The organism is Pseudomonas sp. NPDC089569 (assembly GCF_050280625.1).
Classification (GTDB): domain Bacteria; phylum Pseudomonadota; class Gammaproteobacteria; order Pseudomonadales; family Pseudomonadaceae; genus Aquipseudomonas.
This window is the reverse complement of sequence record NZ_JBNNVQ010000028.1, coordinates 1-56,947: the sequence shown is the minus strand read 5'-3', so window position 1 is coordinate 56,947 and position 56,947 is coordinate 1. Positions and strand designations below refer to the sequence as shown.

General features: G+C 60.8%; 47 protein-coding genes and 2 pseudogenes (1 of these 49 cut by a window edge). 21 read left to right on the top strand and 28 right to left on the bottom strand.

All coding sequences use genetic code 11. The annotated features are described in order from the left end of the window. The 6 genes from chrA to ACQKP2_RS14125 all read right to left on the bottom strand — a co-directional run. Positions 1-606: the beginning of a chromate efflux transporter gene (gene chrA, locus ACQKP2_RS14150; RefSeq protein ID WP_427577259.1), read on the bottom strand. Its footprint begins 744 nt before the window's first position; only the first 606 of its 1,350 coding nucleotides appear in the window; its start codon is at positions 604-606; its stop codon lies off the left edge, out of view. A 70-nt stretch (positions 607-676) separates the two neighbouring features. Continuing rightward, positions 677-1,138: a molybdopterin synthase catalytic subunit MoaE gene (gene moaE / locus ACQKP2_RS14145; RefSeq protein WP_427577258.1), complete on the bottom strand. Its 462-nt coding sequence runs from the start codon at positions 1,136-1,138 to the stop codon at positions 677-679. A gap of 3 nt (positions 1,139-1,141) precedes the next feature. Continuing rightward, on the bottom strand, positions 1,142-1,393 hold the full coding sequence (locus ACQKP2_RS14140) for a MoaD/ThiS family protein (protein WP_427577256.1): 252 nt from the start codon (positions 1,391-1,393) through the stop codon (positions 1,142-1,144). Further along, complete coding sequence (moaC, locus tag ACQKP2_RS14135; RefSeq protein ID WP_427577255.1) at positions 1,390-1,896, bottom strand: cyclic pyranopterin monophosphate synthase MoaC; 507 nt, start codon at positions 1,894-1,896, stop codon at positions 1,390-1,392. The genes ACQKP2_RS14140 and moaC overlap by 4 nt, the downstream gene beginning before the upstream one ends. Before the next feature lie 44 nt (positions 1,897-1,940). After that, positions 1,941-2,768: a formate dehydrogenase accessory sulfurtransferase FdhD gene (fdhD, locus tag ACQKP2_RS14130; protein WP_427577254.1), complete on the bottom strand. Its 828-nt coding sequence runs from the start codon at positions 2,766-2,768 to the stop codon at positions 1,941-1,943. Between the two features lie 140 nt (positions 2,769-2,908). Continuing rightward, positions 2,909-3,799 (bottom strand): LysR family transcriptional regulator, encoded by an 891-nt coding sequence (locus tag ACQKP2_RS14125; RefSeq protein ID WP_427577252.1) that lies wholly within the window; start codon positions 3,797-3,799, stop codon positions 2,909-2,911. A 278-nt stretch (positions 3,800-4,077) separates the two neighbouring features. On the opposite strand from ACQKP2_RS14125, the gene moaB reads away from it, so the two are divergent. Further along, the gene (gene moaB / locus ACQKP2_RS14120; RefSeq protein ID WP_427577250.1) at positions 4,078-4,617 is read left to right on the top strand and encodes a molybdenum cofactor biosynthesis protein B; all 540 of its coding nucleotides are present in this window, start codon (positions 4,078-4,080) and stop codon (positions 4,615-4,617) included. Between the two features lie 109 nt (positions 4,618-4,726). Here the strand turns inward: moaB and ACQKP2_RS14115 are convergent, their stop codons facing one another. Both ACQKP2_RS14115 and moaA read right to left on the bottom strand, forming a co-directional pair. After that, positions 4,727-5,626, bottom strand: a complete 900-nt coding sequence (locus ACQKP2_RS14115) for a bestrophin family protein (RefSeq protein WP_427577248.1) — start codon at positions 5,624-5,626, stop codon at positions 4,727-4,729. Positions 5,627-5,630: 4 nt separating this feature from the next. Beyond that, positions 5,631-6,629 carry a GTP 3',8-cyclase MoaA gene (moaA, locus tag ACQKP2_RS14110; protein ID WP_427577247.1) on the bottom strand — a complete coding sequence of 333 codons (999 nt, stop codon included), beginning with the start codon at positions 6,627-6,629 and terminating at the stop codon, positions 5,631-5,633. A 334-nt stretch (positions 6,630-6,963) separates the two neighbouring features. Here moaA and ACQKP2_RS14105 point away from each other — a divergent pair, with 334 nt between their 5' ends. The 4 genes from ACQKP2_RS14105 (at position 6,964) to ACQKP2_RS14090 (ending at position 12,008) form a co-directional block, all read left to right on the top strand. Then, positions 6,964-9,288 (top strand): FdhF/YdeP family oxidoreductase, encoded by a 2,325-nt coding sequence (locus tag ACQKP2_RS14105; RefSeq protein WP_427577245.1) that lies wholly within the window; start codon positions 6,964-6,966, stop codon positions 9,286-9,288. 128 nt (positions 9,289-9,416) lie between these two features. Next, positions 9,417-10,838: a cytochrome ubiquinol oxidase subunit I gene (locus tag ACQKP2_RS14100; protein WP_427577243.1), complete on the top strand. Its 1,422-nt coding sequence runs from the start codon at positions 9,417-9,419 to the stop codon at positions 10,836-10,838. Positions 10,839-10,855: 17 nt separating this feature from the next. Beyond that, a complete protein-coding gene (cydB, locus tag ACQKP2_RS14095) occupies positions 10,856-11,872 on the top strand; it encodes a cytochrome d ubiquinol oxidase subunit II (protein ID WP_427577241.1) in 1,017 nt (338 codons plus the stop codon). Continuing rightward, positions 11,859-12,008 carry a DUF2474 domain-containing protein gene (locus ACQKP2_RS14090; RefSeq protein ID WP_427577240.1) on the top strand — a complete coding sequence of 50 codons (150 nt, stop codon included), beginning with the start codon at positions 11,859-11,861 and terminating at the stop codon, positions 12,006-12,008. Before cydB ends, ACQKP2_RS14090 begins: the two co-directional genes overlap by 14 nt. A gap of 126 nt (positions 12,009-12,134) precedes the next feature. Here the strand turns inward: ACQKP2_RS14090 and ACQKP2_RS14085 are convergent, their stop codons facing one another. After that, positions 12,135-12,986: a CAP domain-containing protein gene (locus tag ACQKP2_RS14085; protein ID WP_427577239.1), complete on the bottom strand. Its 852-nt coding sequence runs from the start codon at positions 12,984-12,986 to the stop codon at positions 12,135-12,137. A gap of 142 nt (positions 12,987-13,128) precedes the next feature. Here ACQKP2_RS14085 and ACQKP2_RS14080 point away from each other — a divergent pair, with 142 nt between their 5' ends. Next, positions 13,129-13,755, top strand: coding sequence for a cell wall hydrolase (locus tag ACQKP2_RS14080; protein ID WP_427577238.1), 627 nt, complete (start codon positions 13,129-13,131; stop codon positions 13,753-13,755). Between the two features lie 29 nt (positions 13,756-13,784). Here ACQKP2_RS14080 and ACQKP2_RS14075 read toward each other — a convergent pair whose 3' ends face one another. Beyond that, entirely contained in the window at positions 13,785-17,291 is a 3,507-nt protein-coding gene (locus tag ACQKP2_RS14075) for a hypothetical protein (protein ID WP_427577237.1), read from the bottom strand. A gap of 379 nt (positions 17,292-17,670) precedes the next feature. Between ACQKP2_RS14075 and ACQKP2_RS14070 the strand changes: the two genes are divergently transcribed. Then, entirely contained in the window at positions 17,671-17,985 is a 315-nt protein-coding gene (locus ACQKP2_RS14070; RefSeq protein WP_427577236.1) for a hypothetical protein, read from the top strand. A gap of 289 nt (positions 17,986-18,274) precedes the next feature. Here ACQKP2_RS14070 and ACQKP2_RS14065 read toward each other — a convergent pair whose 3' ends face one another. After that, the gene (locus tag ACQKP2_RS14065) at positions 18,275-18,790 is read right to left on the bottom strand and encodes a DoxX family protein (protein WP_427577234.1); all 516 of its coding nucleotides are present in this window, start codon (positions 18,788-18,790) and stop codon (positions 18,275-18,277) included. A 358-nt stretch (positions 18,791-19,148) separates the two neighbouring features. On the opposite strand from ACQKP2_RS14065, the gene ACQKP2_RS14060 reads away from it, so the two are divergent. Further along, complete coding sequence (locus ACQKP2_RS14060) at positions 19,149-20,651, top strand: aldehyde dehydrogenase family protein (RefSeq protein ID WP_427577233.1); 1,503 nt, start codon at positions 19,149-19,151, stop codon at positions 20,649-20,651. A gap of 44 nt (positions 20,652-20,695) precedes the next feature. Here the strand turns inward: ACQKP2_RS14060 and ACQKP2_RS14055 are convergent, their stop codons facing one another. Both ACQKP2_RS14055 and cynS read right to left on the bottom strand, forming a co-directional pair. After that, positions 20,696-21,355, bottom strand: coding sequence for a carbonic anhydrase (locus ACQKP2_RS14055; protein ID WP_427577231.1), 660 nt, complete (start codon positions 21,353-21,355; stop codon positions 20,696-20,698). Positions 21,356-21,431: 76 nt separating this feature from the next. Beyond that, entirely contained in the window at positions 21,432-21,899 is a 468-nt protein-coding gene (gene cynS / locus ACQKP2_RS14050) for a cyanase (protein ID WP_427577230.1), read from the bottom strand. A 125-nt stretch (positions 21,900-22,024) separates the two neighbouring features. Here cynS and cynR point away from each other — a divergent pair, with 125 nt between their 5' ends. Then, positions 22,025-22,906 (top strand): transcriptional regulator CynR, encoded by an 882-nt coding sequence (gene cynR, locus ACQKP2_RS14045; RefSeq protein ID WP_427577229.1) that lies wholly within the window; start codon positions 22,025-22,027, stop codon positions 22,904-22,906. 169 nt (positions 22,907-23,075) lie between these two features. On the opposite strand, the gene ACQKP2_RS14040 is transcribed toward cynR, so the two are convergent. The 3 genes from ACQKP2_RS14040 to ACQKP2_RS14030 all read right to left on the bottom strand — a co-directional run bounded on the left by ACQKP2_RS14040 (position 23,076) and on the right by ACQKP2_RS14030 (position 26,447). Next, positions 23,076-23,405: a hypothetical protein gene (locus tag ACQKP2_RS14040; RefSeq protein WP_427577228.1), complete on the bottom strand. Its 330-nt coding sequence runs from the start codon at positions 23,403-23,405 to the stop codon at positions 23,076-23,078. Between the two features lie 523 nt (positions 23,406-23,928). Beyond that, a complete protein-coding gene (locus tag ACQKP2_RS14035) occupies positions 23,929-24,432 on the bottom strand; it encodes a GNAT family N-acetyltransferase (RefSeq protein WP_427577226.1) in 504 nt (167 codons plus the stop codon). A 65-nt stretch (positions 24,433-24,497) separates the two neighbouring features. Then, complete coding sequence (locus tag ACQKP2_RS14030; RefSeq protein WP_427577225.1) at positions 24,498-26,447, bottom strand: DNA topoisomerase III; 1,950 nt, start codon at positions 26,445-26,447, stop codon at positions 24,498-24,500. 248 nt (positions 26,448-26,695) lie between these two features. Here ACQKP2_RS14030 and ACQKP2_RS14025 point away from each other — a divergent pair, with 248 nt between their 5' ends. Continuing rightward, the gene (locus ACQKP2_RS14025; RefSeq protein ID WP_427577224.1) at positions 26,696-27,064 is read left to right on the top strand and encodes a DUF427 domain-containing protein; all 369 of its coding nucleotides are present in this window, start codon (positions 26,696-26,698) and stop codon (positions 27,062-27,064) included. Between the two features lie 119 nt (positions 27,065-27,183). Here the strand turns inward: ACQKP2_RS14025 and ACQKP2_RS14020 are convergent, their stop codons facing one another. Both ACQKP2_RS14020 and ACQKP2_RS14015 read right to left on the bottom strand, forming a co-directional pair. Next, positions 27,184-28,806, bottom strand: a complete 1,623-nt coding sequence (locus ACQKP2_RS14020) for an MFS transporter (protein WP_427577223.1) — start codon at positions 28,804-28,806, stop codon at positions 27,184-27,186. A gap of 211 nt (positions 28,807-29,017) precedes the next feature. Beyond that, positions 29,018-30,664, bottom strand: a complete 1,647-nt coding sequence (locus ACQKP2_RS14015) for a GMC family oxidoreductase (protein ID WP_427577221.1) — start codon at positions 30,662-30,664, stop codon at positions 29,018-29,020. A gap of 131 nt (positions 30,665-30,795) precedes the next feature. Between ACQKP2_RS14015 and ACQKP2_RS14010 the strand changes: the two genes are divergently transcribed. After that, entirely contained in the window at positions 30,796-31,692 is an 897-nt protein-coding gene (locus tag ACQKP2_RS14010) for a LysR family transcriptional regulator (protein ID WP_427577220.1), read from the top strand. Between the two features lie 99 nt (positions 31,693-31,791). Here the strand turns inward: ACQKP2_RS14010 and ACQKP2_RS14005 are convergent, their stop codons facing one another. The 3 genes from ACQKP2_RS14005 to ACQKP2_RS13995 form a co-directional block, all read right to left on the bottom strand. After that, entirely contained in the window at positions 31,792-32,889 is a 1,098-nt protein-coding gene (locus ACQKP2_RS14005; RefSeq protein ID WP_427577219.1) for a DNA alkylation repair protein, read from the bottom strand. Between the two features lie 89 nt (positions 32,890-32,978). Next, positions 32,979-34,787, bottom strand: coding sequence for a monovalent cation:proton antiporter-2 (CPA2) family protein (locus ACQKP2_RS14000; RefSeq protein WP_427577218.1), 1,809 nt, complete (start codon positions 34,785-34,787; stop codon positions 32,979-32,981). Positions 34,788-35,031: 244 nt separating this feature from the next. Next, positions 35,032-37,011 carry an alkyl/aryl-sulfatase gene (locus tag ACQKP2_RS13995; RefSeq protein ID WP_427577216.1) on the bottom strand — a complete coding sequence of 660 codons (1,980 nt, stop codon included), beginning with the start codon at positions 37,009-37,011 and terminating at the stop codon, positions 35,032-35,034. Positions 37,012-37,301: 290 nt separating this feature from the next. Here ACQKP2_RS13995 and ACQKP2_RS13990 point away from each other — a divergent pair, with 290 nt between their 5' ends. The 4 genes and pseudogenes from ACQKP2_RS13990 to ACQKP2_RS13975 form a co-directional block, all read left to right on the top strand. After that, positions 37,302-39,218: a DUF1302 domain-containing protein gene (locus tag ACQKP2_RS13990; RefSeq protein WP_427577215.1), complete on the top strand. Its 1,917-nt coding sequence runs from the start codon at positions 37,302-37,304 to the stop codon at positions 39,216-39,218. 26 nt (positions 39,219-39,244) lie between these two features. Next, positions 39,245-40,621 carry a DUF1329 domain-containing protein gene (locus ACQKP2_RS13985; RefSeq protein ID WP_427577214.1) on the top strand — a complete coding sequence of 459 codons (1,377 nt, stop codon included), beginning with the start codon at positions 39,245-39,247 and terminating at the stop codon, positions 40,619-40,621. A gap of 212 nt (positions 40,622-40,833) precedes the next feature. Then, positions 40,834-43,113: pseudogene (locus ACQKP2_RS13980) on the top strand (helix-turn-helix transcriptional regulator); the annotation flags it as partial. A gap of 108 nt (positions 43,114-43,221) precedes the next feature. Next, a pseudogene (locus ACQKP2_RS13975) lies at positions 43,222-43,407 on the top strand (response regulator transcription factor); the annotation flags it as partial. Here the strand turns inward: ACQKP2_RS13975 and ACQKP2_RS13970 are convergent. Beyond that, positions 43,408-44,424 carry an AraC family transcriptional regulator gene (locus ACQKP2_RS13970; protein WP_427577212.1) on the bottom strand — a complete coding sequence of 339 codons (1,017 nt, stop codon included), beginning with the start codon at positions 44,422-44,424 and terminating at the stop codon, positions 43,408-43,410. A gap of 97 nt (positions 44,425-44,521) precedes the next feature. Here ACQKP2_RS13970 and ACQKP2_RS13965 point away from each other — a divergent pair, with 97 nt between their 5' ends. The 3 genes from ACQKP2_RS13965 to ACQKP2_RS13955 all read left to right on the top strand — a co-directional run bounded on the left by ACQKP2_RS13965 (position 44,522) and on the right by ACQKP2_RS13955 (position 48,533). Then, positions 44,522-46,105, top strand: coding sequence for a GMC family oxidoreductase (locus tag ACQKP2_RS13965; RefSeq protein ID WP_427577211.1), 1,584 nt, complete (start codon positions 44,522-44,524; stop codon positions 46,103-46,105). Positions 46,106-46,338: 233 nt separating this feature from the next. Continuing rightward, complete coding sequence (locus ACQKP2_RS13960) at positions 46,339-47,556, top strand: DUF3422 domain-containing protein (RefSeq protein WP_427577210.1); 1,218 nt, start codon at positions 46,339-46,341, stop codon at positions 47,554-47,556. Positions 47,557-47,633: 77 nt separating this feature from the next. Further along, positions 47,634-48,533, top strand: a complete 900-nt coding sequence (locus tag ACQKP2_RS13955; RefSeq protein ID WP_427577209.1) for a LysR family transcriptional regulator — start codon at positions 47,634-47,636, stop codon at positions 48,531-48,533. Here ACQKP2_RS13955 and ACQKP2_RS13950 read toward each other — a convergent pair. The 3 genes from ACQKP2_RS13950 to ACQKP2_RS13940 all read right to left on the bottom strand — a co-directional run bounded on the left by ACQKP2_RS13950 (position 48,530) and on the right by ACQKP2_RS13940 (position 51,846). Continuing rightward, positions 48,530-49,306 (bottom strand): substrate-binding domain-containing protein, encoded by a 777-nt coding sequence (locus ACQKP2_RS13950; RefSeq protein WP_427577208.1) that lies wholly within the window; start codon positions 49,304-49,306, stop codon positions 48,530-48,532. The genes ACQKP2_RS13955 and ACQKP2_RS13950 overlap by 4 nt on opposite strands. A 15-nt stretch (positions 49,307-49,321) precedes the next feature. Next, a complete protein-coding gene (locus ACQKP2_RS13945; protein WP_427577207.1) occupies positions 49,322-50,614 on the bottom strand; it encodes an MFS transporter in 1,293 nt (430 codons plus the stop codon). A 158-nt stretch (positions 50,615-50,772) separates the two neighbouring features. Continuing rightward, complete coding sequence (locus tag ACQKP2_RS13940; protein ID WP_427577206.1) at positions 50,773-51,846, bottom strand: diguanylate cyclase domain-containing protein; 1,074 nt, start codon at positions 51,844-51,846, stop codon at positions 50,773-50,775. 184 nt (positions 51,847-52,030) lie between these two features. Between ACQKP2_RS13940 and ACQKP2_RS13935 the strand changes: the two genes are divergently transcribed. Continuing rightward, complete coding sequence (locus ACQKP2_RS13935; protein WP_427577205.1) at positions 52,031-52,369, top strand: FKBP-type peptidyl-prolyl cis-trans isomerase; 339 nt, start codon at positions 52,031-52,033, stop codon at positions 52,367-52,369. A 100-nt stretch (positions 52,370-52,469) separates the two neighbouring features. Here ACQKP2_RS13935 and ACQKP2_RS13930 read toward each other — a convergent pair whose 3' ends face one another. Next, positions 52,470-53,597, bottom strand: a complete 1,128-nt coding sequence (locus ACQKP2_RS13930) for a cytochrome P450 (RefSeq protein WP_427577204.1) — start codon at positions 53,595-53,597, stop codon at positions 52,470-52,472. Between the two features lie 78 nt (positions 53,598-53,675). On the opposite strand from ACQKP2_RS13930, the gene ACQKP2_RS13925 reads away from it, so the two are divergent. Further along, positions 53,676-54,431: an ArsR/SmtB family transcription factor gene (locus ACQKP2_RS13925; protein ID WP_427577202.1), complete on the top strand. Its 756-nt coding sequence runs from the start codon at positions 53,676-53,678 to the stop codon at positions 54,429-54,431. A gap of 13 nt (positions 54,432-54,444) precedes the next feature. Here the strand turns inward: ACQKP2_RS13925 and ACQKP2_RS13920 are convergent, their stop codons facing one another. Beyond that, on the bottom strand, positions 54,445-55,188 hold the full coding sequence (locus ACQKP2_RS13920) for an SDR family NAD(P)-dependent oxidoreductase (protein WP_427577201.1): 744 nt from the start codon (positions 55,186-55,188) through the stop codon (positions 54,445-54,447). A 242-nt stretch (positions 55,189-55,430) separates the two neighbouring features. On the opposite strand from ACQKP2_RS13920, the gene ACQKP2_RS13915 reads away from it, so the two are divergent. Beyond that, complete coding sequence (locus tag ACQKP2_RS13915; RefSeq protein WP_427577200.1) at positions 55,431-55,907, top strand: MEKHLA domain-containing protein; 477 nt, start codon at positions 55,431-55,433, stop codon at positions 55,905-55,907. A 79-nt stretch (positions 55,908-55,986) separates the two neighbouring features. Here the strand turns inward: ACQKP2_RS13915 and ACQKP2_RS13910 are convergent. Continuing rightward, positions 55,987-56,947, bottom strand: a 961-nt coding sequence (locus ACQKP2_RS13910) for a branched-chain amino acid aminotransferase (protein WP_427577199.1), incomplete at its 5' end; no start/stop codon positions are given.

The window sequence follows — 56,947 nt, the reverse complement described above, 5'->3', positions numbered from 1 at the left end:
CGCAGCACCGTGGCCACCGGTCCGGAAGCTTTCCGGTGCCAGGCGCCCGCCGGCGTAACCGATGACGGCCGCGCCCAGCACGATCAGCGGAAACGGCACGTTCAGGACGAAAATGGCCACGAAAGACGCGGCGGCAATGCCCCACAACCAGGCGTTTTTCAGCGTCCGGGAACCGATTCGATGCGCGGCCTGGACGACGATGGCGGTGACCGCAGGCTTGATGCCATAGAACAGGCCGGTCACCACCGGCACGTCACCGAAGGCGATGTACACCCAGGACAGGGCGATCAGAATCAACAGCGACGGCAACACAAACAGCGCGCCGGCGATCACGCCACCCCAGGTGCGGTGCATCAGCCAGCCAAGGTACGTCGCCAGCTGCTGGGCCTCGGGACCGGGCAGCAACATGCAGTAGTTCAACGCATGCAGAAAGCGTCGCTCGGAGATCCAGCGACGGCGCTCGACCAGTTCCTGATGCATGATCGAGATCTGCCCGGCCGGGCCGCCAAAACTGATGAAGCCGAGCCTGAGCCAGAAAATGAAGGCTTGCCGCAGGCTGACAGGGGCGGGTTTGGACAATGGCTGATCGGCAGGTGTGAGGCTCAAGCGTGGGTCCTTGTGCAGAAGCGCCGTGAGCCTGAAACAGTAGCCATGATGCAGCGGTTTGGATAGTCGGTTATGGCGGTGTCACTTCCCAGCGCTTGATGGCGGATCGGTCGCTGTCGCGGGCATCGACCCAGCGCGAGCCATTGCTCAGGTCTTCGCGCTTCCAGAACGGGGCGTCGGTTTTCAGGTAGTCCATGATGAACGCGCAGGCATCGAAAGCGGCATGGCGGTGCTGGCTGCTGACGCCGACAAACACGATGGGCTCGCTGATCGACAATTGGCCGATGCGATGCACCACCGTGACCGCCTTCAATGGCCAACGGGCCTTGGCATCGTCGATGATCCTGTGCAGGGCGCGTTCGGTCATGCCGGGGTAGTGCTCCAGAAACAGGCCGGCCACGTCCTGGCCGGCATTGATGTCACGCACGTAGCCCACGAAGTTGACCACGGCTCCGACACCAGGGTCGTTGGCGCGCAGGCTGTCGATCAGGCGAGCGGTGTCGAACCTTTTGTACTGGACGCTGACGCTCATGTTTCAGCCCCCGGTGACCGGTGGGAAAAAGGCGATCTCATCGAAGTCTTCTATCGCCTGGTCCGGTTGGCACAATTGCTGGTTGAGTGCGCACATCAGGTTGCGTTCCCCGAGCACGTCGTGCCACACCTCACCGCGAGCCATCAGCAATCGGCGCACGTCCTCGATGGTCTTGAGGCCTGTCGTCAGGGGCAGCTTTTCACCCCCAAGGTCCAGTTGTTCTCGATAACGGGCGAAGTAGTTGATCAGTATCATTGCGCGTCCTCGTAAATGAATTGGCCTGAGCGACCCCCTTGTTTGGCGAGCAGGCGGATATCGTCGATGACCATGCCACGGTCCACTGCCTTGCACATGTCGTACAGGGTCAGGGCGGCCACGCTGACGGCGGTCAAGGCTTCCAGCTCGACACCGGTCTGGCCCTCGACCCTGCAGGTGCCGACGATTTTCACGCTGTCCGGCGGGCAGGCCTTGAGCTCGACGCGGATCGAACTGAGCAGCAGCGTGTGGCACAGCGGGATCAGCTCACTGGTTTTCTTCGCCGCCATGATCCCGGCGATGCGCGCCACGGCAAACACATCGCCCTTGGGGTGGCCGTCGCTCTGGATCAGCGCCAGTGTCTGTGGGCGCATGCGTACCCAGGCCTGGGCCCTGGCTTCGCGTTGGGTCGATTGCTTGTCGCTGACATCGACCATGTTGGCGTGGCCCTGGCTGTCGAGGTGGGTCAAGCCACCGGGCTGTGTATCGGAAGGGGTTGTCACGGGTTACTCCTGCGCCGGTCAGCGCGGTTGATCGTCTGGAGGCATCATGCCGGGCTGTAAATGCGCGGTGCGTTGCGATGGGGCACATGGATCAGGTTGAGGCGATGCCGGATGGCCCACTGCACGGTCAGTGCGGTCGGGGCCGACAGGCTGACCAGCGTGCCGAGCCTGGCCCTGACCGCCTTGTGAATGAGTTCCAGGCTGCAACGGCTGGTGACCACGGTGAAGCCCACGCGAGTGTCGATGCCGGCCTGCTGCAGGGCGCCGATCAACTTGTCCAGCGCGTTGTGGCGACCGATGTCCTCACGGCAGATCAGCGCGTTGCCGTGTGCGTCGAAGTACAGTGCCGCATGCAGCGCACCGCTGCTGCGGGCCATTTGCTGGGCCTGTTCGATGCGCTCGCGAATGCCGCTGAACTGTTGCGCCGGGGGCAGTGCGACGGGTTCCAGAATCTGCAGTTTCGGCAGGGCCTGCTCCAGGGCTTGTACACCGCACAAACCGCACCCGCTGGTGCCGGCCATTTGTCGACGATGATTTTTCAGGGCCCAGAACGCCCGGTTGGAAATCTGCACATCGGCCTGGACGGCCTGATCAAAATGGCTCAGGCGCACATCGTGGATTTCACTCTGATCCTTGACGATGTCGTTGCTGACGCTGAACCCCCGGATGAAGTCTTCGAGGTTGCCCGGCGAGACCATCATCACCGCCTGGCTCAGGCCGTTGTAGGTGATCGCCAGGGCAATCTCCGCCGCCAGTGCGGCATGCGAGAGGGGCAGGCCGTTTTCGTACTCGCGAAAGTTAACGTTCAGTGGCATCGGTGCCGGGGCGTTTGTTTCACTCTCATCAATGGATTGTTCAACTGGACACACCATGAAAAGTACCTCGGAACGCTGAATTGAGTTCAGGCTACGGGCAACTTGTTAGTGCGTCCAATCGCTTGTTCCGATGCACTGATTGGTGATGTCTATCGCTCTGTCAAAGTGATCTCTACTTATATTTGTTTAATGAAGGATCAGTGCTTTTGAGCAAATAACTGTTTGGCTTCGGCGAAACACTTCTCGGCAATCGCCGAGCGCGGTTCGGTCTTGCGCATCACCAGGCCCAGAGGCGCGAGCACGCTGGCATCGGGCAGTTCGATGAACGACAGGTGCTCGATAGGCTCTTCCAGTCCGCTGTCCAGCGGCATGACGGCGCAGCAGAAGCCTTCGTGAATGGCCTGCAGCAGCTGGTAAGTCGAATCGCTTTCCATGATCGGCTGCGGGTTGAGCCCCCGGCTGCGGAAGCTCAGGTCGATGGACTTGCGGTAGTGCATGCCGTTGCTGAGCATGCCCAGGGGCAGTTCGGCGGCATCTTCCCAGCTCATCTGGGGGCTGTCGAAATGGAAGTGGCGGGTGTCGTACAGCAGGCCGACGCGGGTCTCGCCGATCTCGAAAAACTCGAAGTAGTTGGGATTGACGTGATCGAGGTAGCACACGCCGAGGTCCAGTTGATTGTTGCCCAGGCTCTCGATGATCTGGTCGGAACTCAAGGAAGACAGGCTGAACTTGAGTTCGGGAAAGCTGTGGGACAGGCCCTTGATGTAACTGACGGGGTTGAAGCTGCTCAGCGGCACCAGGCCCAGGCGCAGGTTACCCACCAGTTGGCCGCGGCACGCTGCGGCTTCGGCGAACAATCCGTCGTGGGCCGCCAGCAGGGTCTTGGCCCAGGCCAATACCCGTTCGCCGGCCTGGGTGAATCCTTCGAAACGCTGGCCGCGGGTGACCAGTTCGAGGTCCAGTTCATCCTCCAGGTTGCGCAGGCGCATCGACAGGGTCGGCTGGGTGATGTGGCAGCGCGCGGCGGCCTGGCCGAAATGGCGGGTCTGCTCCAGGGCGATCAGGAACTTGAGTTGTTTGATGTCCATGACGGCACCTGCTGCTGGAAGGGAAGAAGAGATAAGTATTGTCGCGGGTGCCCAGGACACAAGTCGGGCAAGGTGCGGGGAAAGATCCCATTGTCTTTGGATATCGTCCAATCGTTGCTGTTTAAGAGGTTATCGATGGTCTCTATCAATGAATGTTTTTTAACTGGAGAAGGTAATAGACAGGCTCGATAGTGCGGTCGATTAGAGTGATTAGACAGCACTTGTTCGGCAGTCTTAGTCTCTGGAAGTTAGTTAATCGATACCTGCCGGAGAGTCCCATGAGTGTTAAACCGGATGCATTGTTTATACCGTTGAATATTGCCGTGCTGACGGTGAGTGATACCCGTGAATATGCCAACGACACGTCCGGCCAGTTGCTGGTCAGTCGTCTGCTGGAGGCGGGTCATACGCTCAGCGAGCGCAATTTGCTCAAGGATGATCTGTACAGGATCCGCGCGCAGGTGGCGACCTGGATTGCCGATGACAACATCCAGGTCGTCCTGATCACCGGCGGCACCGGCTTCACCGGGCGCGACAGCACACCCGAAGCGGTGGCTTGCTTGCTGGACAAACAGATCGAGGGTTTCGGCGAGTTGTTCCGGGCAATCTCCATCCTCGACATCGGCACCTCGACCGTGCAGAGCCGGGCGCTGGCCGGGTTGGCCAATGGCACGTTGGTGTGCTGCCTGCCCGGCTCCACCGGTGCCTGCCGCACGGCCTGGGAAGGCATTCTTGCCGAGCAACTGGACGCGCGGCATCGCCCGTGCAATTTCGTCCCGCACCTCAAGTCCGTGCAGGCCTGCGGGTCACGCGGCTAAGTGGGAGGGCTTCAACAGGGTGTCATGACTTGATGCCCTTTTCGCGAGCAGGCTCGCTCCCACAAGTGCAGATCCCTTGTGGGAGCGAGCCTGCTCGCGAGGCGGTCGATCAAGTCAGCACGAAATCCACCGGCTCCAGCAGTGGCGGCAGTTCGGTCGCGCCCAGTGCCGCCAGGACATCGCGCTCGATGATGCGCACCAGCGCATCGGTGGGCAGCTGGTTTTCACCACGGCCGAACGGGTCTTCCAGCTCATCGGCAATCGCGTCCAGACCGAAAAAGGTGTAGCTGACAATGGCCGTGAAAATGGGTGTCAGCCAGCCCAGGGGTTCGGCCATGGCAAACGGCAGCAGAATGCAGAACAGGTAGATGGTCCGGTGCAGCAGCAGGGTGTAGGGAAACGGCAACGGCGTGTTTTTGATCCGCTCGCAAATGGCTTGCACCTGGGTCATGCGGGTCAGGTGATTGGCCATGAGCGTGAAGCGCCATTCATTGATCGCGCCGGATTCGGCCAGTGCCGAGCACTGCTGGCCCACCTGCATCAGTATGCGCCCGCAGAGGTCTCCGGCGTTGTTCCTGGGCACCGGGTCGAGCCAGGGCCCGCTGGCGGCCAGTTCATTGTCCTTGCGCAGCCGGGCATTGAGCGCGTGGGCGAAACCACACAGGTTGCCGAGCAGGCGGTGGCGTTCATTGTTGTCCTTGATGACCTGGGTTTCCCGCGCCAGTGAGCGGATTTCCACCAGCAGGTCGCCCCACGCCTTGCGCGCTTCATACCAGCGGTCATAACAGGCGTTGTTGCGAAAGCTCATGAAGATCGACAGCGACAGGCCCAGCAGTGTGAAGGGCGTGGCGCTGACCTTGGAGAAGTAACTCGAATGCCAGGTTTCGACGAAGACGATGGCCGAGGCCAGCAGCGTCACCATCAGGCTGCGCCAGGCGATGCGCTTGGCAATCGAACCCTTGAGCGACGTCAGGACGCCGATCAGATTGGGCTTGGGTCTGACGATCATGGTTTCAGCCGCCTGTCATGTTCATGAAGCGCACGACCTGCACATCATCGTTCACTTCAAAGTTGTGCCGATAAGGCTTGAGCTTCATCGCTTCGATAATAGCGCTCTCAAGGCGTTCAGGCTGTCCGGGATGGCTGCGCAATACGGCCTTGAGATCGGCGCTGTGTTCGTTGCCCAGGCACAACAACAGACGACCTTCCACAGTCAGCCGCACCCGATTGCAGGTGCCGCAGAAATTGTGGCTGTGGGGCGAAATGAACCCCAGGCGAATATGCGGTGCCTCGGCCAGGCGCCAGTAGCGCGAAGGGCCCTGGGTCGACTCGGCGGAGTCCATCAAGGTGTAGCGTTGGGCAATGCGCTCACGAACCTGTGCGCTGGAAAAGAACGACTCTGCGCGGCTGTGTTCACTGATGCTGCCCAGCGGCATCTCCTCGATGAAGGAAATGTCGAGGTTGCGGTCGATGGCGAAGCTCACCAGGTCGTTGATTTCGTGATCATTGCGGCCCTTCATCACCACGCAGTTGAGTTTGGTATTGCGAAAACCCGCCTTGCCGGCGGCATCGATGCCCTTGATGACCTGTGCCAGATCGCCGGTGCGGGTCAGCTCACGAAAACGCTGCGGGTCCAGGCAATCGAGGCTGATATTGAGGCGCTTGACTCCGGCCTCGAACAGGGGAACGGCAAGCCTGGCCAACTGCGAGCCGTTGGTGGTCAGGCACAATTCGCGCAGGCCGGGCAGGGCGGCGATCTTGCCGCACAGTTGCACCACGCCTGGACGAATCAGTGGCTCGCCCCCGGTCAGGCGGATTTTGCGGGTACCCAGCGCGACGAAGCGTTGCGCCACCTGGTAGATCTCTTCCAGGGTCAGCACCCGTTGGCGCGGCAGGAATTGCATGTCTTCGGCCATGCAATACACGCAACGAAAATCGCAGCGATCGGTGACCGACATGCGCAGATAGTCCACGCGCCTTGCGAACCCATCGATCAAGACTCGTTCCGACATGACGTCCTCACTTGGCAGTGCACGCAACTCATGGATAGTGCGCGATTAACGGATTTGTTGAGCGCAGGCTAAGAGCAACTTCAAGGGGCGTCCAATCACTATTAATAACCGGTTGATCGACAGGCTCTATGATGAACTTCTTTTATTCGAAAGTTTGTTTTTTAGTTTCGTAACTATTTGATGTTGTTATAAAAATATCCGTGATAGATCGTTTCGATAATGCGGTCATTAATAGCGATTAGACAATATTCAAACCCGATTCATATCCTTCTCTCGCAGTTTGATCAACGACCCCGATCGGGTCGAAGCCTGTGTGCATTGTCGGAGAAGCAGCATGTCTCAAGTCGACCGTTACAAACCCTACAAAGGTGCCGCCGCCGGTTGGGGCGCGCTCATCGCCGTCACCAAGAACTGGCTGGGCAGCGAAAATGCCCTGAAGAACATTCGCATGATGCTCAAGACCAACCAGAACGGCGGCTTCGACTGCCCCGGTTGCGCCTGGGGCGAGTCGCCGGAAAACGGCATGGTCAAGTTCTGCGAAAACGGCGCCAAGGCGGTGAACTGGGAGGCGACCGGGCGCTTGGTCAACCCGGCCTTCTTCAACAAGTACAGCGTCTCGACCCTGGCCGAACAAAGCGACTACTGGCTGGAGTATCAGGGGCGGTTGACGCATCCGATGCGCTACGACGCAGCCACCGATCGTTATGTCGAGACCACCTGGGATGAAGCGTTCGCCCTGATCGCCCGGCATCTCAATGCCCTGGAGTCGCCGAACCAGGCCGAGTTCTACACCTCGGGCCGGGCCAGCAACGAGGCGGCGTTTCTCTATCAGCTGTTCGTTCGCGCCTATGGCACCAACAACTTTCCCGATTGCTCCAACATGTGCCACGAGGCCAGTGCGGTCGCCATGATCGAAAGCCTGGGCGTGGGCAAGGGCACCGTGGTGTTTGACGATCTGGAACATGCCGACGCGATTTTCGTGATCGGCCAGAACCCCGGCACCAACCATCCGCGGATGCTCGAACCGCTGCGCGAAGCGGTCAAGCGCGGGGCCCAGGTGATCTGCATCAACCCGCTCAAGGAGCGTGGCCTGGAGCGTTTCCAGCATCCGCAGCACCCGATCGAAATGCTGCTCAACGGTTCTGAACCGACCAACACCGCGTACTTCCGCCCGGCGCTGGGCGGCGACATGGCGATCATGCGCGGCATGGCCAAGTTCCTCTTGCAGTGGGAGCGCGAAGCCCAGGCCACGGGTGGCGAGCCGGTGTTCGACCACGCGTTCATCGCCGAGCACACCTCGGGCCTGGACGCCTATCTGGCCGAGGTCGATGGCACCGCGTGGTCACACATCGAGCAGCAGTCGGGCATGTCCCTGGCCGATATCGAGCTGGCTGCGCGCATGTATGCCCGGGCCGAACGCGTCATCATGTGCTGGGCGATGGGCCTGACCCAGCACACGCATTCGGTGCCGACACTGCAGGAAGTCATCAACCTGATGTTGTTGCGCGGCAACGTCGGTCGCCCCGGCGCCGGTCTGTCCCCGGTGCGCGGCCACAGCAACGTGCAGGGCGACCGCACCATGGGCATCAATGAACTGGCGCCCACCGAGCTGCTCGATGCGCTGGAAGAGCGTTTTTCCTTCAAGCCGCCACGGGAGCATGGCCACAACACGGTGATGGCGATCTCGGCCATGGAGCAGGGGCGGGCCAAGGTGTTCATCGGCCTGGGCGGCAACTTCGCCCAGGCCACTCCCGACACCCCGCGCACCCACGCCGCGCTGCGCAATTGCGAGCTGACCGTGCACATCGCCACCAAGCTCAATCGCAGCCATCTGGTGACCGGTCGGGAGGCGCTGATTCTGCCGTGCCTGGGCCGTACCGACATCGATATCCAGGCCGAAGGACCACAGGGCGTCACCGTGGAAGACACCTTCAGCATGATCCACATTTCCCATGGCCAACTGAAACCCAAGTCCAAACACCTGCGCTCCGAACCCGCGATCATTGCCGGGATCGTCGCCGCGACACTGGGCAATCATCCGATCGACTGGAATTGGGCCGTCGGTGACTACAGCCGTATCCGCGACCTGATCGCCGAGACCATTCCAGGCTTCGAGGACTTCAATCGCAAGTTGTTGCATCCCGGTGGTTTCTACATGGGCAACAATGCGGCCGAGCGCATCTGGAAAACCGCGAGCGGCAAGGCGCAATTCACCCCGAGCGTGTTGCCTGCACACCTGATCAGCGAAGGCGTGCGCAATCTGCCGGTCAAACCGCATCTGATCCTGCAGACCATGCGTTCCCACGATCAGTACAACACTACGCTCTACGGTCTCGACGACCGCTATCGCGGGGTCTATGGCATGCGCGACGTGGTGTTTGCCAATGAGCAGGACATCCGCCGGCTCGGCTTCGAGCCGGGGCAGAAGGTCGATCTGGTGGCGCTGTGGGACGATGAACGTGAGCGTCGGGTCAGCGGCTTCACCCTGATCGCCTATGACATCCCGGCGGGGCAGGCCGCAGCGTATTACCCGGAGACCAACCCGCTGGTGCCGCTGGAAAGCTACGGTGACCGCACGTTCACGCCGACCTCCAAATTCGTCGCCATCCGGCTGGAAGCGGCCCGTGCAAGCAGTCTGATTTCCACCTCGGCTGCCTAGCGAATGCAGGGCGCCGCTTGCGCGCCGTCCTGCTGAAGTTTTTTCGAATTGTGTTGGCTGCAGGCCCCACGGCCTGACGGTGGCCCGGCCGTGCGCCACCGTTTTGCAGCGACGATGAGGATTTCGACATGTTCAATCTGCAGGCACTGGACCTGGCGCGGATACAGTTCGCGTTCACGGTTTCGTTCCACATCATCTTTCCCGCCATCACCATCGGGCTGGCGAGTTTCCTGGCGGTACTCGAAGGGCTGTGGCTCAAGACCCGCAACGATACTTACCGGGATCTCTATCACTTCTGGTCGAAGATCTTTGCCGTCAATTTCGGCATGGGCGTGGTTTCCGGTCTGGTGATGGCCTACGAGTTCGGCACCAACTGGAGCCGTTTTTCCGATTTCGCCGGCAGCATCACCGGTCCCCTGCTGACCTATGAAGTGCTCACTGCATTTTTCCTCGAAGCCGGGTTCCTCGGGGTGATGTTGTTCGGCTGGAACCGGGTAGGGCGGGGGCTGCACTTTTTCTCGACGGTGATGGTCGCCATTGGCACCTTGATCTCGACCTTCTGGATCCTGGCTTCCAACAGCTGGATGCAGACACCCCAGGGCTTCGAGATCGTCGATGGTCGCGTGATGCCGCTGGACTGGCTGGCCATTGTGTTCAACCCGTCGTTCCCGTACCGCCTGGCGCACATGGCGATCGCCGCGTTCGTGGCCACGGCGTTTTTTGTCGGCGCCTCGGCAGCGTGGCATTTGCTGCGCGGCAATGACACCCGGCAAGTGCGCAAGATGCTGTCGATGGCGTTGTGGATGGCGCTGATCGTCTGCCCGATTCAGGCGGTGGTGGGCGACGCTCACGGCTTGAATACCCTGGAGCATCAACCGGCGAAAATTGCCGCCATTGAAGGGCACTGGGAAAACAACGGCAGCGAAGCCACGCCGCTGGTGCTGTTCGGTGTCCCCGACATGCAGGCCGAGAAGACCCGCTTCGCCGTCGAGATTCCTTATCTGGGCAGCCTGATCCTGACCCATAGCCTGGACAAGCAGATCCCGGCGCTCAAGAGCTTCCCCAGGGAAGACCGGCCCAATGCGACGGTCATTTTCTGGAGCTTTCGCGTCATGGCGGGCCTGGGCATGTTGATGGTGCTGGCCGGAGTGCTGGGCCTGGTGTTGCGGCGCAGCGGCGCGATCTACCGCCATCGCGGCTTCCTGCGCCTGATGCTGTGGATGGGCCCCAGCGGCCTGATCGCCATGCTGGCCGGCTGGATCACCACCGAAGTAGGGCGTCAGCCCTGGGTGGTGTATGGCCTGCAACGCACGGCCAATGCCGCCTCCAACCACAGCGTCACGCAGTTGAGCCTCTCGCTGGCACTGTTTGTGGTGATCTATTTCTCGGTGTTCACCGTGGGCATCGGCTACATGATGAAACTGGTGCGCAAGGGGCCGCAGCCGCATCACGGTCATTCGGTGCAGGACCATGGCGCGCAAGTGGTCACGCCACGCCGGCCATTGTCGGCGGACGCCGAAGTCCTCGAAACCGACGCCCGCGTCAATTGAAGAAGGGGAGTTGAGACATGGGTATTCAAGGTATCGACTTGTCGCTGATCTGGGGCGTGATCATCGCCTTCGGCGTGATGATGTACGTGATCATGGACGGCTTCGATCTGGGCTTGGGCATTCTGTTCCCCTTGATCCCGGATGCCAGGGAACGCGATGTGATGATGAACACGGTGGCGCCGGTCTGGGACGGCAACGAGACCTGGCTGGTGCTGGGTGGCGCGGCGCTGTATGGCGCGTTTCCGCTGGCCTATTCGGTGATTCTGGAAGCGCTGTACCTGCCGTTGATCCTGATGCTGTGCGGGCTGATTTTTCGCGGTGTGGCCTTTGAGTTTCGCTTCAAGGCCAGCCCGGAAAAACGTCATGTCTGGGACATGGCGTTCATTGGCGGTTCGCTCTTGGCGACGTTCGCCCAGGGTGTGGTGATCGGCACTTACATTGCCGGCATCCCGGTGGTCGACCGGCAGTTTGCCGGTGGCGCGCTTGACTGGCTGGCGCCGTTTCCGCTGTTCTGCGGTGTCGGGCTGATCGTGGCTTACGCCTTGCTCGGCAGCACCTGGTTGCTGGTCAAGACCGAAGGCATGCTGGAGTCGAAGATGCGCCTGTTCACCCGGCCCCTGGCCTGGTTGCTGCTGGCGGTGATCGGGGTGATCTGCGTGTGGACGCCACTGTTGCATCCGCAGATTGCCGCACGCTGGTTTGCCCATGCGCACCTCGCGTTGTTCGGTGCACTGGTGGTGCTGGCCCTGCTGGCGATGTGCGGCCTGCTCAAGACGTTGCGCCAACGCCACACCCATTGGCCGTTCGCCTTCACGCTGATGCTGGTGTTCCTGGGCTACATCGGCCTGGCGTTCAGTATCTGGCCGAACATCGTCCCGCCCTCCATCAGCCTGTGGTCAGCGGCGTCACCGGCCACCAGCCAGTTGTTCATTCTGATCGGCGCGCTGTTCATTCTGCCGATCATCCTGATGTACACGGTGTGGAGCTACTACGTTTTCCGCGGCAAAGTGAGGATTGGCGATGGCTACCATTGATAGGCAACAAGCGGCACCGGCACCTTGGTATAGGCGAGTCGGGTGGCTGGTGGTGATCTGGTCGGGGAGTGTGATGGCGTTGGGGGTGGTGGCCGAGGCATTGCGCCTGTTGATGCACGCCGCCGGGATGCGGTAGGAGCGAGCAGGCTCGCGATGGAGGTCAACGATAACGCGGGTAACCTGATACCCCGCGGAGCCCTGTCGTCCATCGCGAGCTTGCTCGCTCCTACAGGTTTTTGGGTGTTCGCCTGCTGCCCGTTTTTTATTGGGCGCCGAACATCACCGTCCAGTAGATCCCCGCGTCGCTCTTCGGATCGGTTGCATAGGCCGCACCCAGTTCCTTGAATTGCGGGTTCATCAGGTTGGCGCAGTGTCCGGGGCTGGCCAGCCAGCCATCGATCACCTTGCGCACGCTGTCCTGCCCGGCGGCGATGTTTTCACCGATCTGCTGGAAGTCGTAGCCGGCCAGTTCCGCACGATCGCCCGGGGTGCGCCCGTCGCGGTCCTTGTGATCGAAGTAATTGTTGTTGGCCATGCTGCGCGACTGGGCTTCGGCCGCGCTTGCCAGCGTGGCATTCCAGGCCAGTGGCGTGGTGGCGGCGAAGGATTGCGCGCCGCATTGGCGGGGGCGAGAACGCTCAGTATTGAGTTCGGCGAGCATTTTCTGGCCTTCGGCCTGCCAGTCGCCCAGGCGTGCGCTCAGCAGTGGCCGGGCGACGACGATGCGCCACTGGTTATCCTGGCGGCTGACGCCGACATCGACGAATTGCGGGTCCAGCACGATCTGGCAAAAACTTTCCTGGATCGCCTTCATCGCCGCCGCTGCATCGCGCGGCCCGCCCAGGCTGATCGCCTGCACGTTTTTCATCGGATACCCGGCCGTGGCCATCGTCTGCTGCAAATTGACGGCACCGGCGGCGCTCATTACAAGGCGCGGATCGGCCGCCAGTGGCGGCAGCTCCGAAGAGACCTGGCCGGCGCAACGCTGCACCTGGCTGCGATACTGGTTGATCGCTTCGATCAGTTGCAACTCGTCGCTCGCCAGCGCCGTGGCGGCGAACGACAGACCCAGTGAAACAACGGCAAGACGCACAGCGGATGACAGGAAATGCATGGAAATCCTCCTTGAGCGGACTGTGCCCATCATGCGCGAAATGCCCCCCTGCAAGGCAATGCATTTTTCCGCGATCTTGCACCCGGGATGCAATCATTTCACTACTACACTGAACCGATACTGCCCGCCGAGTCATCCGATCATGCGCCAGCACTGGATAATCACCTGCCTTGTCCTGACACTGCTTGCCGGCCCGGCCCTGGCCGACGAACAGGAGCAAAAGCAGAAAGTCGCCGAGGACAAGGCCGAAGTGCTGGAGCAGAAGGCCGCGCAAAAAGACAAACCCCCACCTGCGCCCGCGCCCAAGTCCGAAGCCATTACCCAGTCCGAAGTCCAGGCCGTCGACCCTGCCGGTGTCGCGCCGATGGATGACGCCATCACCTGCCTGGCCCGTTCCATCTATTGGGAAGCCAAGGGCAAGGAAGCGGCCGACATGGAGGCGGTCGCCAACGTGGTCATGAATCGCCTGGGCAAAGAGGGTTTTCCCGACACGGTGTGCGGCATCGTCAAGCAGGGTTCGGAAACCAAGAGCTGCCAGTTCTCCTGGTGGTGCGACGGCAAATCCGATTCGGTGCAGGAAGAAGCGCCTTACGCGATGGCCAAGGAAATCGCGCGCAAGGCGCTGAACAAGCAACTGCCGGACCGCACCGGCGGGGCACTGTACTTCCATGACCGCACGGTGCATCCGGATTGGGCCAAGGAGTACATCAATACCGTGGATATCGGTTTGTTCCGTTTTTACAAGCCCAAGGGCGGGGATGCGAAGTAGTGCAGACCCGCCTGGCCGTTGCCGGGCCACTAGAACTTCGCATAGTTCAGGGCATCGACAATCGCCGAACCGCCCAGGCCCGTCAGCGATAACAGCAACGCCCTGACCAGAGGTTCTTCGGAATAGCGCGAAAACGATCCGGTATTGAGCGTTGCGACGCGCTCGCGAATCATGCGGAATTTGTCGTAGTAGGGTGTGTCGGCAGCTGTTTCCAGCAAGTAGGCATCTATACGGAGCAAGGCTGTAGTGCGAGCCTTTTCCGCTGCCCGGCGCAGGGACAATGCGGAAAAAAGCAGGATCAGCGCAGTGAGCAGGTAGGTGATTACGATGCTCGGTGGTGTCGGCCAGTTATCGAACAGGCTGCTGCGCGAGGCCAACAGGATCAACATGACCAGTGTCGGGGCATAGATGAGACGACTGACGGCGGAGGTGCGCTTGGCGATCAGGTGTATGTCCACCCATTCGTCGATGCAGGGATGTTCAAACACTCCGAAGATTTTCTTGTGCTCAAGCTGCAACGTACCTGACCAGATTGCATGATGGTCACTCAGATGCCGGATGAACCGCTTAAGCAGAAGATTGGCATCGACCACCCAGAACACCAGAAGCTGAAAGGCCAGGGTGGGAACCAGCCAGCTCACCATCCACACTATCGATTCGCCGCGCACAGGAATTCTCTCCATTGGCCAGACAACGAAAAGCACGCTGGTGACGACTACGAAGATCCAGGTTGCCAGCAACGACCTGAGCATTCTTGCGCCGAAAGATCCGCAAACGCAGTGTTCACGCCAGAACGCCAGAACAGAAATTTTCTTGCGCCCGTCTGCGCAAACCTGGGCCGTCCTGTAGGTTCGTGACCAGTCTTCATTGGTTCTGAGCAATGGGAAAAAGATGTACATCAGCCCATGCCCAATCTCTTTGCACCATTGACGCGCTGTCCAGCCTTTGTCTTTTCCTCGGCGAATGAAACTTGAAATCTGGCCACACAAACTCACCTTGTGTTTGCGCGTCTGCATGCGCAGATGGAAGCTGGTTTCGATTTCGGCGGTGTTCACCCGCAGATTGCGCCAACCCCAGGCCAGTGCCGACAGGGATATGAGAACCGCGGCCAGCCGCAGCGCAACAGTCGGCCATGCGCTGATGCCCTCGAACAGGAACATCGGTTCTCCCAACCCCTCTCCGGTCAAGGTGGTACGCATTTGGTACGCCAGCATCAGGGCAAGGATGAAGACAACGAGAGGAACAACGATGTACCAGGTCGAGGCGTCGTAAACACGCATCGCTGTCCCCCCGACCGATTCGTCCGCGAGCAGTTTTTGTCTTTCCGAGCGCCGGACCAGATTCGAGGACACGATCCCTAGCAGGATCGATGCGAAAGAGAGCCAAAGAAACTCGGCATGCCAGAAACGAGTGGCGATGAATGCGCAAATGGCCGCGGTGATATACAACGACAAGGGGACCCCTCGAACCCAACGATGCGCAGAATTGCGGTCATCCAGCGGGGCTTCGATCCACCACCAGACCATGAACGCAGCGAGTATGAGCAGTGTGATTGCCAAAGGGCCGGCCCAGAAAAACGATTGGGCATTCTTGAACTGATTGCGAATGGCCTGGGACGTTTCGGGGTAGGGTGGCGGCGATTGATCCTGAAGGCATCGCAAAGCCATCAAGTCATGGGGGCGCAGGTTCTGCTCGGATCGCGACAGCAACGTCGGTGCTTCGCAATTTGCCGGACGGTTGCCGGTCAGCTGACTTGCCAGTGGTATAAAGCCGCTGATGCCGATTTCATAGATGCCGGGCGAGAGTAGCTCCGATTTTGAATAATCGAATTTGGCCCGCTTGGCATCAAATGGTTGTGGTGCCAATGCTGCAAGTACCGAAACGAATACCGCACTTTGCAGGCTATCGCGAAACGGTGGCACGTCCTGTTGCAACGCGCGTGTCAGGGTCAGGCCATACGGCGCGGCCAGTATCAGGTTGCGGGTGGTTTCTGCCTGACCCCGTTGCAACATGCGTGCGTCGAGATCAGTGGAAAAATAAAGTTTGTAGGGCATTCGGCTCTTGAGCGCCTGTAATGCCAATAGTTTGTCGTAGGCATCGACGCCCAGAATGCCGATGGCGCCGATACCGCTTTCACCGTTGCGTTGATAGTTCGCATCCACTTGTGCGATGTGGTCGGCCAGGCGACGCAGGTAATCAAGTTGTGAGTTGCCGTCGGCTTTCTCCAACGGGCTGAGATCGATCTTGGTGGGGTCTTTGCTGTCTTTGCCGGTTTCGGTGACATTGGCTTTGTCACCGGCCTCTTCCGGGAGCCGACCATCCAGGCCACGTAGATAGCTGTAGCGCAGAATCCACTGGTTGACACCCGCCGTTTCCTTTTCATCGCGAAGGTTGGCATCCTTGACAACCTGAGCCTTGAAGCTTTCGATCAGCGCCCGGCTGTAAAAACTGTCCCACTCGGAGATCAGTGCGATGCGATTGGCATTGTGCCAGCGAGGTTCCTCACAATTGGCCCCGACTCTGCTCACATTACCCTTGTTGCAACGCAGGGCAGTGGCGGGATCAACATGGCGCAGTCTCAACTCATCGAGTAAAAGTTGTGTCATGGTGCCGTCGTCGCTGACGGTACGCAGCAATTTCATGGGGGTGTGGTCGGACGATTTACTACTGTCCTGACCTTTTTCAGGAATATTTATCGTGCTCTTGAGAGTCTCGTAGTCGGCAGTGGCTAGCGGTGAGTAAATCTCGATATCGGGACTCGCCTTGTTTTCTGCTTCCTCCTGGTACATGTCACGCAGGACAGTCGAGGTTGCCGGACCGATGACTTTGAGAATGGTGTGATTGTCGGGTGGACTGGTGCAAGTGGTGTGTATGCCGTAATCCGCTCCGAGCATACAGGCAAGGCTTTTACGTAATTTATCCAGGTTCAACAGTGGCTGAGAGAGCAATGCATCTTGTTTCAGCCAGAACACGATGGCCTGGTTGGCGGGGGGAGCCGTGCTTTCGGAAGGCATCGGATCGAGTCGATTGGTCTCGAAGGTTTCATAAGGAATGTCGAGAACGCCTTCCTGCTGCGGATCATTGGCGGATAGGTTCCTTGAGAGCCTCAAGCAATGAATGTACTGCTCTTGGGCGGGCACTCTGTGGGAGTTTTTGAATCCTGCCAAAAGCGCATATCGCATGCGCCGTCGTTGCTCGACTTCATCGGCGTAGGGGCCACCTTCAACCAATGCGACCATGATATCCGGCGTAGCGGTTTCTCCCGGGAGACGGGTGATGGTGGGGCTGCACAGTTTGTCGGCTTCGGCCTGGCTGATCGCCTTGAGCTTTGTGCGATAACGCTCCAATGCATCGAACGGGTCTTGCCATAACCGTGCTTCGATGGGCAACTGCGCCTGGAATTGCGCGCCGACGGGGCGCGGCTCCAGGAACGGGGCGCGGGTCAATGCAAAAGTCGATATCACCAGGCTGAGGATCACTGCACTTCCCGGCAGCCAGAAGGCCAGGTTAGTACCTGAATCCTTGTTGTTATCCATGGCCTTTCCCTCAGGTGGCCGACTATTACTAATTATGTATAGACTGAATTAACCAAATGGTTCACGCTGCCCTTCCAATTGCTTTAAAGGAGGCAAGGGCAACTGCTGCCCAGTAAGGTAATTGGTTTTTCGCGACTGACAGAAACATGATGAGTTGCTGAGGTAGGATTTTGATGTTTGGAGTGAGTGAGTTTTTCTGTTGTGGCTTGGAAGTGCATGAGTGAGGCTGTGTTGGGTCGGCAGGTTGAATATATTTGAAGTAGTGATGTTCGCCCGTGGGAGGTACTGGGTGGAAGTTGGGGGAGGACGCTTTTTATATATGCATTTATCTTGTCTTGATAGTTGGTCTTGCCGTTTTTTGATTTAAGTGCTGATTTAGATGCTGGCGTTTGCCACTGCCGGCGAACCTGCCGATCTAGAGCAGTTCTGCGAGCTGGAAAATATCTCCGGAAGATACATGTCTGTATCTGGAACTCTCGGAGTGGTACGTCAGGACGCGGTTTTTGACTCTGCGTGGGAGGCTTGGTGGAGCAACATTTGGATCCATCTTGTTTCTCGTGGAGTGGTATGGAAACTTGAATGCACACCCTTTACGTTTTTTCGAGAAGCAATATCAATTGTAAAAATTAAAAGTGTTTGGATCCAACGCAGTCGCTGGGCTAGTTTGCCGGGTGCTAAGAAAAAATCGAAATAATACAACTGGCCCATTGTTGGTAGGGAAGTATTCAATAAGTCAATTTCAATTTTTAATATTAGGCAGGAATAATGGCTTCATCTTAAATTTCGAAATATTCCAAAGAAAACTTAACTATTTGGTTGTTTGTCAAGGGTGGTGCGGTTTGGTTGTAAAGTTACTAATACAATAATTTTGTGTGCGTAAAGTGTTCGCTGAAATTTAAACTGGCCGAGGCGGAGGAAAAGCAAAAAAGGGGAACTTCATGGAAGTCCTCCCTTTTTGCTTGTACGAGTTGGGTGGTTGCGAATCAGAGGTGAGAGCGCCGCCAGAAGAATCGCGCCAGCAATGCATCGAGGCTGAATTTTCCCGGACCGGACAGCACCAGCGGCAGCAGGGCGGCGAGATAGATCAACGGCAGTTTGAAGTTGCCGTAGCCTTTGTTGGTGATCGAGTAGCCCTGCGCCAGTTCGGAGAGGCTCGACCAATCGGCGGGCCAGTGCACGGCAGCGGTCGCCACGATGGTGACGACAATCAGGCTGATCGCCGAGAAGCGCGTGGCCAGGCCCACCAGCAGGGCGAGGGCGCAGATCAGCTCCACCCACATCGACAGTTCCCAGTTCAGGCTGGCCGACAGGTGGTTGAACGGAAACAGGAAGCGGTCCTGGATATCGGCAAACCAGTTCTCGCCGTTGAATTTTTCCAACCCCGACTCGAAGAACTCCCATGCGAGGAAGAGGCGCAGGGTCAATGGCGCGATCCAGTCGCCGGCGCGGTCAAGATTCAGGTGCAGGCCTTTGACGGCCGAATTGATCGAGGTGCTCATGGACAGGGTGCTCCTTCAGGTCAGGGATGTCGGGCTACGTCGGGCCCGTTTGGCGCAAGGATCGGCTTGGCCAATCGACAGGCAAATTTCATCAGCAGGGTGTATCTGCGATGTGTCGCGGGCGCCGGTGATTGAAGGCCTGTTGTGTCTGGAGCGGGGCTGTACACACTTTGATACGTAACCTCCCCCCCTGTAGGAGCGAGCACGCTCGCGATGGTCGCCCAGGCACCGCGGGCATTCAGAAAAACCACGTTATCGTTCACGACCATCGCGAGCGTGCTCGCTCCTACAGGGATGTGACGTCTGGAGGCTTTTGCTATACATTTTCCGCCCGCCCACTGCATGGTGAAACCGCTTCATGTCTCTTGCGCTCGAACGTCTAGTCGCTGGCACGCCGATCCCTTTTGCCGGTAATCGTGTCACTGTGGTCAGCCCCGAACTGGCGGAACGCTTCCAGCCCGGAGACCACCTGCTGGTGGAGCAGGTCAGCGGCGAGTTGTTGCTGATTCCGGTCGTCGACCAACAGGCCGCCGCCGTCGCCGTCGAGCGTGCCGAAGCGGCGTTTACCGCCATGTCGGCGGTGTCGGACCAGGCCATCGATACCTTCTTCGATCTGTTTGCCCAACGCCTGGAAAACCCTGAATGCTGGACCTTGATCGATGCCGCCAACCAGGCCGACATCGAACGGGCCAAGGCCCGTGGCCGATCGACCACACGCCTGCTGGCCGATGAGCGCATGCGCCGCGACATGATCGCCGGCCTGCGCGCCTGGCGCGATGCGCCGGCAACCCGTGGCAAGGTGATCAGTTGCGTCGAGCACGACGGCTGGAAAGTAGAGCAAGTGGTGTCGCCGCTGGGAATTGTCGCGTTTGTCTTCGAAGGCCGGCCGAATGTCTTCGCCGATGCCGCAGGTGTATTGCGTACAGGCAACACCGCCGTACTGCGCATCGGCAGCGATGCGCTGGGCACGGCCCAGGCCATTGTGACCCATGCACTGAACCCGGCGTTGGCCGAGGCTGGATTGCCCGAGGGTGCGGTGTCGCTGGTCGAAAGCGTCAACCATGCCGCCGGCTGGGCGATGTTTGCCGACCGCCGTCTGTCGCTGGCCGTGGCCCGTGGTTCCGGGCGTGCCGTCAGTCAGCTGGGCAGCATCGCGCAACAGGCCGGCACCGCCGTCAGCCTGCACGGCACGGGCGGCGCCTGGCTGATCGCCCATGCCGACGCCGACGCCACACGCTTTGCCAGTGTGGTGCGCAACTCCCTGGACCGCAAAGTCTGCAATACGCTCAACGTGTGCCTGATCCACCGCGACCGCGCGGCCGAACTGGTTCCGCTGTTTCTCGATGCGCTGCAACAGGCCGGCAAGGCCCGGGGCCAGGGCTGCAAGCTGCACATTGTCGAGGGCAGCGAAGGCTGCTTGCCCGCCGATTGGCGATCGGCGACCGTCGAGGTCTACCGTGCCGAAGGCTACCGCACCGAAGCGCTGGCCGAAGCGTTACCGGAAGATCAACTGGGGCGTGAGTGGGAGTGGGAGGAAACCCCGGAAGTCAGCCTGAAAATCGTCGACGACCTGGACAGTGCCATTGCCTTGTTCAATCGCTACAGCCCGCAGTTCACCGTGTCGCTGATCAGCGAAGATGCGGCGCCCCAGGAACGCTTCTACAACGCGGTCAATGCACCCTTTGTCGGCAACGGCATCACCCGTTGGGTCGACGGCCAGTACGCGCTCAACAAGCCGGAATTGGGCCTGTCGAACTGGGAGAGCGGACGCCTGTTTGCCCGTAGCGCGATTCTTTCCGGCGACGGTGTGTTCACCATTCGCAGTCGCATGACCCAGGTCGATCTGGGCGTTAAACGCTAGTCCTCGCAAGCCCCGCGACCGTCGGTGGCGGGGCTTTGTAGGACTTACGCGGCCTCGACTGCCTGGCCATGCACCGCGCAGGTGTTGGGGTGTTCGGCCAGCGGCACGAAGGTGCGAGTACTGCCATCGAGTGCATCGATCGAACCGGTTTCGATGTCGTAGACCCAGCCATGCAATTTCAGCAGGCCTTTTTCCTGGGCCAGGCGCACGCTGGGGTGAGTCTGGATGTTCGCCAGTTGCGCGATCACGTTTTCACGCACCATCGAACTGACTTTCGCCGCATCGTCGGCGTGGGGCCGCGACTCGTTGATGACTTTGGCCGACTCGGCGTGTTGCAGCCAGCTGCCGACAGCGGGCAAGTGGTCCATGCAGGTGCACTTGGCGACAGCGGTCATGGCGCCACAATCGGAATGGCCGCAGATCACGATGTCGGTCACGCCCAGCACCGCTACCGCGTACTCGACCGTGGCCGACACGCCACCGGGATGGGGACTGTAGGACGGCACGATGTTACCGGCATTGCGGATGACGAACAATTCACCGGGCTCCTGCTGGGTCAACAGTTCCGGCACGACGCGGCTGTCGGAGCAGGTGATGAACAAGGTGCCGGGGTGTTGCGTGGTGGCCAGGTGCTTGAACAGGTCGGTGCGTTGTGGAAAGACTTCTTTCTGGAATTTCAAGAAACCATCGATGAGCGCTTTCATGGGATGTACCTCATGGATGAATCTGTAGCAGTTGCCCGGCAACTGCTACGTAATGTGAGCCTCAGCCGAAATCCGTTCAGAAAGGACGCAGGGGCAGGAACTTGCCGTCGAGGGTGATCACCGCGCGGTGACCGCCTTCCGGGTCTTCCACTTTCTTCATGTTCAGTTTGAAGTTGATTGCGCTGATGATGCCGTCGCCGAACTGTTCATGAACCAGGGCTTTCAACGTGGTGCCATAGATCTGGATCATCTCGTAGAAGCGGTAGATGGTCGGGTCTGTTGGTACACCCGACAGACTGCCGCGCAGTGGGATGATTTGCAGGCGGGCGATCGAGTCGGCATCCAGGTCCAGTTTTTCGCCGATCACTTTTGCGGCAGTTTCAGGCAGCGGATGCTGACCGAGCAGAGCAGCAGTGACGTAGGCCAGGCCGAGGCCGGTACCTTCAGCCACGTCTTCGAAAGACAGATTTTTACGAGCCTTGGCGTCAAGAATTTTGGCGGTGAGTTCAAGGCTGGTGTCGTTGTAAGCGTGGGACTGTTGCATGGTGTATCTCCTGTATCAGCAGGGAAGTGCGTTGGGGGTGGAGTCATCTTCTGCTGATCAGTCCATAGCGTCCAAGACCGATATACAATGCTTTGCATAAGCACTGCCTATGGATGGTGAGCCCCATGCTGTTGCGTCATCTGCGTTACCTGCTGGCTGTCGCCGACAACGGCGGTTTCACCCGTGCTGCCGAAGCCTTGCATGTGTCCCAACCGACACTGTCGCAGCAGATTCGGCAGCTGGAGGAAACCCTCGGTGTCATCCTGTTCGACCGCACCTCGCGCACGGTCCGACCCACCGATGCGGGCCTGGCCTACATCGAATGCGCCCGTCGGGTGCTGGTGGAGCTGGAGGCAGGCAAGCGGGCGTTGCATGACGTGAAGGACCTGTCGCGCGGCACGTTGCGCCTGGCCATGACCCCAACCTTCATGGCGTATCTGGTGGGGCCGTTGGTGCGCGATTACGTGGCGCGCTACCCCAACATTCATCTGGAAATCTTCGAGCTGTCGATGGACGACATCGAAGCCGGGCTGGCGGATGACTCGCTGGACATCGCCATTGCGTTCGATCAGGCGCGAAACGCCGATATCGAATCGATACCGGTGTTTACCGAGACGCTGGGGCTGATGGTCGGGCGTTCGCACCCGTTGTATGAGAGCCAGGACGTATTGACTGCGCAGCAGGTAGGGCAATTGCAATTCGCCCTGTTGACGCCGAACTACATCACTCGCACTGCCATCGATGAGTACTTCGCCAAGGCGCGTATCACACCCAAGGTGATGATCGAGGTGAACTCGGTCAATACCTTGCTCGAAGTCATTGGGCACACCGACATGGCGACGATCCTTCCACAGCCCATTGCCTCGGGCGAACGTGCACTGCGCAACATTGCATTGCAGGGCGACGTGCCCAGCCGCGGGGCGGCGCTGCTACGGCGCAGGAACAACTATCACAGCGCGGCGTCTTTGGCGTTTTTGGATCTGATGGCGGGTTTTGACGTCTCGTAGGAGCGAAGCTTGCTCGCGAAGGCGGCGCTGCATTCAACAGATCCGTTGTTTGTTAGATCGTCTTCGCCGGCAAGCCTGGCTCCTACATGTTCATGCGTATATATAAGAAGAGTAATAAAAAGGGCCTGCTCTTGTTGGGAGCAGGCCCTTTTTGTTATGGCTTGTTCAATCAGTAGAAGCGATCAATCAACTGAACTTCGTTCTTGTTCTGCATCGAATCCCAGGTCTGTTTCAGCGTCTGCAGAACATTACCGATGAAGTCCTTGTCGGCCGCGGCTTTCTTGCCGACGTAGCCCTGGCCACGACGGTACATTCTCATCCGGGCCAGCAGGTTCTGGTTGTTCTGCTCGAACTCCGCTTCATGGGAGTGGGGCGACAGGCAGTCGATTTGAACCTGGCCCGACTTGCTGATCCACAGAATATGGCTGTCGAGGCTGTCTTTCTTCGCAGCGAAAATACGAGCCAATTCTTCGATAGTGGGTTGATTGTTCAGATTCATGATTAAAGCCCCCTTGACCATTTGGTGATCTTTTTAAGTTGATTCGCTAATACAAGTAGCCCATCGGTTAGTTGATCCCTGGCACCGAAACCAGGACGTCGGCAGTCGTCCGCCAAGAGTGGGCGGGGTCCTGCGTCGGTTGCATGTAGTCGTGTTGAATAACTGCTACGCGTTAGCGTCACAACGAAGAGAAGCAGCGATAACCTTCAGGCCACTGCCGACGTTTTCAGGGTCGGCCACAAGCATCATGAGGATGGATCGCCAGCGCTTCTCGCCCTTGTACTGGACGTTCAGGCCAGGTCAGCTTCTTCAATCTGCCTTGTGGGCAGCGTGTATCCGGAAAAAACAGCTCGGCGGTCAGACGAGCTTGCTCAAACGTGTTGCCTGTACTCCCGATCGGGGAGACGTCTGCATCATGCAAGGCCAGATCGAAGGCGTCAACGGTTTTGTAGTGATTATTTTTAGTCACTACATATTGTCGGACAAAGCTGTCTGGAATTAGCGGGCGGCAGCAGAACGCCGTTCAGGATTGCCCCGGCAAAACTTCAAAGCGGTAGAGGATGCAGGGGTGGCCCTCGATTGTCTGTCGATGCCGGGAGAACCCGCCTGGGCACAGCTCAGGCATCACAGCGGCCCAAAAGCGCCGGGCAGAGCGGTTCACTTCGAGATGGAAAATCTGCCACTGACCGGGAAACCGGCTCAGGAGGGTGGCAACGGTAGTTTTGGCCACACCCTTGCCGCGAAAGCGCCGACTGACGAACAGGTAGCCGATGTTGTAGCGGGTGTCAGGCAGGTGAGTGTCATCGTCCAGGGTCACGAAACCAGCCAGCTCGCCATCGACCCGGATCAGAAAGGGACGGGTCTCCGGCTTTCGCCAATAGTCCGTCAGGGGCTGAAGGTTGAAAAAGCCCTGATCGCCCAGTTTCAGCGGCAGCCATTCGCTGAAGTCATGGGCGTAGAACTGCATGAGGTTTTCAATCGTTTCCAGCTCGTCGCGCTGCGCGGCGTGCAGTTCAATCGAGGGCATGCTGGCGAATTCCTGCAAGGTGCCCGATCAGTATGGTCGATGATTTTCGGCAACGTGCCGGCTGCTCAGGCCTTGCTCGCCGGTTTGGCGCGGCGCCTGGTACCGCTCGGCGACTTGCCTTTGGCCGGTTTGCGTTTGTTTTTCCATGGCGTGGCATTGCGCCCGGCGGGGCTTGCGGGGCCGCTGATGGTGAGGCTCAGGCCTGCGCAACGGCTGACCTGCTTGCTCATCCAGGCCGCCTGTTTGGTGACGAATTCTTCGAGGCTCATTTCCCCGCTTTGCACCATGTCCAGGGCCTGCTCCCAGATTGCCGTGGTGCCCGGGTCGGCAATGGCCCTGGGGACCGCATCGATCAGGCTGAAGGCGGCCGGGGTGGCGCAGAGTGCCTTGCCGTTCTTGATCAGATACCCACGGTCGAGCAGACCCTGAATGATCGAGGCGCGGGTGGCTTCGGTGCCGATGCCGGTGGTGTCCTTGAGTTTCTGTTTAAGCAGCGGGTCTTCGACCAGTTTGGCGACGTTTTTCATCGCCTTGATCAGGTCGCCTTCGGTGAAGGGTTTGGGAGGCTGGGTCCAGAGGTCCTTGAGCTGCACGCCGGCCACCGCGCAATCGATGCCTTCGCGCAGGTTCGGCAGGGTTTGCGGGGCAGGGGCTTCACGGCCCTTGGCCGGTGCCAGGGCTTCGGGCAGGGCGCGTTTCCAGCCCGGCTCGATGACTTGCTTGCCCACGGCGCGCAACGCTTCACCGGCACAGTCGAAGTCGGCCTGGGTGCGGTCGTATTCGTGGTTGGGCAGGAACTGCGCCAGATAGCGTGCGCGAATCAACGTGTAAACCGCACGGTGTTTGCCGGTCAGGCGCTCAAGGTTCTTTGCCGCCGCGGTGGGAATGATGCCGTGGTGGGCACTGACTTTGGCATCGTTCCAGGCCCGTGACCGGCGTTGAGGTTCCAGGTGATCGTGCAGGGCATTGAGCGTCGGGTCGGCCTGGCGCAGCGCCGCCAGAATGCCTGTTGCTTCGCTGTGCTGACTGACGGGCAGGTAACCGCAATCGCTGCGCGGGTAAGTGATGACCTTGTGGGTTTCGTAGAGTGCCTGGGCAATGTCTAGGGTTTCCTGGGCGCCGAGCCCGAGTTTCTTCGAACAGACTTCCTGCAGGGTGCCAAGGTCGAACGGCAGTGGTGCCAACTCACGCATGCGCTCGGTTTTCAGCCTGATCAACCTGGCACTGGCCGCACCGGCCATGACCGTGGCGGCCTGTTGAGCCCGCGGCTGATCGAGGCATCGATCCTGATCGTCACAGACAGCGGAGGGCGCCCGCCATTGGGCGGTGAATGCTTGGCCGTCGTGGCGCAATTGCACGTCGATGGCCCAATAGGCGACCGGCACGAAATCGGCAATGCTGCGGTCGCGATCCACCACCAGGCGCAGGGTAGGCGTTTGTACCCGGCCGACCGGCAACACGCCCTGATAACCGGACTGGCGCCCGAGCAGGGTGAACAGACGGCTCATGTTCATCCCGATCAGCCAGTCGGCGCGGGAACGTCCGAGCGCCGAATGGTACAGGCTGAATGTCTCGGCACCGGGCTTGAGTGCGGCAAGGGCCTTGCGGATCGAGGCATCGTCCAGTGCCGACAGCCATAACCGGCGGATCGGCCCCCGATACCGGCAATGTTCCACCAGTTCCCGGGCGATCATTTCGCCCTCGCGGTCGGCGTCGGTGGCGATCACCAGCTCGTCGGCCTCGCCGAGCAGGCGTTTGACGGCCTTGTACTGGCTGGCCGTGCGCGGCTTGACGGTCATTTTCCATTGGTCGGGAATGATCGGCAGGTCCGCCAGCACCCAGCGCTTGTAGCGCGCATCGTAGGCATCCGGCGGGGCGGTCTCCAGCAGGTGGCCGATGCACCAGGTCACCGTGACGTCCGTTCCCAGCCAGCAGCCATCGCCACGACGCCTGGCGCCGAGTACGGCCGCAATGTCTTTGGCCTGGGAAGGTTTTTCACAGAGGTACAGCCGCATAACCACCATCGTCGATCAGTGTCGGGAAATATGCACAGAATGGCGGGTGATGCGCGCCGGAGCAATCTTTATCTGTATGGATGTACAGCTTTTCCCGTTGCGTTTATTTGCAGCCGCCGATGAACGTTCGGCGGCGCGGGCGCCAGAGCGGTAAAACTTGCGTTATACCTGAAGAATCGTGTTGAAGTATTCACGGGCCGGCGAGCCTGGTTTTTATCGATCCATCATCGTCATGAGGAGCGAAATCCATGAAAAGCACCGGTCCGAGTCCAGTCATCACCATCGCCGAGCAACCCGGCTGCCTGCTGGTGAAATTCCACGGCATCCAGGTGGCCGCTTCCTCCCGCGCACTGGTGCTTTTGGAGGCCAATTACCCGCCGGTGTACTACGTGCCGCGAGAGGACATCGACGAGAAGTATTTTGCCCGCACCGACCACACCAGCTATTGCCCGTACAAGGGCGATGCCAGCTATTTCAATTTGCAGGTGCCGGGGCATGAAGGCGCCAACGCGGTGTGGAGTTACGAGAACCCGAAGGTATCGGTCGCGCAGATTCGGGAATACCTGGCGTTCTACCCCGATCAGGTGAAGTTCGAGATCGTCGAGCTCGAAGAGTGATCCACCACAATGAAAGGTGGGAGCGAGCCTGCTCGCGATGAGGGTGGCACAGTCACTGTCGCGGTGACTGATCCATCGCTATCGCGAGCAGGCTCGCTCCCACAGTGGTTTGTGTTGTCTCAGTTCTTGTTCAGGTCCACATTGCGGGTTTCACGCAGGCACAGCATGCCCACCACCAGGCTCACCGCGGTGATCAGCACCGGGTACCAGAGCCCGTAGAAAATGTCCCCGGTATACACCACCAGCGCGAACGATACGGTCGGCAGGAAGCCACCGAACCAGCCGTTGCCGATGTGGTAAGGCAAGGACATCGAGGTGTAGCGAATGCGGGTCGGGAACAGTTCGACCATCAGCGCCGCCAGCGGGCCATAGCACATGGCGGAGATGATGATCAGCGCCACGATCAGTGCCACGATCATCGGTTTGTTGATCTGCTGCATGTCGGCCTGTTGCGGGTAACCGGCCAGGGTCACGGCACCGCGCAGGGCGGCTTCGTCGAAACCGTCGATCTTTACGTCACCGACACTCACTTGCACGGCACTGCCGGCGGGTGCAACGACACTGGAGTACGGCAGGCCCTGCTTGACCAGGAAGGTCTTGACCTTGTCGCAAGGGCTGTCGAATTTCGCCTTGCCCACCGGATCGAACTGGAAGGTGCAGGTGGCCGGGTCGGCCGTGACGGTGATCGGCGCCTGGCGGCTGGCCTGGTCGATGGCGGGGTTGGCGTAGTGCGCCAGGGTCTTGAAGATCGGGAAATACAACGCCGTGGCCAGCAGCAGGCCGAGCATCAGCACCGGTTTGCGCCCGACCTTGTCCGACAGCCAGCCGAAAAAGATGAAGAACGGCGCGCCGATGGTGACGCTGACGATCAACAGGGCGTTGGCCACCGCAGGGTCCATTTTCAGGAACTGGGTGAGGAAGAACAGCACGTAGAACTGTGCGGCGTAGAAGGTCACCGCTTGCCCGGCGTTGATGCTGAACAGGGCGATCAGCACCACCTTGAGGTTTTCCCATTTGCCGAAAGAGTCGCGGATCGGCGACTTGCAGAGTTTGCCTTCCTCTTTCATTTTCACGAACGCCGGCGACTCGTGCAGGCTCAGGCGAATCCAGGTCGAGATGCCCAGCAAAACGATCGAAAACAGGAACGGAACCCGCCAGCCCCAGACCTCGAATTGATCGCCGGTGAAGTAGCGGCAGCCCAGCACCACCAACAGCGACAGCAGCAGGCCGAGGGTGGCGGTCGACTGAATCCAGCTGGTGTGGAATCCGCGTTTGCCGATGGGGGCGTGTTCGGCGACGTAGGTCGCGGCGCCACCGTATTCGCCACCCAGGGCCAGCCCCTGGAGCATGCGCAGTACCACAAGGATGATCGGTGCGGCGATGCCGATACTGGCGTAATTGGGCAGCAGGCCGACGCAGAAGGTCGCCAGGCCCATCAGGACGATGGTGGCCAGGAAGGTGTATTTGCGCCCGATCATGTCCCCCAACCGGCCGAACACCAGGGCGCCGAAGGGCCTGACGATGAAGCCGGCGGCAAACGCCATCAGTGCGAAGATGAAGGCCGTGGTGTCGTTGACGCCGGCGAAAAACTGCTTGCTGATCACCGCCGCGAGGGCGCCGTAGAGGAAGAAGTCATACCACTCGAAGACGGTGCCGAGCGATGAAGCGAAGATGACCTTCTGGGTTTCCTGGCTGGTGCCCGCGCTGCGCACGGCGTCCAGCGACTGAACGTGTTCTGGCATATCGGTATCCCTCACAGTGATTGTTTTTGTTGTTCCACTGTCGGCGCCGGCCTTGTGGGCAGGCGCCGCTACTGTCCTTGCATCGGGTGTAACCGTTTGTTCGCTCCCCGTAGGAGCGAGCAAGCTCGCGATGGAGGTCAACGATAACGCGGGCAACCTGATACCCCGCGGTGTCTGTGCCTTCATCTCGAGCGTGCTCGCTCCTACAGGGTCACCGCTGGGTGATCAGTTCCTTTTGTGCAGCGATGCTCCTTGTATCGGGGTTGAGGATCAGGTGGGCAGCCTTTTCGGCAATCATCAGCGTAGGCGAACAGGTGTTGCCCGAGGTGATGCGCGGCATGATCGAGGCATCGGCGATGCGCAGGCCGGGGATGCCATGGACACGCAGTTGCGCATCGACCACCGCGTCGGCGTCGTTGCCCATGCGGCAGGTGCCCACCGGATGGAATATGGTGGTGCCGATGCGCGCGGCGGCTTCATGCAGTTGCTCTTCGCTTTGCAGTTGGTCGCCGGGCAGGTATTCGACCGGATTGAAGGCCTTCAGGGCCGGCGCGGCGATGATGCGCCGGGTCAGGCGGATGGCATCGGCGGCGACCCGCAAGTCTTCTGGGTGGCTCAGGTAGTTGGGTTGGATCAGCGGTGCGTCCTGCGGGTTGGCGGAGCGGATGTCCACACGGCCACGGCTTTGCGGGCGCAGGTCGCAGACCGACGCGGTGAATGCTGGAAAGGCATGCAGCGGTTCGCCGAAACGCTCCAGCGACAGCGGTTGCACGTGGTACTCAAGATTGGCCGATGTCTGCTCAGGCCCTGAACGGGCGAACGCACCGAGCTGACTGGGTGCCATGGACAGCGGGCCGCTGCGGTCATAGAGGTAACGCAGACCCATGCCCATCTTGCCCCACAGATTGCCGGCGATCTGATTGAGGGTACGGGCGTTTTGCAGTTTGTAGATCAGGCGCAGTTGCAGGTGATCCTGCAGGTTGCCGCCTACGCCAGACAGCTCATGGGCGACGCCGATTCCCAGGCGTTGCAACAGCGGGCGAGGGCCGATGCCGGAGCGTTGCAGGATACCCGGCGAGCCGACGGCACCCGCGCACAGGACGATCTCCTGGCGTGCCCGGAAGGTTTTCGCCTGTCCTTGCCAGCGGGCGCTGACGGCCGTGGCCCGGGCGTTTTCCAACAGCACGCGGTCAACTTCGACGCCGGTCAGCACCGTCAGGTTGGGGCGATGGCGAATCGGCTTGAGGAAGGCTTTTGCCGCATTCCAGCGCACGCCACCTTTCTGGTTGACCTGGAAATAGCCGCAGCCTTCGTTGTCGCCCTGGTTGAAGTCATCGATGCCGGCAATGCCGCTTTGCCCGGCAGCCTCGCGGAAGGCATCGAGAATCGGCCATGACAAGCGCTGGCGCTCGACCCGCCACTCGCCGGCAGCGCCGTGGAAGGGGGAGTCGCCGGCAAAGTGGTTTTCGCTTTTGCGAAACAGCGGCAGCACCTCCTGCCAGCTCCAGCCGGGGTTGCCTTCGGCGGCCCAGCGATCGTAGTCGCCGGCCTGGCCGCGCATGTAGATCATGCCGTTGATCGAAGAGCAGCCACCCAGCACCTTGCCCCGGGGATAGCTCAGGGCGCGGCCTTGCAGGCCGCCTTGCGCCTCGGTCTTGAAGCACCAGTCGGTGCGTGGGTTACCGATGCAGAACAGGTAGCCTACGGGGATGTGAATCCATGCATAGTTGTCGCGGCCACCGGCTTCGAGCAGCAAGACCCGGTGCTGTGCATTGGCCGACAACCGATTGGCCAGCAAGCAACCGGCGGGACCGGCCCCGACCACGATGTAGTCGTATTCATCAAGGGAAGTCTGCATCCCTGACCTCGCGTTCTGTTCTTGTTGTTCCCCATCCTAGTTGTTAGCTTTCGTTTAAAGAATGTTAGTTTTTGCGCAACTGCTGTGCGTTTTTAAACAGCGTCTTCAATCACCAGGTTCAAGGGCGATTCATGTTCGACTGGAATGACCTGCGGTTTTTTCTCGAATTGCAGCGCAGCGGACGCCTGCTCACCGCTGCACGCCGTCTGAACACCACCCATGCCACGGTGGCGCGGCATATCGAGGCCATCGAAAGGAGCCTGGGCAGTGCACTGTTCGTCCAGCATGCGCAAGGTTACGAACTGACGCCGGCCGGCGAAGCGCTGCTCAAGCACGCCGAAGCCATGGAGAACGTCGCGCTGCTGGCCCAGGAGGAAATCACCCAGTCCACCGCGCCGTTGGGCAAGATCCGTGTCGGGGTCACCGAGGGGTTGGGCATCATGTTCCTGGCCAGTCGCATGAACGGCTTGTTCGAGCGTTATCCGGGACTGGAGGTGGAGTTGGTGGCGGTGCCGCGTTTTGTCAGCATCCTCAACCGCGAGGCGGAAATCAGCATCCATCTCGAACGCCCGTCCGCCGACATGCTGGTCACGCGCAAGCTCACCGACTACCGACTGGCGCTCTATGCCAGCCAGGCCTACCTGGACAAGGCACCGCCACTGCGCAGCCGCGAGGATCTGGGGCGCCATGCCTGGATCGGTTATGTCGACGACTTGCTGTTCAGCCAGGAGCTGATGTTCCTCAACAGTTTCTGCCGCAACCCGCAGGTGGTCTTCCACAGCACCAGTGTCATCGCTCAGCAACAGGCTGCGTGTGCAGGCCTGGGCATCGCCGTGTTGCCGTGCTACATGGCCAGTGCCGACCCTGGCCTGGTGCCCTTGTTTGCCGAGGAAAGCATCTTGCGCAGCTACTGGATCAGCACCCGACGCGAACTGCACAAGTCCGTCAGGCTGCGAGTGATGTGGGACTACGTGGTTCAGCTGTGCGAGCGTGAGCAACCCCTATTGCTGGGACCATACCCCCTGTAGGAGCGAGCACGCTCGCGATGAAGGCACAGACACCGCGGGGTGTCAGGCCGCCAGCGTTATCGTTGACGACCATCGCGAGCATGCTCGCTCCTACAGGGTTCAGGGGAGGATTTCGAAGGCCGTACTCGCCAGCCGTTCACCATTGACCAGCACATGCACCGCATGGGTGCCGGCGTAGTGCCGGCGGGTGGTCAGTTCCTTGATGTGCTGGCTGCGGGCAATGGTTTCGCTGGCGTGGCCGGGCAGGGTCAGCGTTTTGAGTTTGAACACTTTGGCCGAAGTGCTGCCATTGGCCTTGACGTAGTCGATGGCATAGTCGATGACCAGCCGCTGGCTGTCCTGGACACTGGATTTGATCCCGAAGGACAGGGTGATTTTTTCCCCCAGGTCGATCACCGGCGGATTGACCTGCACATCGACGATCTCGACCTGCGGTTTGCCGCCAGCGCCAATGATCGCCAGCGCTCGTGGGTTGCCCTGTTTGATCAGGCTGCGCAAGGCATGCCGGGCGATCCAGGCGGTGTGTCTGTTTTCCAGTGACCAGCCTTCGATCAGGTCCAGCACCCACTCGGGGTGATCCTTGGTGATGTCGTTCAGGTGATTGGCCACCGACTTGCGTACGTAGAGGCTGTTGTCCGCCTTGAGATTGTCCAGGATGGCGGCGGCCAGTCGTGGATCAGCCTGGATGCGTTCCAGACGGAACGACCAGGGCAGGCGCGGGCGGCAGCCTTCGCTGGCCAGGCGCCGGACATGCTCGTTGTCGTGCCGTGACCAGTCATGCATCAGGCTCAGCGAACGTTCGATGTCACTGCGCAGAAAATGGCGGATGGCGAATTCCGAGGAACCGAAGGCGGTGAAGTACTTGAGCGCTTCCATCGACAGATCGAAGCGGTCGGCACCATAGGTCGCCACGTAATGCGGCAGGCACATGCTGACAAAGCTGCTGTTGAGGCGCGGGGCGAGGTCGCGCAGCACCTTGAGCGATGCCTCGTAGTCCAGTGGCAATACCGCATGCAGGCATTCGCTGACTCGGGCCATGCGTTGCATCACCGACAGGTCCGCCAAACCGGTCGTGGCCAGTTGGAGGAAGTGCGCGACATCGAACGCAGGGTAGACCGCGGTCATCTCTGCGGCGATGTGCTCAAGGCGCTCGATGTTGAAGATTTCCTTGAGGGCGGGGGAGGATTCGTCTGCCATGAGAGTGCCTTGAGGTTGTAGGTTGGATCGGTTCAGGGCCTGTTCGCCGTAGGAGCGAGGCTTGCCCGCGAAGAACGATGGCAATCAACTCATTTCCTGGCTTCCTGCTCTTTCATCTGGTCGGACTCGAACAACCGCGCCAGCTCCACCCGTGCTTCCTGTGCCGACTGAATCACCTTGACCTCGTCGTCGTAGACCGCGTGCTGGGCTTCGAGTACCTGCTCGTCATGTTGCTTGAAACGTTTGATGCGGGCATCGGCCTGTGCCTGGGTCAGGCCCAGGCCCAACAGTGTTTGCCGGCTCATTTCCAGGCTGGAGTGAAAGGTTTCCCGCACCGCATGGACGCCGATGTCCATCAAGCGATGCACATGTTGCCGGTTACGTGCGCGGGCGATGATTTTCATGTGCGGATAGAGCCGGCGTACCAGTTCGGCGGTCCTGATGTTGGTGTCCGGGTCATCGGTGGCAATCACGAAGAATTCGGCCTGGTCGACCTTGGCCGCACTGAGGATTTCCGGGCGCAGCGGGTCACCGTAGAACACCGGCACGTTGCCGAAGCTGCGCAACAGTTCGATGCTCTCCACCGAGGTGTCGAGGGCAATGAAGGTGATGTTCTGCGCCCGCAGGATTCGCGCAACGATCTGCCCCATGCGGCCCATGCCGGCGATCACCACGCGAGGGGCGTCTGCATCGATATCGCGAAACTTCTCCGGCACCTCCACCGGCTGCACCTTCGGGCTGGCCAGGCGCGCGCATAGCAGCAGCAACAAGGGAGTCATGGCCATGGAAAGGGTGATTGCCAGTACCAGCAAATCGTACAGGCGCGCGTCGAACAGGCCATGCTCGCGGCCGATCTTGAAGACCACGAATGCGAATTCGCCCCCGGCCGCCAGGACGATGCCCAGGCGGATGGCGCTGACCCTGGTCAACCCTCCGGCCATGCGGCCAACGACAAACAGCAAGGGCAATTTGACGACGATCAGCAGCAGCGTCAGCCCCAATACCACGATGGGTTCGCGAAGCAGCAGGGACAGGTTCGCGCCCATGCCGACGCTGATGAAAAACAGCCCCAGCAGCAGGCCCTTGAACGGCTCGATCTGTGATTCCAGTTCGTGACGGTATTCGGAGTCCGCCAGCAGCAGACCGGCGAGAAAGGCACCCAGGGCCGGGGAAATGCCGACCAGGGTCATCAGCCACGCTGTGCCGATGACCACCAGCAATGCGGTGGCCGTGGACACTTCCGGCAAACCGGTCCTGGTCACGACCCGAAATACCGGGCGCAGCAGATAACGACCGCCGATGACCACGATGGCGAGGCTGCCCAGCACCTGCAGGGCGTGATTCACGTCTTCGGCGGTGCTGGTGTCGTGATCGACACCGGCCAGCAACGGCACGATCGCGATCAGCGGAATCGCCGCGATGTCCTGGAACAACAGGATGGCAAAGGCCAGTCGGCCGTGGGGGCTGGTCAGTTCCTTGCGTTCGGCCAGGCTTTGCAGGCCGAAGGCGGTGGACGACAAGGCCAGCCCCAGGCCCAGCACGATCGCACTGTTCAAGGCCTGGCCGAAGACATACAGCGCCAGCACGCCAAGCACCGACCCCGTCAGCAGGACCTGCGCCAGGCCGACGCCGAACACCGACTTGCGCATCACCCACAGCCGTCGGGGCGACAACTCCAGGCCAATGATGAACAGCAGCAAAACCACGCCCAGTTCCGAGATATGGGCAACACTCTGCGGGTTGCCGATCAGGCCCAGTACCGAGGGACCGATGACCACCCCGGCAAACAGATAACCCAGCACGGCGCCCAGTTGCAGGTGCTTGGCCAGGGGAACAATAAGGACTGCGGCGAGCAGGAACACGACGGCGGCCTGCAGCAGAAAGCCTTCTTCGGGCATGACGAAAACTCCATATTTCGGTACGGCGAGGGCAACAAGGATAAAGGCTGCTCCCGGTTGCGTCAGCAAGGTACGGAGGATTCGCTCGATTTCACTTCACTTCCAATGAAGGAAGGATTTGCCGTTCGTGGTGGTTTTGTCAGGTGGGGCGGAGGATTGGGCAATGTGGGCCCGAGCAGGTCCGGTTCCTGCTCGGGCCCGGCGCAGCGTGCCGCTGGGGCACGACTCGCCGGGCCGTCAAGCCTTACGGCGTGACGATGTTGAACCAGAACTTGAAGGTGTCGAGCAGGCTCATAAAGGTCTTGAAGGCCTGAGGCTCGCCTTCCAGTTTCACCTCGCCAGCACTGATCTTCTGCTCAAGCGAACCCTGGCCCAGCTGGATGTCCAGCAGGGTGCTCATCTTCAGGGTCAAACCGGCGTCGGCTTGTTCGTCGGCCTTGTCGTGATAGCGCAACACGCCGTTTTCCACCCGTAGGTTGTAGTGCTTGCCCAGGTCGGTGAAGTTCAGGTTGAGGGATATTTTCTTCCCGGCCGCTGCAGGGCCATTGAGACGCACGGCCAGGTAGTCGAACAACATTTGCGGGGACATCGCGCGGATCATGTCGGGACTGGCGGTTTTCATGCCGGCGCTCTGGGGTATGCCGTTGCGCAGTTCATAGGCACCTTGCAGGTACACCGAGCGCCACGGCCCGGATTCTGCCTGGAAACCCAGTTGTTCGTAGGTATCGGCCAGCAGCTCCTTGGCCTGCTGATTCTGCGGGTCGGCGAACACGGCATGCTTGAGCGCTTCGGCGACCCAGCGGTACTCACCCTTGGCGTAGTCGGCGCGGGCCTTGCGCAGCAGTTCGTCGGCACCGCCCATGTATTCGACGTATTTTCTGGCCGCCGGCACCGGTGGCAGGTTGTCGAGGTTGGACGGGTTGGCGTCGTACCAGCCCATGTAGCGTTGGTACACGGCGCGGGCATTGTGCTTGAGCGTGCCGTAGTAGCCACGGTTGAACCATTCCTGGTCCAGCTCCGGCGGCAACTTGATCTCATCGGCGATTTCGGCGCCGTTGTAGCCTTCGTTCATGAGGCGCACGGTCTGGTCGTGCACATATTTGTACAGATCGCGCTGCTTGCCGAGGAAGCGGGCGATGCGCTCCTTGCCCCAGGTCGGCCAGTGGTGGCTCTGGAACTCCACTTCCGCCTGGTCACCGTACAGGCTCAGGCTCTGGTCGATGTAGTTCGACCATTGCAGGGCATCACGCACCTCGGCGCCGCGCAGGGTATAGACGTTGTGCATCTGGCGAGTGACGTTCTCGGCCATCCACAACGCCTTGAACTGCGGGAACCAGGTGTTCATCTCCGTCGGCGCCTCGGACCCCGGGGTCAACTGGAACACCATCTTCACGCCATCGACCGTCAACGCCTGCCCGGTCCGGGTCACCTCTTCGGTGGGGTTGATCAACGAGATGCGTCCCTGGGAAACGGACTGGCCAAGGCCTGCCGAAACGCCGCCCTGGGCGTTGCGCGGCAGCATCGCGCCGTACATGTAGACGGCACGACGGGACATGGCGTTGCCGGCGACGATGTTCTCGCTCACCGCGTGCTCGCCGAAGCCCGGCGGGCCGATCACCCGGACCTTCCCGGCCTTGACGTCCTCTTCATTGATAATGGCGCGCACGCCGCCGAAGTGGTCGACGTGAGAGTGGCTGTAGACCACGGCCACCACCGGTTTCTTGCCCAGGTGCTCGGTGACCAGGTCGAAGGCGGCCCTGGCGGTCTCCACCGACAGCAATGGGTCGAAGACGATCCAGCCGGTATCGCCCTGGATGAAGGTGATGTTGGACAGGTCGTAACCGCGTACCTGGTAGATCCTGTCGGTGACCTTGAACAACCCGTACTGCATGTTCAACTGGGCAATGCGCCACAGGCTCGGATTGACGGTGTCCGGTGCGGCCTTGTCGAGGCCGATGTAGCGCTGGTAGGACGCCATGTCCCAGACCACCTTGCCGTCGGCGTCGCGGATGCTCAGCTGTTCGGGCTGCGCGATCAGACCGCGGCGGGCGTCCTCGAAATCCTGGCGGTCGGAGAAGGGCAGGGCCTTGAGCACCGCCGCATTGGCCTGGCGGGTCGCTTCAGTGGCCGGTTTGGCAGCCACAGGGTCGGCATGGGCGGAATTGGCCAGCCAGGGCAGGGCGGCGGCCAGTGCCAGGGCGCCGAACGATCGGGTACAGAGCATGTGTCACCTCAGGATTGGGGCTGAAAACATCTGCCCCGCACCTTAGGTGCTCGGTTGGCGGCATCCAATACGGACAAAGAATGACTGCGAGCATGATTCTGGTCAGTCAACGCCTGCGTTCGCAGCAGACTGTGCACGTTTGCATCGCGGGACATTCCCGGATGCGGGAAATTCCTCACTCTTTAGGATGATTTCCAATTTCATTCCTTCGTCTGTTACCTCGGCCTGCGCGAATCATTAGTTTTGGCCGCCGGATCAAAGCCGATTGGCAAACAGCAAGGAATAGTCGCATGACTACAACAACAAAACGCGTACGGTTCCCACTCAGCGCTCTGGCCAGCACCATCGCCTTGAGCGTCGCCGGACAGGCCCAGGCCGTGAGCTTCAACATCGGGGACATCGAGGGGCAATTCGATTCGTCGCTGTCGGTGGGTGCCAGTTGGGCGACGCAAAGTCCGCACCAGGGGTACATCGGCGGTCATAACGGTGGCAGCGGGTTGTCCCAGACCGGCGATGACGGCCACCTGAACTTCGAGCAAGGCAAGACGTTCTCCAAGATCTTCAAGGGCATCCACGACCTGGAACTCAAGTACGAGGACACCGGCGTGTTCCTGCGGGGCAAGTACTGGTACGACTTCGAACTCCAGGATGAAAGCCGTCCGTTCAAGGACATCAGCAACGACGGCCGCAAGGAAGGCGCGAAGTCTTCCGGGGCGCAACTGCTCGATGCGTTCGTCTATCACAACTACACCCTCGGCGAGCAGCCGGGCTCGGTGCGCCTGGGCAAACAGGTGGTGAGCTGGGGTGAAAGCACCTTCATCCAGAACAGCATCAACTCGATCAACCCGATCGATGTTTCGGCATTTCGCCGTCCGGGGGCCGAAATCAAGGAAGGCCTGATTCCGGTCAACATGTTCTACGTGTCCCAGAGCCTGACCGACAATCTGTCGGCCGAAGCCTTCTATCAGCTGGAGTGGGACCAGACCGTCATCGACAACTGCGGCACCTTCTTCTCGCAGACCGATGTGGTTGCCGATGGCTGCAATCGCAACCTTGAAGTGCTGACGCCGGGGCTGGCGCCATTCGGTCCCCGCCTGGGCTATGAAACCACCTCCGAGGGCGTGGTCATCCCGCGCGGTGGTGATCGCGATGCCCGAGACAGTGGTCAGTGGGGGGCGGCGGTCCGCTACATGTTCGAGCCGCTGGACACCGAATTCGGTGCCTATTTCATGAACTACCACAGTCGTGCACCGTTTTTCAGCACCCAGGCCGCCAGTCGCGCCGACTATCTGCAATCGGCCGCCGTGCTTGCGGGCGCGGTGCCGGGCATTCCTGCCTCGGCGCGCCAGGGCGCGGCCATCGCCAACGTGGCCGGGGGCAGCCAGTACTTCATCGAGTACCCCGAAGACATTCGCCTGTACGGCCTGAGCTTTGCCACGACCTTGCCGACCGGCACGGCCTGGTCCGGTGAAATCAGCTACCGTCCCAACGCGCCGGTGCAACTGAACACCACGGATGTGCTGTATGCCGGTGTGCGTGGCCTGGCCGGTCTGAACCCGGCATTCGCGCCCTTCGGCCAATACTCATTGCTGGGCGGTGACCCGGCATCGATTCCGGGCAGCACGCTGCACGGTTACAACCGCAAGGAAATCACCCAGCTCCAGACCACCTTCACGCACTTCTTCGACCAGATCATGGGCGCCGATCGCCTGACCCTGGTCGGGGAAGTCGGCGTGGTCCATGTCGGTGGCCTGGAAAGCACCTCCGATGCGCGTTACGGGCGTGATGCCGTGTTCGGTCCCGGCGCGCTGCCCGGCGTGCTGACCGGTGGGCTGCCGTCTTGCCAGGCGATCAACGCAGGCACTTTCGCCGGTACTCCGGCGGCGGCCAATGCCGCCACCAACTGCAACGACAAGGGGTTTGTCACCAGCACCGCGTGGGGTTACCGCGCCCGTGCCATCTGGGATTACTCCAACGTGTTCGCCGGGATCAACCTCAAGCCGAGCGTGGCCTGGTCCCACGATGTCGACGGCTACGGCCCCAACGGCCTGTTCAACGAAGGTGCCAGGGCCGTCAGCCTGGGCCTGGATGCCGAATACAAGAACACCTACACCGCAGGCCTTTCCTACACCAACTTCTTCGGTGGCGACTTCAACACCACCACCGATCGTGACTTCCTGGCGCTCAGCCTGGGCATGAACTTCTAAGGTCCGACTCCAAGAGAGGAATACACATGACCAAGAACAAAAAATACCTGATGCACACCAGTGCGCTGGTGCTCAGCCTGTTGGCCACCGGCGTCATGGCCAAGGTCTCGCCCCAGGAGGCGGAAAAGCTCGGCACGACGCTGACGCCGATGGGCGCGGAGAAGGCCGGCAACGCCGATGGCAGTATTCCGGCCTGGACCGGCGGCCTGCCGGTCAATGCAGGCTCCGTGGACAGCAAGGGTTTTCTGAGCGATCCGTTCGCCGATGAAAAACCCCTGTTCACCATCACCGCGCAGAATGCCGCACAGTACAAGGACAAGCTGTCCGCCGGTCAGATGGCCATGCTGGCCCGCTACCCGCAGACCTACAGGATTCCGGTGTACAAGACCCATCGTACCGCGGCACTGCCGGCCGACATCTATGCAGCGGCCAAGGCGAGCGCGCTCAAGACTGAAGGCGTCGACGGCGGCAACGGGCTGACGGGCTTCAACGACAGCCGCTACTACGCTTTCCCGCAACCCAAGTCGGGCGTGGAAGTGGTGTGGAACCACACCACCCGTTACCGCGGCGGCAACATCAAGCGCCTGATGACCCGGGTCCAGCCCCAGACCGACGGCGCCTTCAGCGTGGTGGAGTTCGAAGACGAGATTTCCTATCCGGGCCAACTGGCCGATCAGGACAAGGACAAGGCCGGCAACCTGCTGTTCTATTTCATCCAGCGCGTGACCGCGCCTGCACGTCTGGCCGGCAATGTGCTGCTGGTTCACGAGACGATTGATCAGGTCAAGGAACCGCGCATGGCCTGGCTCTACAACGCCGGTCAACGCCGCGTTCGCCGTGCCCCGCAAGTGGCCTACGACGGCCCGGCCACGGCGGCCGATGGCCTGGCCACGTCGGACAACTACGACATGTTCAACGGTGCTCCCGACCGCTATGACTGGCAACTGGTCGGCAAGAAGGAAATGTACATCCCGTACAACAGCTACAAACTCGATTCGCCGAACCTCAAGTACGCCGACATTCTCAAGGCCGGTCATATCAACCAGGACCTGACCCGCTACGAACTGCATCGGGTATGGGAAGTAGTGGCCAAGCTCAAGCCGGGCGAGCGCCACATCTACGCCACCCGTCATATGTACTTTGACGAGGATAGCTGGGAGCTGGCCGAAGTCGACCATTACGACGGTCGCGGTCAGCTGTGGCGCGTGGGCGAGGGCCATATCCAGCAGTACTACCACAAGCAGGTACCGGGCTATACCGCCGAAACCCTCTACGATCTGGTGGCCGGGCGTTATTCGGTGGTGGGCTTGAAAAACGAAGAGAAACGCAGCATCGAGTTCGGTTTCCAGAGCGCGGCGGCGAACTACACGCCGGCCGCTCTGCGCCAGGCAGGGGTCCGCTGAGCCTCTGAAGCAGCACCACCGCCCTTGCCCGAAACGTCAGGGCGGTGTTCAGCACGACGCACTTTGAGGCAACCGCAAGGTTGCCTCTTTTTTTGGTTCTTCACGGATTGTCGGGGGGTAGGGTTCTTGAGCTCGCAGCTCCAGGCTCAAGAACCCTATCCCCCAAAACTTCGAGAAGAACCTTTTTTTGTATCATTTGTTTGCGCAAACGAATGCAGGTCTGCACCATGCCTGTATACAAAACAACAAAATTGAATGCGCCAATGTCCCAACCCAATTCCCCCTTCAATCATCCTCCTGCACGACTTGCGCCGGGCCACCTGATGCGTCCGCGCCTGAGCAAGGCGTTGCTTGAAGCCGATTGCCGCCTGCGCTTGCTGTGTGCGCCGGTCGGCAGTGGCAAAAGCGCATTGCTCGGTGAGTGTGCCCAGGCTTGCCCGGCCGACTGTCGGCTGGTGCAGTTGAACCTGCGCGGCAAAAGTGTCACGCCCGATGAGTTCATCATTCGGCTGGCAGCCGCGCTCGGCGTGGCTGCCAGCGACGCGGCCGCTGTCCGGCAGCATCTCGAAGGGGCGGGCCCTCTGTGGCTGTTCATCGATGATTACCCGCGATTTCCAGACCCGGTCCTGGACGACGTGCTCAACGAAATGATCCTGAATGCTTCGCCACAGGTGCGCTGGTGGCTGGCCGGTCGCCGCCGTCCGGCCTTGCAATTGACCCGGTTGTTGCTCGACGGCGATCTGTTCGAACTCGGCAGCAGCGAGTTGAGTTTCAATGAGCAGGAATTGGCCGAACTGTTGCTGCAAAAAGAAGTGCATTGGCCCTGGCCCGCGATCAACGATTTGCACAATGCCTCCCAGGGTTGGTGCGCCGGGATTCGCCTGTATTTGCTGGCCATGAAGAACACGGTCGCGCCGGTGCCTTTCGATGGCACCGATGGCCGTCTGTTCGAGTACCTGCGCCGGGAAATGCTCGACGAGTTGCCCGAGCACTGGCGCCAGGCGCTGTTCACCCTTGCGCAACTTCCCTACTTCGACGCCTGCCTGTGCGAACATTTGCTGGGTGTCGGCGAAGGCGCCGCGTTGCTTGAGCAACTGAACATCTGTGGGTTGTTCATCGACTCTGCAGGGGCCGACGGCCAGGTTTACCGGGTGTTGCCGGCGGTGCAGGGCGCCTTTGCCGCGCAACTGCCGGAGGTCCTGGCCAAGGCCGTTTTCCGCAAGGCGTGTCAGTGGTATGTCGGGCAGGGCAACGTGCGCCTGGCGCTGGAATATGCGGTGCGGGCCGAACAGACCGAGGTGGCGGCGAGCCTGATGCAACGCTTCATCGGCGACGCCCTGCTGCAAGGCCGAAGCCTGGCGCAACTGATGCAATGGCGACAGGAGCTGCCGCTGGAGCTGCTCACCAGCACGCCACGGTTACTGATCCTCAATGCCTGGGCGTTGATGCTCAGCGGCAAGCTCGATGTGGCTCAGGTCTATACCGAACATTTGGCACGCTTTCTTCCCCAGCCCGATGCCCGACGCCAGTTCGAACTGATCGCTCAGTGGAAGGCCCTGCGCGGCAACATCGCCTTCCACCGTGGCGAAGCGGACGAAGCCCGGCGGTGGCTGGCCGAAGCGGTCGAAGAGCTGCCGGAACGGTCCTGGAGTCAACGACTGTTCAGCATGGCCTTGCAAATCGACCAGGCCCTGACCGACGGACACCTGGAACAGGCACTGGAGCTCAATCGCACCGCCACCAAGTTGGCTCGCCAGCACGCCAGCCTCGCCATGGAAAGCGTGATGGCCCTGGGGCACGTCAAGTTGCTGGAAGTCCGTGGCGAACTCTTGCGTGCCGAGACGCTGCTGCGGCGCCTGTACAGCGAATTGACCAGTGCCTGGGGTGCCGAACCCAGCCCCATGCGCGGGCGGGTGCAGCTGCGTCGGGCGACGATTCTCGTGCAGCAGGGGCGCTACCAGGAAGCCGAGGCGGTGTACAAGTCGGGCATGCAGGAGTGCCAGGAGTGTGCCGATCCGGCGGCATTCTGGGGGTTTCTGGGGCAAGCGGAGCTGGATGCCTTGCAGGGTGACCTGGCCGGCGCCTTTTCGCGAATTTCCGATGCCGAGCGCGGATTGCAGTACAACCATGTCAGCGAATCCCTTTATCAGGGCCTGGTGCTGCGCGCCAAGGCACGTCTGTGGTTGAGCCAGGGGCGTGCGGCGCAAGCGCAGAAAGCCTTGTACGCCTTGCCTGATTCGGCATTGCAGTGTTCGCCCTACGGTTCGCCCGAGCTGAACCTGCGCCTGCGTCTGTTGCAATTGCAGGCCGACCTGGCCACCGGCGCGTGCGATCAAGCCCTGGAGAAACTTGCAGCCTTGCATCAGCGCGCCGTCAACGAAGGTCGTCGTGTCCTGGCCTGCGAGATCGGCTTCAGCCTGGCCGAAGCGTTACACACCGACAGCAAACCGGCCCAGTCCCGGCAGATGCTGCTGGACTCGCTGGCGCAGGCCCGGCAGATGGGCCTGGCCAGTGTCGAACGGGCGTTTTCCTTGCGCAATCCGGCCATGTCCCGCTGGGCCGGTGAGGCCACCAGCAACGAAGGCGAACCGGCGGCGCTGCTCAGTCGGCGCGAACTGGATGTGCTCAAGTTGATCGCCCAGGGCTACTCCAACCAGCAGATTGCCGAAAGCCTGTTTATCTCGTTGCATACGGTCAAAACCCACGCCCAGCGAATCAACTTCAAGCTGGGTGTGGAGCGGCGCACCCAGGCCGTGGCCAGGGCCAAGGAATTGGGGCTCAATTGATCATTCGGGGGCGCCGGCCAGCAACTGGCGTCGGCGCTCCCGGGGTGTGGTGCCGTACCAGCGACGACAGGCGCGGTTGAACACGCTTTGTTCGCTGTAGCCGAGCAACCCGGCCACTTGTGACATCGGCATGTTGCGTTCGGCCAGGTAGTGCTCGGCGCGGCTGCGACGCAAGCCTTCGAGCAGCTCCTCGAAACCGCTGCCCAGTTCTGCCAGGCGCCGTTGCAATACCCGTTCATGCAAACCCAGTTGCTCGGCGACCAATGCCAGGCGGCAGCGCTGGGTCGGCAGCAGACGCAGGATCAAGCCCTCGACCTGTTGCACCAGGCCGGCCGACTGCGCGCTGGCGAACTGGCTCAAATAGTGCGCCAGGGTCCTGTGCATCAACGGGTCCTGCTGTTCGGTAGGGCGCTGCAATTGTTCGGCATTCAACACCAGGGCATTGCAGGCCTGGCCGGTGTAGGCGGTGGTCTTGAAAAAACGTCGGTAGCGCGCCGCCGACAAGGGCGACGCGGCACTCAACAAAATCGCCTGGGCACTGAAGTGTGCGCCGCACAGCAACTTCATCGTGTTGTGGCCCACCCCCATGGCCAGCTCGATCATCTGCCGCTGGTGCACCAGGCCGGGCAGGCGGATGTCGATCACCAGCCGCGGCGCCCCGGCTTCGCTCATGTCCAGGTCCAGGTGTATGCCCGGGCTGTGAAAACCGATGAACCGCACGATATCGGCCAGGGCCAACCCGACCGTTGCCGAGCTGCGGGCGATCAGGGCAATCGGCCCCAGGATCTGCAAGTCCTGGTACTCGGCCATGCGCAGCCCGAAGTCAGGGCAATCGAGCGCCTGCGCGGCGTATTCCAGCAAACCGACCAGGGCACGCAAGGGAACGCGGGTGTCGTCTTCGAGCATCAGCGCAGGGTCGATGCGAAAGCGTTTGAGCAGGGCATCGGGGTCGCCGCCCATTTGGCTGGCGACCTCACGGAAACCGGTCAGGGAACTGGTGCGGATCAGGGCGCTCATAGTCGTCGAAAGTCAAAATAAAGTCGGCAAGAATCAATAAATCTGCACCAGCTCCATCAACAATGCCAGCTCATTCCTCAAGCCGAGAACAATAAAAATGGAATTCGACTACATCATCATTGGCGCCGGTTCCGCCGGTTGCGTGCTGGCCAACCGTCTGAGTGCCGATCCGTCGATTCGCGTCTGCCTGCTCGAAGCAGGCCCCCGGGACAGCTCGCCGCTGGTGCATGCTCCCATCGGGGTGGCGGCCATCCTGCCGACCCGGCATGTCAACTGGGCATTCGATACCGTGCCCCAGCCAGGGTTGGGCGGACGCGTGGGTTATCAGCCCCGGGGCAAGGTGCTCGGCGGTAGCAGTTCGATCAACGGCATGATCTATATCCGCGGCCATAAAACCGACTTCGACGACTGGCAGGCACTGGGTAACCCGGGCTGGTCCTATGCCGATGTGCTGCCGTACTTCCGTAAAAGTGAAATGCATCACGGCGGTCACTCGGACCATCACGGCGCAGAGGGTGAGCTGTATGTCGGCAAGGCGCAGTCGCATCCGGCCAGCCAGGCGTTCATCAAAGCTGCACAAATGGCCGGGCACCGCTACAACCCCGACTTCAATGGTGCCGAGCAGGAGGGGGTAGGGCCGTACGAGGTAACCATCCGCGACGGCCGCCGCTGGAGTACCGCCACGGCGTTCCTCAAACCGGTGCGCGGGCAGCGCAGCAACCTGACGGTCATCACCGATGCCCATGCCGAACGCATCCTGCTCCAGGGCAAGCAGGCTGTCGGCGTACGGGTTCGCGTCAAGGGCAACTGCATCGAAATCAAGGCGCGTAAAGAAGTGCTGCTCAGCGCCGGCGCCTTCGGCAGTCCGCACTTGCTGATGCTGTCGGGTATTGGCGCGCAGGCCGACCTCAAGCCCCACGGCATTGCCGTGCAGCACGAATTGCCTGGGGTTGGGCGCAACCTGCAGGACCATCCCGATGTGGTGCTCTGCTACCGCAGCAGCGATACCTCGCTGCCGGGCTTTTCCCTGGTCGGCGGTATGAAGATGGGCAAGGCCCTGTTCGATTACAGTCGCGACAAGTCAGGTCCCTTTGCCAGCAACTTCGCCGAAGCCGGTGCGTTCCTCAAGACCGATGCCGGCCTGCCGCGCCCGGATATCCAGTTGCATTCGGTGATCAGCATGGTCGACAACCACAACCGGCGCCTACACTGGGGCCACGGCTACAGTTGCCATGTCTGCGTGCTGCGGCCCAAGAGCATCGGCACCGTGGGCCTGCACTCGGCCGATCCGCTGGCACCACCCCGCATCGACCCCCAATTGCTCAGCCACGACGACGATGTGCAGACGCTGCTCAAAGGCTATCGGATGACACGGGACATTCTCGAACAGGCGCCCATGGCGCCGTTCCTCTTGAAGGACATGTACAGCCATGGCCTGTATTCCGATGAGCAGTTGATCGAAGTCCTGCGCCAGCGCACCGATACCATCTACCACCCGGTCGGCACCTGCAAAATGGGCAACGACGAAAGCGCCGTGGTCGACAGTCAATTGCGTGTGCATGGCATCGAGGGGTTGCGTGTGGTCGATGCTTCGATCATGCCGACACTGGTCGGCGGCAATACCAACGCCGCCTCGATCATGATTGCCGAGCGTGCTGCGCAGTGGGTGGCCGGCAGCTGAAGTGGTGGCCCTGCCGAGAGCATGCTCGGCAGGGCCATGAAAACGCAGGCTTCGGCGCGAGGCCTGCGTTTTTTCTGATCGGGCCTGACGGCCTGCGGTAGTGACTCGCGAGTCAGTCGGCCAGTCCCACCCACATCGGCAGCGAACAATGCCCGCCAGGCTCCACGGCGAGTCAGGCACGGCACGGGCATTGATCGCTTGCGCCCAGAACAACTCCAAGATGGCGACACACCATGCACCCGTTTCGACAGAGCCTTCACAACGAACTCCACGCGCGGCCCTCCCTGTATTTCGATGAGCCGGCCCATGTGTTTCACCTGGCTTTTCTCGCTAGCGAAAAGGAGTGCAATGCATTCCTGCAGGACTGCTGCCTGGAGTCTCTGGATCTGAATGCCGCCCAGGGCATTACCCGACTCGATGGCCACGCGTTGAAATGGGAGCGTCATACCGAGTTTTTCACCTTGACCCTGGTGGTCACTTCAACCTGCGATGACCTGTCCTGGACAACGTTGCCCGAGGTACTGGCGCAAAAGGTCCGCGTTCATTTGCCGGCCCTGATCAACTCGGTGCAGATTGTCGTGCGTGGCGAAGCGCAGCTGGATCTTTCCCGCTACGGCTTCAAGGACCCGTGCGGTTCTTGCGTGGGGGGTGGCGATGCGGTGGTCTGGAGCGACTTTCGTTTGAGCGAGGAGGGCAACAACCGTCTCCTGTTCGTCAATCGGCGCCTGAATGCGTACCGCCAGGGCCGGATGATTCGCCGCCTTCTGGAAATCGAAACCTACCGGATGATGGCCTCGTTATCCTTGCCCATGGCCAAGACGTTGAGTGCGCAGCTCGATGTTTTCGACAGCACCCTGGTCACGCTTTCCGAGCGCAATGCCGACGCCGCAGGCAGTCATGCCAGAGCGCTGCTGGCCGATATCTCCAACCTTTCCGCCCAGGTGGTCAGCAGTACTGCGAAAACCCGCCATCGCTTCAGTGCCACCCAGGCCTATGCTCAATTGGTTTTCGAGCGCCTGGGGGAATTGCGGGAAAGTCATGTAGGCGATTGCCAACGACTCGGGGTGTTTATCGAGCGCCGCTTCAAACCTACCTTGAGGTACTGCACCGCCACCGAGCAACGGCTGGAGCACTTGGCCAAGAGCGTGGCCAATCTGGGTGATCTGCTGCAGGCTCGGGTTCAGGTGGAAATGGAAGAACAGAACTCGGAAATCCTGAAAAGCCTGAACGCCCGTGCCGATGCTCAGATCAAGATCCAGCACGCCGTGGAAGGGCTGTCGATCATTGCCATCAGCTACTACCTGATCAATTTGCTCAAGTTGGGCTACTCGGGACTGCACCTGCTCGGTGTCTCGCTGACCCCGCGCGATGCCATGCTGGTCATGACGCCCCTGGCGATTGGCATTCTTGGCTTGATCGTACGACGTATCAGGAAAGTCAAAGCGCATTGAGGTGTCGTCATGTTTTGCATTAGTCGGCTGCACTCATAGAATAATCGGATCAATCGTTTCTGCTCCGAGCATTCGCCATGGCCATCAACTTCGACCTCAACGACCTGCAAGCCTTCCGCGCGGTGGTGGAGCAGGGCAGCTTTCGCAAGGCTGCCGACACGGTGCGTATCTCCCAGCCGGCACTCAGCCGGCGCATCGAAAAACTTGAAGACGCCCTCGGTGTGCGCTTGTTCGAGCGCACTACCCGCAAGGTCAGCCTGACCCAGGCCGGGCGCGGCTTCATGCCCAGCGTGGAGCGTTTGCTCGATGATCTGGATGTGGCCTTGCTGGGCATCAGTGAGGTCGCCTCGACCCGGCTTGGCCATGTCACCGTCGCTTGCGTGCCGTCTGCGGCCTATTACTTCATGCCGCGGGTGATCGCCCATTACCATCGGCAGTTTCCGCGGATCAAGGTCAAGGTGCTGGACTCCAGCGCCCACGACGTGTTGAGCGCGGTGGTCAATGGCGAGGCGGATTTCGGCCTGAGCTTCATGGGCACACTGGAGGCCGAGGTGGATTTCGAGCCGCTGGTGCAGGAGAGCTATGTCGTGGCCTGCCGGCGCGATCACCCACTGGCCGGGCGCAGCAGTGTGACCTGGGAGGAGTTTTACCAGCAGGACTACATCTCGCTGGACAAGACTTCCGGCAACCGTTTTTTGCTGGACCAGGCGCTGACGCGTGTCGTGCCGCAACGGCCGAGTATCTGTGAAACCCGGCACGTGACGACCATGATCGGTCTGGTGGAGGCGGGACTGGGGGTGGCGGCGGTGCCGTTGATGGCCATGCCGTCGGCGGAGCACCCGATCCTGACCCGGGTGCCGCTGACCGATCCGCAGGTGATGCGCAGTGTCGGTTTGATCAAGCGCCGGGGGCGCACCCTGACCCCGGCCGCACTGGAACTGGAACGCCTGGTGGTGCAAATGAAAGTGCAGGTTTAGCGACTGACCGAGTCGAGCCCGGTGGCCTGCACAACCGTCTGCGCCTGGGGCGAGGCCATGTAGTTGAGCAGCGCCCTGGCTTCGGCCGGGTGCTGGGCTCCCACCGGTATGCCGGCGGCAAAACGCGTCACCGATTGCACCGACTCCGGAAGCTTCGCCACAAAGCTCACCCCTGGCACCGGCAGCAATTCGCTGACCTGCTGGAACCCCAGTTGATAGTCGCCGCTGGCAACCACCGAACCCACGGGGATCTTCGGCACCATGGTCGACTTGGGCTTGAGCTGCTCTTCGATGCCCAGGCGCTTGAACAACTGCTGCTCGATGTACACGCCGCTGGCGCTGTCCGAATAGGCGACGGACCGGGCGTCCAGCAAGGTCTTTTTCAATTGGTCGACGGAGCTGATGTCCGGTTTCGGCGCACCATCGCGCACCACCAGGCCGATCCGCGAGTCGGCCAGTTCGACGCGCGAGGCCGGGTCGACTTTGCCTTGCCTGATCAGATCGTCGAGCGCATAGCCGACCATGATCACCACGTCGGCTTGCTCACCACGGGCCAGGCGATTGGGGATCGCTTCCGGGGCCTTGCCCATTGACGGACCGAGGGCGGTGTCGAGGGTGTTGCCGGTGGACGCGGCGAATTTCGGACCGAGGATCTTGTAGGCCGCCGTGAAGCCGCCGGACGTCATCACGCGGATTTCTTCGGCCTGGGCGGCGGTACTCAGGCCAAGGCTGGCAAGCAACGTCAATGCGGCGATATTGATCAGTTTTTTCATGGGCGTTCTCTCACTTCACGACAGGGCCGGTTGCACGCGACCGCTGGCGCGGCGGTAGAGGAACAGCGTTGCGCACAGTGCGCAGAACGCTGCGATGCTCATCCAGTAGCCGGGGGCCGCTTTGTCGCCGGTGTACTGGATCAGGAAAGTGGCCATCGCCGGGGTAAAGCCGCCGAACACGGCAGTCGCCAGGCTATAAGCCAGGGAGAAACCCGCCACTCGCACTTCTACCGGCATGATTTCGGTCAGCGCCGGAATCATCGCGCCGTTGTACAGGCCATAGATGAACGACAGCCACAGCAGCACCAGCAGCATGTTGAGGAAGCTCGGCGCCTGCACCAGATACGACAGCGCCGGCCAGGTCGAGGCCATGGCCAGCAGGGCCATGGCGATGAGTACCGGGCGGCGGCCGATGCGGTCGGACAACGCGCCGCCGATCGGCAACCAGATGAAGTTCGACACACCGACCAGCAAGGTCACCAGCAGCGCATCGGAGGTGCTCAGGTGCAGCACGGTCTTGCCGAAGGTCGGCGCGTAGACGGTGATCAGGTAAAACGCGGTGGTGGTCAGGGCGACCATCAGCATGCCGGCGAACACGATGACCCAGTTTTGCGCCAGGGTACGGAACACTTCGCCCATCCCCGGACGGTGCTTGCGGGTGGCGAAGTCCTCGGTTTCCACCAGGTTGCGGCGCAGGATGAAAATGAACGGTACGATCATGCAGCCGACGAAAAACGGAATCCGCCAGCCCCAATCGGCAATCATCGCCGGCGCCATCCACTGGTTCAGGCCATAGCCCAGGGCCGCCGCCACAACGATCGCCACTTGCTGGCTAGCCGACTGCCAACTGGTGAAAAAGCCCTTGTTGCCTGGCGTTGCGATCTCCGAGAGGTACACCGAGACACCGCCCAGCTCCGCGCCGGCCGAGAAGCCTTGCAGCAGCCGGCCGACCAGCACCAGAGCCGGGGCGAACAGACCGATGGTTTCGTAGCCGGGCACCAGCACAATCAGGATCGTGCCGCTGGCCATGATCGACAGGGTCACGATCAACCCTTTGCGTCGCCCCACATCATCGATGTAGGCACCCAGCACCACGGCGCCCAAAGGACGCATCAGAAAGCCGGCACCGAATACCGCGAAGGTCATCATCAACGAGGCGAACTCGCTGCTGGCCGGGAAGAACACCGCAGCGATCTGGGTGGCGTAAAAACCGAAGAGGAAAAAATCGAACTGTTCGAGAAAGTTGCCCGAGGTGACCCGGAAAATCGCGCTGGCGCGGGAACGTCCGCGCGGGATTGAGGCTGTCATAGATAAGTACTCCACCGCTCTTATGACGTGCACTGGCTGGACGCAGTGCACGGTTCTTATTGGGGCGGATAGTGGAGCAGGGCGATTGATATGATAAGTGCGTTTTTGGCATGTATTGATGCGTTGAGCGGATCAATGCGCAAGCAGCATTCCCGGTGTCAATCCATCCGGCTGGGGCTCATCGCCTGCTGGCCCAGCCGATACTGGTTGTTCCCGCTGCGCTTGGCCTCGTACATCGCCAGGTCGGCGATGTGGATCAGCCGGTCCATGCTCGGCGCATGGTCGGGGAACACCGCGACGCCCAGGCTGGTACCGATATGGCGCTGATCGGTGCCGATACTCACCGGCGGGGAGAGCTCGACGAAGATTTTCTGACAGATGGTACGGGCTTCATCCTGCAGGCATTTGCCCTGGGGCAGGCCCTGGAGGATGACCACGAACTCATCGCCACCGATCCGTGCAACGGTGTCGGTGGCGCGCAGGATCCGCTTGAGGCGCGAGGCCGTGGTGACCAGCACGCGGTCGCCGGCGGCGTGGCCGTAGCGGTCATTGATTTCCTTGAACCCATTGAGGTCGACAAACACCAGCGCCACCCGCGTATCGCTGGCGCGGGCCTGTTCCAGTGCATCGGCCAGGCGCTCTTCGAGGACCAGGCGATTGGGCAGGCCGGTCAGCGGGTCGAAATGGGCCAGGTGCTGCAGGTAACTGGCGGAGGCTTTCTCCTCGGTGATGTCACGCACCACGCCCATCATCTTGATGGTTTCGTCATGGTCGTTCTTGACCACGTTGCCCGTTTCCCGCAGCCAGCGAATGGTGCCGTCGGGCCAGACGACCCGGTATTCCTCGTCGTGGTTTTCGCCCGTTTCCAGGCAGCGCAATTCGCCGGCGCGGACCCGAACCCGGTCGTCTGGATGCACGCAGGAGCAGAACAGGGCGTAGGAAGGTGTCACTTCGCCGATCCTGAAGCCGAACATGCCGTAGATCGCGTCCGACCAATAGAGTTTGTCGGTGTCGACATCCCAGTCCCAGGTGCCGATGCGGGCGAAGTACTGGCTGCGCTTGAAGCGTTCGGCATCGCCGTCCTGGCGGATGTTGCGGCCTTCGGACAGGTTGTCGATGATCGCGTGACATTCGCCCAGTTGCTTGCGCAAGGCCCGCACGCGAGCCATCAACAGGGTGATGGCAATGAGCAGCAAAGTGCCGAAGCTGATGCAGATCCAGAGCAGAATCATTCGGAATTGGCCATCTTGGCTTGGCGATCCATAAAAAGAATGTCGGTTATTTTAGTTCAGGCAATTTCGACAAACCGCTTTAAACTCCGCGTCCAAAGGCCGCTGTGGTTGCCAAATGGGTGCAAACCCGGCAAAACGGCGCGCCTCGGACTTTTGCGGGCGAGAGAGCATACGAGTGAATGCAATGAATGACGAGCTTCAGATAATCGATCTTCAGGTGGGCGACGGCAAGGCCGCGGTCAAGGGCGCATTGATCACCACCCAGTACCGTGGCTGGCTGGAAGACGGAACCGAGTTCGATTCTTCCTTCAGTCGCGGCAAGCCCTTTCAGTGCGTGATCGGCACCGGGCGCGTCATCAAGGGCTGGGACCAGGGCCTCATGGGCATGCAGGTCGGCGGCAAGCGCAAATTGCTGGTGCCGGCGCATCTGGGGTATGGCGAACGCAGCATGGGCAAGATCACACCGAACTCGAATTTGATTTTCGAGATCGAATTGCTGGAAGTGCTGACGCGGGATGATTGATGAGGGCAATTGCCTGACAGTTGCGTTGTTTTTCAGGGCGTAATCGCGAGCAGGCTCGCTCCCACAGGTTTTGTGTGAAATGAGCCTGCTCGGTGGGTGCTCAGTCCTTTGCCCTGTCGAAAAACACAGGAACCCGCCCATTCAGGGACGGCCGGTAGTGCCAGCTCAACTGCTCCAGCGTGGGGTTCACCTTCAGTATTTGCTTGAGCGTGGCGCTGGCGATTTCCATGGCCAGTGCCTGCCCCGGGCATTGGTGGCGTCCGCTGCCGAAGGTCAGGCTGCGTCGGTCCTGGCGGTCGGCCAGGAAGGTGTCGGGGTTGTGGTTCAGTTGCGGGTCGCGATTGGCCGAGGCCAGCAGCACCAGAATCGTGTCGCCCTTGTTCAGGTTCACCCCCTCGATCCGGCAAGGTGCGCTGACGAAGCGCCGGGTGTTTTGAACCGGTGGGTCGAAGCGCTGGACTTCGGCCAGCAGCTCATCGATAGGGGGCGTATCGAATCGCAGGGACGGGTTTTCAATCAGTGCCACCAGCGCATTGCCGATCAGCCCGGCGGTGGCATCGAAGGTCTGCGACAGCAGGCCGATCAGGTTGGCGATCAAGCTGTCGGCGTGGCTGTCGGTCGCGGTAAAGCGCTGGCAAATGCCGGCCAGCAGGGGGCTTTGCTGTGACTGCTCTTCCAGCAGTTCCCTGAAATGACTGCTCAGTTGTTCGGCGGCAGCATGGGCGGTATCCAGCTGTGCGGGGGTGCTGAGGGGCGACAGACAGGCCACAAAGTCTGCCGTCAGTTCGCTGATGATGCGGCCCTGCGCCGGGGTGAAACCCAGCAAAGAGGCGACCACGCAGGCCGGGCCACGGAACATGGCAGCTTGCAACCCATCGGCACCCGGCATGATCAGGCGCGCACCCACCAATGCCTGGACTTCCCGCGAATCGATTGTGCTCAGTTCCGGCTCAATGGCCGATCTCGGGCAGCGCTGGCGTTCGCCTTCATTCATCCGCATCAACTGGCCGAACACCTTCGCGGCCATGCCACCGGCAATCGAGTTGGGCACCGGTTCATGGGCCGGGCGCACGTGACAGTCAGGGTGTGCCAGCACTGCCCGGACCACGCGGGCGGTGCTGGCCAGCCACAGGTTAAGGCCGTGGTCGAAGGTCAGCCCGCCTTCAGCGCGCAACCGGGCATAGAAGGGGTACGGATCGGCATGAGTCGCAGCGATGATCGGGTCCATGGTCTCAACCTTTTCTGGGTGGAAAGTGTTGCTACTATCTCCAGTCCGAACAGGCGTTGATTCGTCCGGGAGCGAAATATGAACGTTGAACAACACGACATCGGCGTATCACAGGTGGCAGCCGCCATCGCGGAACCGGCGCGTACGAAAATCCTCTGTTCACTGATGGATGGCCATGCCCGTACCAGTACGGAGCTGGCCGCGATTGCCGAGGTCAGTCCCTCTACCGCCAGCGCCCATCTGGCCAAGCTCAAGGAGCTGGCACTGGTGCGCCTGTATGTGCAGGGCCGCCATCGCTATTACAGCCTGGCCGACAAGCGCGTGGCCCAGGCCCTGGAAGCCCTGATGGTGATCGGGCAGAACAGCGCTCCGGCTTTCAAGTCGCACACCCCGGACCGGCTGCAATTTGCCCGCACCTGCTACGACCACATGGCCGGCACCCTGGCCGTGCTGCTGCACGACCGAATGATTGAAGCGGGGTGGTTGCAGGAAGTGGATGAGCAGGTCTATCGCTTGAGCGACAGCGGTGAAGCGCTACTCGAAGGTCTGGGTATCGAGGTCAGGGAGTTGGCCACGGGGCGTCGGCGTTTTGCCTGCCCGTGCCTGGACTGGAGCATGCGTCGGCCGCACTTGGGCGGAGCGCTTGGCGCCGCATTGTTGCAGGCGGTGCTCAAGCGCAAGTGGGTGACCCAGGACCTGGACAGCCGGGCACTGGCGTTGACGGCGACCGGGCGCAAGGAGATCGGCGCCCGGTTCGGGTTGAATCTGCCACTGTCGGATGCGCGTCGAATCAAAACCTCGAACGAACATCATGTTGGTTATTTAAATCACTGATACATAAAGGTTTTCAGCGAATCGTGTATCCGCTGTCAACCACCCAGTCCTGACCGATGACATTGCGTGCGCCGTTGCCGAGCTGGAACACGATCACATCCGCGACAGCACCTGCCTCCAGGAACCGACCGTCGAGCAGGCGTTGATTGACCGCTGTGGCCACCTCGTTCAGTGCTTCGCTGTCCAGACCCAGGGTGGACCAGATCGGCGTCGCGGTAGGGCCGGGGGACACGGTGTTGATGCGAATGCCGTGGGGCGCCAGTTCCACGGCCAGGGTTCGGGCATGGTGGATCAATGCCGCTTTGGAGGCGATGTAGGCGGCCAGGCCCGGGAAGGTCACCTGCGCCAGAAAGGTGCCGATAAATACCACCGACGTTGACGCCGCCAGATGCTCGCGCAGGCAGGCAAGCGTGTTGAGCGCCCCGGCGCCGTTGACGGCCCACTGCCGGTCGAACGCTGCCAGGTCCAGGCCATCGGCCAGCTCGGCGATGCCGGCGTTGGGTACCAGGTAACTGACCGGGCCCATGGACGCGGCCTGTTTGGCCAGGCGCGCGAGGTCGGCGGGTTGAGTGACATCACCGGCCACCCACGACAGCTGGTTGGCGAAGCGTTCCGCCAATTCACCCAGGCCACCGATCTGGCGGGACATGGCCAACACGCGGGCGCCCTGGGCCAGTAACCGCTCGGTAACCGCCAGGCCTATGCCGGAGCTGGCACCGGTGATAACTGCCAGACGATCCTGAAAGTTGTTGTTCATACAACGTGATTCCTTTTTGGTAGGTGAGCTTTCCCAAGGGACGTACCAAAAAGCGGGCCAATGTGGCGGGCCATGAAACACGGGCGTTTCAGTGGTGCAGTGGTTAATTTGACCCGATGAGTTTTTGGTCAAAACGACCGCTTTTAGTCCTTTTGACCGAATCAGACAGTGGTGAAAACTGATACTTTACAGGCGTTTATGACGTGTTTTGATCCCGATCCCCAAGATCTGCAAGGAAACCCATGTCGTCATTCAATGAATTGCGGGAAACGGTTCGGCGGCTGGATGCGGCTTATCGGCACTGGACCGGCAAAAACCTGCCTGCACCGCCAACCCTGAGCGATGACGAGCGCCTGGACTGGCTGCACGCCCACGCACCGTACGCCCTGCTGGCCCACGGCACGCAAGCCGATCCGCTTTTCTACTATGCCAACGAACAAGCCCTGGCCTGTTTCAAATACCCGCGCGAGCAGTTCATCGGCATGCCCTCGCGCTTCAGCGCCTCGCCCCTGGACCGGGAAATGCGTCAGACCCTGCTGGACGAGGTCACGGCCAAGGGGATTGCCCACGGTTATAGCGGCTATCGGGTGGACCGCCTGGGGCAGGCTTTCATGATTCATCTGGGCAGTGTCTGGACCTTGCTCGACGACCAGGGCGCCGCGTGTGGCCAGGCCGCGTTGTTCTGGCCGGACCCGGACCGTGTGGGATTGCCGGGCTAGACAGCCGTTGGCTCAGGCAAAAAAAACGCCGCCTTCGAATATCGAGGGCGGCGATTTTTCTTTGCCGGTTGGCGTCAGGTCAAACCTTGACGATCCAGCCTGCTGGCGCTTCGATGTCGCCGGTTTGCACGCCGGTCAGCTCTTTGTAGAGCTTCTGGGTGACCGGTCCGACTTCGGTTTCGCTGTGGAACACGTGCAGATTGCCGTTGTATTCAATGCCGCCGATCGGGGTGATCACGGCCGCGGTACCGCAGGCACCGGCTTCCTTGAAGTCCGACAGCTTGTCGATGAACACATCACCTTCGATCACTTCCAGGCCCAGGCGGGTCTTGGCCAGTTCGATCAGCGACAGACGGGTGATGCCCGGCAGTACCGACGGCGAATTCGGGGTCACGAACTTGTTGTCGTGGGTGATCCCGAAGAAGTTGGCCGAACCGACTTCCTCGATCTTCGAGTGAGTCATCGGGTCCAGGTAGATGGCATCGGCGAAGTGGGCTTTCTTGGCTTTGGAGCCCGGCATCAGGCTGGCCGCGTAGTTGCCACCGACCTTGGCAGCGCCGGTGCCTTGCGGGGCGGCGCGGTCATAGCTGGAGATCTGGAAGTTGTGCGGGGTCAGGCCGCCCTTGAAGTAGGCGCCGACCGGAATGCAGAAGATCGAGAAAATGAACTCGGGTGCGGTACGCACGCCGATGTTGTCGCCCACGCCGATCACGAACGGACGCAGGTACAGCGCGCCGCCGGTGCCGTAAGGCGGGATGAAGCGCTCGTTGGCCAGGACCACGGCCTTGCAGGCTTCGATGAACTGCTCGGTATCGACCTGAGGCATCAGCAGGCGGGCGCAGCTGCGCTGCATGCGCAGGGCGTTCTGGTCCGGACGGAACAGGTTGATCGAGCCGTCCTTGCAACGATAGGCCTTCATGCCTTCGAAGCATTGCTGGCCATAGTGAAGGGCAGTGGTGAAAGGGGAGATGGCCGGCTTGTTTTCGCGCTTGCCCTTGCTCAGCAGGTTTTCGATCACCGTCGAAAGTGCGAAGCCCGTG

What these genes read in the sequence shown, in the direction of transcription:
- ACQKP2_RS14070 (WP_427577236.1), top strand. Translation starts at nt 17,671, where the DNA reads ATGCTGGCGTTTGCCACTGCCGGCGAACCTGCCGATCTAGAGCAGTTC.
- ACQKP2_RS13970 (WP_427577212.1), bottom strand. Translation starts at nt 44,424, where the DNA reads ATGAGCGCCCTGATCCGCACCAGTTCCCTGACCGGTTTCCGTGAGGTC.
- ACQKP2_RS14065 (WP_427577234.1), bottom strand. Translation starts at nt 18,790, where the DNA reads ATGAGCACCTCGATCAATTCGGCCGTCAAAGGCCTGCACCTGAATCTT.
- ACQKP2_RS13920 (WP_427577201.1), bottom strand. Translation starts at nt 55,188, where the DNA reads ATGAACAACAACTTTCAGGATCGTCTGGCAGTTATCACCGGTGCCAGC.
- ACQKP2_RS13965 (WP_427577211.1), top strand. Translation starts at nt 44,522, where the DNA reads ATGGAATTCGACTACATCATCATTGGCGCCGGTTCCGCCGGTTGCGTG.
- ACQKP2_RS14100 (WP_427577243.1), top strand. Translation starts at nt 9,417, where the DNA reads ATGTTCAATCTGCAGGCACTGGACCTGGCGCGGATACAGTTCGCGTTC.
- fdhD (WP_427577254.1), bottom strand. Translation starts at nt 2,768, where the DNA reads ATGGTGTGTCCAGTTGAACAATCCATTGATGAGAGTGAAACAAACGCC.
- ACQKP2_RS14060 (WP_427577233.1), top strand. Translation starts at nt 19,149, where the DNA reads ATGTCTCTTGCGCTCGAACGTCTAGTCGCTGGCACGCCGATCCCTTTT.
- ACQKP2_RS14055 (WP_427577231.1), bottom strand. Translation starts at nt 21,355, where the DNA reads ATGAAAGCGCTCATCGATGGTTTCTTGAAATTCCAGAAAGAAGTCTTT.
- ACQKP2_RS13955 (WP_427577209.1), top strand. Translation starts at nt 47,634, where the DNA reads ATGGCCATCAACTTCGACCTCAACGACCTGCAAGCCTTCCGCGCGGTG.
- cydB (WP_427577241.1), top strand. Translation starts at nt 10,856, where the DNA reads ATGGGTATTCAAGGTATCGACTTGTCGCTGATCTGGGGCGTGATCATC.
- ACQKP2_RS13925 (WP_427577202.1), top strand. Translation starts at nt 53,676, where the DNA reads ATGAACGTTGAACAACACGACATCGGCGTATCACAGGTGGCAGCCGCC.
- cynR (WP_427577229.1), top strand. Translation starts at nt 22,025, where the DNA reads ATGCTGTTGCGTCATCTGCGTTACCTGCTGGCTGTCGCCGACAACGGC.
- ACQKP2_RS14035 (WP_427577226.1), bottom strand. Translation starts at nt 24,432, where the DNA reads ATGCCCTCGATTGAACTGCACGCCGCGCAGCGCGACGAGCTGGAAACG.
- ACQKP2_RS14030 (WP_427577225.1), bottom strand. Translation starts at nt 26,447, where the DNA reads ATGCGGCTGTACCTCTGTGAAAAACCTTCCCAGGCCAAAGACATTGCG.
- ACQKP2_RS14015 (WP_427577221.1), bottom strand. Translation starts at nt 30,664, where the DNA reads ATGCAGACTTCCCTTGATGAATACGACTACATCGTGGTCGGGGCCGGT.
- ACQKP2_RS13950 (WP_427577208.1), bottom strand. Translation starts at nt 49,306, where the DNA reads ATGAAAAAACTGATCAATATCGCCGCATTGACGTTGCTTGCCAGCCTT.
- ACQKP2_RS14115 (WP_427577248.1), bottom strand. Translation starts at nt 5,626, where the DNA reads ATGATCGTCAGACCCAAGCCCAATCTGATCGGCGTCCTGACGTCGCTC.
- cynS (WP_427577230.1), bottom strand. Translation starts at nt 21,899, where the DNA reads ATGCAACAGTCCCACGCTTACAACGACACCAGCCTTGAACTCACCGCC.
- moaE (WP_427577258.1), bottom strand. Translation starts at nt 1,138, where the DNA reads ATGAGCGTCAGCGTCCAGTACAAAAGGTTCGACACCGCTCGCCTGATC.
- ACQKP2_RS14085 (WP_427577239.1), bottom strand. Translation starts at nt 12,986, where the DNA reads ATGCATTTCCTGTCATCCGCTGTGCGTCTTGCCGTTGTTTCACTGGGT.
- ACQKP2_RS14000 (WP_427577218.1), bottom strand. Translation starts at nt 34,787, where the DNA reads ATGCCCGAAGAAGGCTTTCTGCTGCAGGCCGCCGTCGTGTTCCTGCTC.
- ACQKP2_RS14075 (WP_427577237.1), bottom strand. Translation starts at nt 17,291, where the DNA reads ATGGATAACAACAAGGATTCAGGTACTAACCTGGCCTTCTGGCTGCCG.
- ACQKP2_RS14090 (WP_427577240.1), top strand. Translation starts at nt 11,859, where the DNA reads ATGGCTACCATTGATAGGCAACAAGCGGCACCGGCACCTTGGTATAGG.
- ACQKP2_RS14010 (WP_427577220.1), top strand. Translation starts at nt 30,796, where the DNA reads ATGTTCGACTGGAATGACCTGCGGTTTTTTCTCGAATTGCAGCGCAGC.
- ACQKP2_RS14005 (WP_427577219.1), bottom strand. Translation starts at nt 32,889, where the DNA reads ATGGCAGACGAATCCTCCCCCGCCCTCAAGGAAATCTTCAACATCGAG.
- ACQKP2_RS13990 (WP_427577215.1), top strand. Translation starts at nt 37,302, where the DNA reads ATGACTACAACAACAAAACGCGTACGGTTCCCACTCAGCGCTCTGGCC.
- ACQKP2_RS14025 (WP_427577224.1), top strand. Translation starts at nt 26,696, where the DNA reads ATGAAAAGCACCGGTCCGAGTCCAGTCATCACCATCGCCGAGCAACCC.
- ACQKP2_RS13995 (WP_427577216.1), bottom strand. Translation starts at nt 37,011, where the DNA reads ATGCTCTGTACCCGATCGTTCGGCGCCCTGGCACTGGCCGCCGCCCTG.
- moaB (WP_427577250.1), top strand. Translation starts at nt 4,078, where the DNA reads ATGAGTGTTAAACCGGATGCATTGTTTATACCGTTGAATATTGCCGTG.
- ACQKP2_RS14040 (WP_427577228.1), bottom strand. Translation starts at nt 23,405, where the DNA reads ATGAATCTGAACAATCAACCCACTATCGAAGAATTGGCTCGTATTTTC.
- ACQKP2_RS14105 (WP_427577245.1), top strand. Translation starts at nt 6,964, where the DNA reads ATGTCTCAAGTCGACCGTTACAAACCCTACAAAGGTGCCGCCGCCGGT.
- moaA (WP_427577247.1), bottom strand. Translation starts at nt 6,629, where the DNA reads ATGTCGGAACGAGTCTTGATCGATGGGTTCGCAAGGCGCGTGGACTAT.
- ACQKP2_RS13940 (WP_427577206.1), bottom strand. Translation starts at nt 51,846, where the DNA reads ATGATTCTGCTCTGGATCTGCATCAGCTTCGGCACTTTGCTGCTCATT.
- ACQKP2_RS13960 (WP_427577210.1), top strand. Translation starts at nt 46,339, where the DNA reads ATGCACCCGTTTCGACAGAGCCTTCACAACGAACTCCACGCGCGGCCC.
- ACQKP2_RS14125 (WP_427577252.1), bottom strand. Translation starts at nt 3,799, where the DNA reads ATGGACATCAAACAACTCAAGTTCCTGATCGCCCTGGAGCAGACCCGC.
- ACQKP2_RS13985 (WP_427577214.1), top strand. Translation starts at nt 39,245, where the DNA reads ATGACCAAGAACAAAAAATACCTGATGCACACCAGTGCGCTGGTGCTC.
- ACQKP2_RS14140 (WP_427577256.1), bottom strand. Translation starts at nt 1,393, where the DNA reads ATGATACTGATCAACTACTTCGCCCGTTATCGAGAACAACTGGACCTT.
- ACQKP2_RS13915 (WP_427577200.1), top strand. Translation starts at nt 55,431, where the DNA reads ATGTCGTCATTCAATGAATTGCGGGAAACGGTTCGGCGGCTGGATGCG.
- ACQKP2_RS13930 (WP_427577204.1), bottom strand. Translation starts at nt 53,597, where the DNA reads ATGGACCCGATCATCGCTGCGACTCATGCCGATCCGTACCCCTTCTAT.
- ACQKP2_RS14080 (WP_427577238.1), top strand. Translation starts at nt 13,129, where the DNA reads ATGCGCCAGCACTGGATAATCACCTGCCTTGTCCTGACACTGCTTGCC.
- ACQKP2_RS13935 (WP_427577205.1), top strand. Translation starts at nt 52,031, where the DNA reads ATGAATGACGAGCTTCAGATAATCGATCTTCAGGTGGGCGACGGCAAG.
- ACQKP2_RS13945 (WP_427577207.1), bottom strand. Translation starts at nt 50,614, where the DNA reads ATGACAGCCTCAATCCCGCGCGGACGTTCCCGCGCCAGCGCGATTTTC.
- ACQKP2_RS14020 (WP_427577223.1), bottom strand. Translation starts at nt 28,806, where the DNA reads ATGCCAGAACACGTTCAGTCGCTGGACGCCGTGCGCAGCGCGGGCACC.